This window comes from Delftia sp. S65 (genome assembly GCF_016516495.1).
Lineage (GTDB): Bacteria > Pseudomonadota > Gammaproteobacteria > Burkholderiales > Burkholderiaceae_C > Comamonas > Comamonas acidovorans.
The window spans coordinates 1-55469 of the sequence record NZ_JACVUR010000038.1 but is presented as its reverse complement, the minus strand read 5'-3'; the positions used below and the strand labels follow the sequence as shown (position 1 = coordinate 55469).

The 55469-nt window shown below is 65.7% G+C and carries 47 protein-coding genes and 1 tRNA gene; 31 read left to right on the top strand and 17 right to left on the bottom strand.

Annotation, left to right across the window (positions count from 1 at the left end):
• The 3 genes from IAE24_RS23820 to IAE24_RS23810 form a co-directional block, all read right to left on the bottom strand.
• Positions 1-2239 (bottom strand): TonB-dependent siderophore receptor (locus IAE24_RS23820; protein ID WP_199962003.1); only part of this gene is annotated, 2239 nt, incomplete at its 3' end.
• 95 nt (positions 2240-2334) lie between these two features.
• Entirely contained in the window at positions 2335-3345 is a 1011-nt protein-coding gene (locus IAE24_RS23815; RefSeq protein WP_199962002.1) for a FecR domain-containing protein, read from the bottom strand.
• On the bottom strand, positions 3342-3872 hold the full coding sequence (locus tag IAE24_RS23810) for a sigma-70 family RNA polymerase sigma factor (protein ID WP_199962001.1): 531 nt from the start codon (positions 3870-3872) through the stop codon (positions 3342-3344). The genes IAE24_RS23815 and IAE24_RS23810 overlap by 4 nt, the downstream gene beginning before the upstream one ends.
• 228 nt (positions 3873-4100) lie before the next feature.
• Between IAE24_RS23810 and IAE24_RS23805 the strand changes: the two genes are divergently transcribed.
• The 6 genes from IAE24_RS23805 (at position 4101) to IAE24_RS23780 (ending at position 14183) form a co-directional block, all read left to right on the top strand.
• Positions 4101-6689 carry a sensor domain-containing protein gene (locus IAE24_RS23805; protein WP_013802814.1) on the top strand — a complete coding sequence of 863 codons (2589 nt, stop codon included), beginning with the start codon at positions 4101-4103 and terminating at the stop codon, positions 6687-6689.
• 268 nt (positions 6690-6957) lie between these two features.
• On the top strand, positions 6958-8799 hold the full coding sequence (locus IAE24_RS23800) for a methyl-accepting chemotaxis protein (protein ID WP_199962000.1): 1842 nt from the start codon (positions 6958-6960) through the stop codon (positions 8797-8799).
• A gap of 315 nt (positions 8800-9114) precedes the next feature.
• Positions 9115-10219 (top strand): peptide chain release factor 2 gene (gene prfB / locus IAE24_RS23795; RefSeq protein ID WP_013802816.1). Its coding sequence is split into 2 segments (ribosomal slippage): positions 9115-9195 and positions 9197-10219, totalling 1104 coding nucleotides; the frame shifts between segments, so codons are not numbered across the junction.
• Between the two features lie 77 nt (positions 10220-10296).
• Entirely contained in the window at positions 10297-13023 is a 2727-nt protein-coding gene (gene pepN / locus IAE24_RS23790; protein WP_180317331.1) for an aminopeptidase N, read from the top strand.
• A gap of 50 nt (positions 13024-13073) precedes the next feature.
• Positions 13074-14081, top strand: coding sequence for a class 1 fructose-bisphosphatase (locus IAE24_RS23785; protein WP_013802818.1), 1008 nt, complete (start codon positions 13074-13076; stop codon positions 14079-14081).
• A gap of 26 nt (positions 14082-14107) precedes the next feature.
• Positions 14108-14183: transfer RNA gene (locus IAE24_RS23780), tRNA-Thr, on the top strand.
• 261 nt (positions 14184-14444) lie between these two features.
• Here the strand turns inward: IAE24_RS23780 and IAE24_RS23775 are convergent.
• Together IAE24_RS23775 and IAE24_RS23770 are read right to left on the bottom strand one after the other, a co-directional pair.
• Positions 14445-14717 carry a hypothetical protein gene (locus IAE24_RS23775; protein ID WP_199961999.1) on the bottom strand — a complete coding sequence of 91 codons (273 nt, stop codon included), beginning with the start codon at positions 14715-14717 and terminating at the stop codon, positions 14445-14447.
• Positions 14718-15140: 423 nt separating this feature from the next.
• Entirely contained in the window at positions 15141-15839 is a 699-nt protein-coding gene (locus IAE24_RS23770) for an SOS response-associated peptidase family protein (protein ID WP_099733937.1), read from the bottom strand.
• Positions 15840-16390: 551 nt separating this feature from the next.
• On the opposite strand from IAE24_RS23770, the gene IAE24_RS23765 reads away from it, so the two are divergent.
• Complete coding sequence (locus IAE24_RS23765) at positions 16391-17500, top strand: Ig-like domain-containing protein (protein ID WP_199961998.1); 1110 nt, start codon at positions 16391-16393, stop codon at positions 17498-17500.
• A gap of 490 nt (positions 17501-17990) precedes the next feature.
• Here IAE24_RS23765 and IAE24_RS23760 read toward each other — a convergent pair whose 3' ends face one another.
• Complete coding sequence (locus IAE24_RS23760; protein WP_043823138.1) at positions 17991-18269, bottom strand: hypothetical protein; 279 nt, start codon at positions 18267-18269, stop codon at positions 17991-17993.
• 78 nt (positions 18270-18347) lie between these two features.
• Between IAE24_RS23760 and IAE24_RS23755 the strand changes: the two genes are divergently transcribed.
• Positions 18348-18572, top strand: coding sequence for a hypothetical protein (locus IAE24_RS23755; RefSeq protein WP_013802825.1), 225 nt, complete (start codon positions 18348-18350; stop codon positions 18570-18572).
• 190 nt (positions 18573-18762) lie between these two features.
• Complete coding sequence (locus IAE24_RS23750; RefSeq protein WP_043823136.1) at positions 18763-19131, top strand: hypothetical protein; 369 nt, start codon at positions 18763-18765, stop codon at positions 19129-19131.
• Between the two features lie 131 nt (positions 19132-19262).
• Here IAE24_RS23750 and IAE24_RS23745 read toward each other — a convergent pair whose 3' ends face one another.
• Positions 19263-19586, bottom strand: a complete 324-nt coding sequence (locus IAE24_RS23745) for a bacteriocin (RefSeq protein WP_199961997.1) — start codon at positions 19584-19586, stop codon at positions 19263-19265.
• Between the two features lie 225 nt (positions 19587-19811).
• Positions 19812-20174: a hypothetical protein gene (locus tag IAE24_RS23740; protein ID WP_233626367.1), complete on the bottom strand. Its 363-nt coding sequence runs from the start codon at positions 20172-20174 to the stop codon at positions 19812-19814.
• 917 nt (positions 20175-21091) lie between these two features.
• Between IAE24_RS23740 and cysC the strand changes: the two genes are divergently transcribed.
• Genes cysC through IAE24_RS23695 form a run of 9 tightly spaced genes read left to right on the top strand, consistent with a single transcriptional unit; the run spans position 21092 to position 31269 of the window.
• Positions 21092-21778 (top strand): adenylyl-sulfate kinase, encoded by a 687-nt coding sequence (gene cysC / locus IAE24_RS23735; protein ID WP_043823134.1) that lies wholly within the window; start codon positions 21092-21094, stop codon positions 21776-21778.
• Complete coding sequence (locus IAE24_RS23730) at positions 21775-22410, top strand: aspartyl/asparaginyl beta-hydroxylase domain-containing protein (protein WP_199961996.1); 636 nt, start codon at positions 21775-21777, stop codon at positions 22408-22410. The genes cysC and IAE24_RS23730 overlap by 4 nt, the downstream gene beginning before the upstream one ends.
• Positions 22403-23593 (top strand): sulfotransferase family protein, encoded by a 1191-nt coding sequence (locus tag IAE24_RS23725; RefSeq protein WP_199961994.1) that lies wholly within the window; start codon positions 22403-22405, stop codon positions 23591-23593. Before IAE24_RS23730 ends, IAE24_RS23725 begins: the two co-directional genes overlap by 8 nt.
• Complete coding sequence (locus IAE24_RS23720) at positions 23583-24137, top strand: GNAT family N-acetyltransferase (protein WP_063326398.1); 555 nt, start codon at positions 23583-23585, stop codon at positions 24135-24137. The genes IAE24_RS23725 and IAE24_RS23720 overlap by 11 nt, the downstream gene beginning before the upstream one ends.
• Complete coding sequence (locus IAE24_RS23715; RefSeq protein WP_065347761.1) at positions 24134-24670, top strand: phage tail protein; 537 nt, start codon at positions 24134-24136, stop codon at positions 24668-24670. The genes IAE24_RS23720 and IAE24_RS23715 overlap by 4 nt, the downstream gene beginning before the upstream one ends.
• Before the next feature lie 23 nt (positions 24671-24693).
• Positions 24694-25224, top strand: coding sequence for a phage tail protein (locus tag IAE24_RS23710; protein ID WP_199961993.1), 531 nt, complete (start codon positions 24694-24696; stop codon positions 25222-25224).
• Between the two features lie 11 nt (positions 25225-25235).
• Entirely contained in the window at positions 25236-25769 is a 534-nt protein-coding gene (locus tag IAE24_RS23705; protein ID WP_199961991.1) for a phage tail protein, read from the top strand.
• A gap of 14 nt (positions 25770-25783) precedes the next feature.
• Positions 25784-26641, top strand: a complete 858-nt coding sequence (locus tag IAE24_RS23700) for a sulfotransferase family protein (RefSeq protein WP_043823120.1) — start codon at positions 25784-25786, stop codon at positions 26639-26641.
• Entirely contained in the window at positions 26638-31269 is a 4632-nt protein-coding gene (locus tag IAE24_RS23695) for a DUF4347 domain-containing protein (protein ID WP_199961990.1), read from the top strand. The genes IAE24_RS23700 and IAE24_RS23695 overlap by 4 nt, the downstream gene beginning before the upstream one ends.
• A gap of 187 nt (positions 31270-31456) precedes the next feature.
• Here IAE24_RS23695 and IAE24_RS23690 read toward each other — a convergent pair whose 3' ends face one another.
• Positions 31457-32677: an MFS transporter gene (locus IAE24_RS23690; protein ID WP_199961989.1), complete on the bottom strand. Its 1221-nt coding sequence runs from the start codon at positions 32675-32677 to the stop codon at positions 31457-31459.
• Positions 32678-33190: 513 nt separating this feature from the next.
• On the opposite strand from IAE24_RS23690, the gene IAE24_RS23685 reads away from it, so the two are divergent.
• Complete coding sequence (locus IAE24_RS23685) at positions 33191-33364, top strand: hypothetical protein (RefSeq protein ID WP_199961987.1); 174 nt, start codon at positions 33191-33193, stop codon at positions 33362-33364.
• Between the two features lie 45 nt (positions 33365-33409).
• On the opposite strand, the gene IAE24_RS23680 is transcribed toward IAE24_RS23685, so the two are convergent.
• Positions 33410-33979, bottom strand: coding sequence for a helix-turn-helix domain-containing protein (locus IAE24_RS23680; protein WP_013802832.1), 570 nt, complete (start codon positions 33977-33979; stop codon positions 33410-33412).
• Between the two features lie 14 nt (positions 33980-33993).
• Here IAE24_RS23680 and IAE24_RS23675 point away from each other — a divergent pair, with 14 nt between their 5' ends.
• Positions 33994-34896 (top strand): DMT family transporter, encoded by a 903-nt coding sequence (locus tag IAE24_RS23675; RefSeq protein WP_013802833.1) that lies wholly within the window; start codon positions 33994-33996, stop codon positions 34894-34896.
• A 655-nt stretch (positions 34897-35551) separates the two neighbouring features.
• Here IAE24_RS23675 and IAE24_RS30375 read toward each other — a convergent pair.
• Positions 35552-35944, bottom strand: coding sequence for a hypothetical protein (locus tag IAE24_RS30375; RefSeq protein ID WP_232245146.1), 393 nt, complete (start codon positions 35942-35944; stop codon positions 35552-35554).
• On the opposite strand from IAE24_RS30375, the gene IAE24_RS23670 reads away from it, so the two are divergent.
• The 8 genes from IAE24_RS23670 (at position 35936) to IAE24_RS23635 (ending at position 45157) form a co-directional block, all read left to right on the top strand.
• Positions 35936-37330, top strand: coding sequence for a hypothetical protein (locus tag IAE24_RS23670; RefSeq protein WP_233626366.1), 1395 nt, complete (start codon positions 35936-35938; stop codon positions 37328-37330). The two genes, IAE24_RS30375 and IAE24_RS23670, sit on opposite strands and share 9 nt — an antisense overlap.
• Before the next feature lie 183 nt (positions 37331-37513).
• Positions 37514-38245, top strand: a complete 732-nt coding sequence (locus tag IAE24_RS23665) for a type 1 glutamine amidotransferase (protein WP_199961984.1) — start codon at positions 37514-37516, stop codon at positions 38243-38245.
• 110 nt (positions 38246-38355) lie between these two features.
• Entirely contained in the window at positions 38356-39165 is an 810-nt protein-coding gene (locus IAE24_RS23660) for a DeoR family transcriptional regulator (protein WP_199961983.1), read from the top strand.
• A 35-nt stretch (positions 39166-39200) separates the two neighbouring features.
• Complete coding sequence (locus tag IAE24_RS23655; protein WP_199961981.1) at positions 39201-40121, top strand: substrate-binding domain-containing protein; 921 nt, start codon at positions 39201-39203, stop codon at positions 40119-40121.
• A gap of 59 nt (positions 40122-40180) precedes the next feature.
• Positions 40181-41698 carry a sugar ABC transporter ATP-binding protein gene (locus IAE24_RS23650; RefSeq protein ID WP_233630788.1) on the top strand — a complete coding sequence of 506 codons (1518 nt, stop codon included), beginning with the start codon at positions 40181-40183 and terminating at the stop codon, positions 41696-41698.
• Positions 41695-42750 (top strand): ABC transporter permease, encoded by a 1056-nt coding sequence (locus IAE24_RS23645; RefSeq protein WP_199961978.1) that lies wholly within the window; start codon positions 41695-41697, stop codon positions 42748-42750. Before IAE24_RS23650 ends, IAE24_RS23645 begins: the two co-directional genes overlap by 4 nt.
• Before the next feature lie 60 nt (positions 42751-42810).
• The gene (locus IAE24_RS23640; RefSeq protein ID WP_199961976.1) at positions 42811-43779 is read left to right on the top strand and encodes a tagatose kinase; all 969 of its coding nucleotides are present in this window, start codon (positions 42811-42813) and stop codon (positions 43777-43779) included.
• Positions 43780-43783: 4 nt separating this feature from the next.
• Positions 43784-45157 carry a D-tagatose-bisphosphate aldolase, class II, non-catalytic subunit gene (locus IAE24_RS23635; RefSeq protein ID WP_200016391.1) on the top strand — a complete coding sequence of 458 codons (1374 nt, stop codon included), beginning with the start codon at positions 43784-43786 and terminating at the stop codon, positions 45155-45157.
• On the opposite strand, the gene IAE24_RS23630 is transcribed toward IAE24_RS23635, so the two are convergent.
• Positions 45132-46049, bottom strand: coding sequence for a LysR family transcriptional regulator (locus IAE24_RS23630; RefSeq protein ID WP_199962506.1), 918 nt, complete (start codon positions 46047-46049; stop codon positions 45132-45134). The genes IAE24_RS23635 and IAE24_RS23630 overlap by 26 nt on opposite strands.
• A gap of 118 nt (positions 46050-46167) precedes the next feature.
• On the opposite strand from IAE24_RS23630, the gene IAE24_RS23625 reads away from it, so the two are divergent.
• A complete protein-coding gene (locus IAE24_RS23625; protein WP_012205015.1) occupies positions 46168-47211 on the top strand; it encodes a bile acid:sodium symporter family protein in 1044 nt (347 codons plus the stop codon).
• A 59-nt stretch (positions 47212-47270) separates the two neighbouring features.
• On the opposite strand, the gene IAE24_RS23620 is transcribed toward IAE24_RS23625, so the two are convergent.
• The 5 genes from IAE24_RS23620 to IAE24_RS23600 form a co-directional block, all read right to left on the bottom strand.
• Entirely contained in the window at positions 47271-48371 is a 1101-nt protein-coding gene (locus IAE24_RS23620) for a DUF6817 domain-containing protein (RefSeq protein ID WP_199962505.1), read from the bottom strand.
• Positions 48368-48898 carry a cupin domain-containing protein gene (locus tag IAE24_RS23615; protein ID WP_034392460.1) on the bottom strand — a complete coding sequence of 177 codons (531 nt, stop codon included), beginning with the start codon at positions 48896-48898 and terminating at the stop codon, positions 48368-48370. The genes IAE24_RS23620 and IAE24_RS23615 overlap by 4 nt, the downstream gene beginning before the upstream one ends.
• Positions 48899-48902: 4 nt before the next feature.
• The gene (locus IAE24_RS23610; RefSeq protein ID WP_012205012.1) at positions 48903-49712 is read right to left on the bottom strand and encodes a MetQ/NlpA family ABC transporter substrate-binding protein; all 810 of its coding nucleotides are present in this window, start codon (positions 49710-49712) and stop codon (positions 48903-48905) included.
• A 61-nt stretch (positions 49713-49773) separates the two neighbouring features.
• A complete protein-coding gene (locus IAE24_RS23605) occupies positions 49774-50439 on the bottom strand; it encodes a methionine ABC transporter permease (RefSeq protein WP_012205011.1) in 666 nt (221 codons plus the stop codon).
• 3 nt (positions 50440-50442) lie between these two features.
• Positions 50443-51489, bottom strand: coding sequence for a methionine ABC transporter ATP-binding protein (locus IAE24_RS23600; RefSeq protein WP_012205010.1), 1047 nt, complete (start codon positions 51487-51489; stop codon positions 50443-50445).
• A 433-nt stretch (positions 51490-51922) separates the two neighbouring features.
• Between IAE24_RS23600 and IAE24_RS23595 the strand changes: the two genes are divergently transcribed.
• Both IAE24_RS23595 and IAE24_RS23590 read left to right on the top strand, forming a co-directional pair.
• Positions 51923-54844, top strand: coding sequence for a xanthine dehydrogenase family protein molybdopterin-binding subunit (locus IAE24_RS23595; RefSeq protein WP_199962504.1), 2922 nt, complete (start codon positions 51923-51925; stop codon positions 54842-54844).
• Positions 54841-55428, top strand: coding sequence for a (2Fe-2S)-binding protein (locus IAE24_RS23590; protein WP_199962503.1), 588 nt, complete (start codon positions 54841-54843; stop codon positions 55426-55428). The genes IAE24_RS23595 and IAE24_RS23590 overlap by 4 nt, the downstream gene beginning before the upstream one ends.
• Positions 55429-55469 lie beyond the last annotated feature (41 nt).

The following is a 55469-nucleotide window of genomic DNA, read 5'->3' as shown; positions in this document are numbered from 1 at the left end:
CCCCCAGCCCCAGCAGGTCGCCCCCAAAGGCATAGTCCACCCAGGCCGACGCCATCTTGCGGGGCACTTCGTAAGGCGACTTGCCCTGCACGTTGCCGCCCCACTGGTCTGGCTGGGCCCGGGTCACCTTGACGGGGTTGTAGGTCAGCGCGGCCAGGAGCTTGAGCCCGCGCGTGGGCTGGACTGCCGCCTCGAACTCGATGCCGCGAGAACGCACTTCGCCTTGCTGTATGGAATAGCGGACGTTCTCGGGGTCGGTGGTGAGCACGTTCTGCCGGCGCAGCTCGAAGGCGGCCAGCGTGAAGCTGCTGCGTTCGTCGGGCGAGTACTTGACGCCGACCTCGACCTGTTTGCCGGTTTCCGGATCAAAGGGCCGGTCGTTGCGGTCAGCGCCCATCAAAGGGACAAACGACTCGCTGTAGCTGACGTAGGGCGCCACGCCGTTGTCTGCAAGATAGGTCAGGCCGACACGGCCGGTGAAGGATTTGGGCTTGCGCACGCTGGTGGACACGGGGTCGGCCAGGCGGCTGGTCTGCTCCAGGCGGCTCCAGTCGTGGCGTCCGCCCAGGGCCAGCACCCAGCGGTCCTTGCGGATGCGGTCCTGCACGTAGAGGCCTACCTGCTGGGCGCGCTCATCGCGCAGCGCATCGGGCTGCAGCAGCGAGGTGTCGATGAAGCTGCCATAGACGGGCCGGTAGATGTCCAGCTGCGGACCGTCGGCAATATAGGAGTCGAAACTGGAGCGGCTGCGGTTGTAGTCCAGCCCCACGATGAGTTCATGCTGCAGGCCGGCCGCCGCGAATTGGCCCGACAGGCTGGTGTCCACGGTGTAGACGCCGCCCTTGCCATCGCGCGAATCGATCTCCCGGTTGGTGACGGAGCCGTCGATCAGCGGCCCGTAGCGGAACATGTACTGCTCGTGGTTGCGTGCGTGCAGGTAGCGGAAGTTCTGCCGCAGCGTCCAGCCGCTGTCGAATTCGTGCCGTGCGTCGTAGCCCAGCGATGCGACCTCGGTCTCTTCACGGTCGAAGCCCGGCTCCCCCAGGAAGCGGTTCAGGGGCAGCCGGCCATTGGGGTTGCGCCCGTTGAGCGCATCCCACTGCACGTTGGTGGACATCATGGCGTGGTTCTTCTGGTAGAAGCCGCGCAGCGTGACGCTGGTGCGCGCGTCCGGCGCCCAGGTCAGGCTGGGCGCCAGGTAGACGCGGTCATCACGCATGAAGTCGATCTGCTGGTCGGCCGCCCTGGCCAGCCCCACCAGGCGGTAGCTCACCGTGCCATCGTCACCCACCGGCCCTCCGAGGTCGAAGGCCGCCTGCCGGCGAGCATGGCTGCCCACGGACAACTCCATGCCGCGCACCGCATCGGCCGAAGGCCGCTTGGACACGAAGTTCACGATGCCGCCCGGCGAGTTCTGGCCATACAGCACCGAGGCCGGCCCCTTGAGGACCTCCATGCGCTCGGCCCCGTAAGGCTCCATGCCGAAAAAGCCCAGCGTGCCCAGCGGCATGAGGCGCAGCCCGTCCAGGTAGAAATTGCCCGAGAACTGGCTGAAGCCGCGCACCGACAAACTGTCGTCCGCAGGATTTGCCCCGCCCGTATTGGTGCGCACGCCGGCCGTGTACTGCACGGCGTCGTTGAGCGTGCGCACGCCCTGGTCGTCCATGCGGTCGCGCGTGATGACGGACACCGATTGCGCCACCTCCAGAATCGAGGCATCGGTCTTGGTGGCCGTGCTGGCCCGGCGCGCCACATACCCGCTGGTGCTGCCCCAGGGGCTTTCTGCCTGGGCCGCGGCGGTCACCCTGACCTCACCCAGCACGGTCGATGCCTGGGTGGCCTCGGGCACCGCACGCAGCACAAAACCGCCCTCCCCCGCCGCCTGCGCCTGCAGGTCGGTGCCGGCCAGCAGCCGGTCCAGCGCCTCGCGCACCGTGAGGCGGCCCTGCACGCCCTGGGTGCGCCGGCCCTGCACCAGGGCGGGCGGCGCACTGATGCTCACGCCTGCGTCGGCGGCAAACGCCGTGAGCGCGGCGGCCAGCGGGCCTGCCGGCACCTGGAACGGACGCTGCACCGCGCTGGCCGCCGCCGCACCGGCCTGGGCCAGCGCAGCGCGCGGCAAGGCGGCGCCTGCCGCCAGGCCCGCTGCCATGAGCACGGCGAGACCTGTCTGGGACAGTGGAAAGAGCAAGGGGGAGGGAGTGCGCGCCACGCTGCGCATGCCGGGCCGGAGAGCCATGGTCTGTTTTTCCTTCGGAAGTCGTTCGATGAAATCGGTTGCCATCGAACAGGACACGGCCTGCCGCAGAAAGGGGCCAGATTCCGAAAGAAATTTCAAGCCGGTGGTGTACCGCGCGCCGCCACCGTCACCCAGTAGCGCGTGCGGTAGTGGACCTGCACGGGCAGCAGGTGCACGAGGTTGGCGAGCACGGCGTCCGTGCCGGTATCGGCATCGCCCAGCTGAAAGGCGCCGGTGACGCGCAAATCCGCCACAGACGGATCGCAGTGCAGCCAACCGGAGCGGTAGCGCGACAGCTCGGCCACAAAGTCGGCCAACCGCATGTTGTCTGCAGCCAGCAGGCCGCGCGCCCATTGGGCGGCGCTGGCGTCCGCAGGCTCGGCACGGCCCATGCCCATGGCGTCAAACCACAGTTGCTGGCCTGCCTGCAGCTGCTGCGCGGCGCCGCCACGGGTGGTGATCTGCACGGCGCCCTGCAGCACGGCCACCTCGCTGCGCTCCCGGACACTGCGCACGACAAAGCGCGTGCCTATGGCGCGCACCCTGCCCTGCCCGGTGGTGACCACGAAGGGCCGGGGTGGGGTCTGCGGGTCGGGCGCGGTCTCTATGAAGACGGCGCCCTCATTCAGGTGGACACGGCGCAGCGCCTCGTCAAACAACACATCGACGGCACTGCCCGTATCGAGCACGATGCGGCTGCCATCGTCCAGCGTCCATTCGCGGCGCTCGCCCGTGGCCGTGGCATGGGTGGAGGTCCACTGCATCCAGGGCGTGGCGCGCCAGGCCAGCCAGCCCACGGGGGCGGCCGTGATCAGCAGGGCCAGCGCGCGCACGGTATCGCGGCGGCCCATGGCGCCCAGGCGGCGCTGCTTGCGGCCCAGGGCCGGTGCCCCCAGTGCGGGCGGCAGGCTGCCCGCGCGCTGGCTCACGGCCAGGGCGTGCAGCCAGGCCTGCGCATGGACATCGGCACGGGTGCGCCAGGCCTCGAAGGCGCGGTGGTCGGCCTCGCTGGCCTCGCCCGAGTGCAGCAGCACAAACCATTCGGCGGCCTGCAAGGCGATTTCGCGCGACAGCGGCGCTGCGGCCTGGGAGTCCACGGCGTTCATGCCGACAGCAGGATGCACTCGGCCATGGCCTGGGCCATGTAGCGCTTGACCGAACGCAGGCCCATGCCCAGTTGCTCGGCAATGGCCGCATAGGTCAGCCCCTCGACCTGGGACAGGATGAAGACCGCGCGCACCTTGGGCGGCAGGCCGTCGAGCATGGCATCGACCTCCTGCAGCGCCTGCAGGATGAGCAATTGCTGCTCGGGCGACGGCGCCTGCGGCGCTGGCAGTGCGGCCAGGGCCTGCAGCCAGGCCTGCTCCAGCGACTGGCGGCGCAGGTGGTTGATCAGCAGGCGCCGCGCCACCGTGGCCAGGTAGGCGCGTGGCTCGCGCAGGGCGGGTAAGTCGCCCGCAGGCGCGGTGAGCAGGCGGATGAAGGTGTCCTGCGCCAGGTCGGCCGCGTCGCAGGCATTGCCAAGTCGGCGGCGCAGCCAGCCCTGCAGCCAGCCATGGTGGCCGGCATAGAGGGTGGAGATTTCGCGGTGCAAGGGGCTGGAGGCGGCGCTGGAGGCTGGGGCGGATGGCATGGTAGGACCCGATGGCTTGAAGGCGGGAGGCACCATCAAACAAGAATCATTCTCAAATCATTGTAACCAGCGGCAGCACTTGCCTAAGAGTGCCATCAGGCGGACCATCCAAGGGCGAACAAAGGGAGCAAGTGCGATCAGGTGTGGCTGGACATCCAGCTGCTGCGCCGGATCGGTATCATTTGGAAACAATCATCATCAGCTCAGCATCCATCAGGAGAGCGAACCATGTTCGAAACGCGGGTAGCAGGCACGGCAGGGCAGCAGGCGCTGTGGAGCACGCTGGACAAGGCCATGGCGCTGGCGGAGTTCACGCCCGAAGGCCGGCTGATGCGCGCCAACGCCAATTACGAAGCCATTCTTGGCTACCCGACCTCGGGCGCCGAGGGCCTGCTGCACAGTGACCTGTGCACCCAGGCACATGCCGATCCCGACGCCTACGGCCGGTGGCGCCAGCGCTGGGGCGCGGGCGAGACGATTTCGCGCGTGGGCGAACACCGGCGCCGCGACGGCAGCACCTGCTGGCTGGAGGCCACCTATGCCCCCGTGCTGGATACCCAGGGGGCGCTCAGCCATGTGCTGTGCATTGCCACCGACATCACGGCCCGGGTGCAGGCCGACCGCAGACGGCAGGAGCATTTGCGGCGCCTGTCCCTGGTGGCCGATGCCACCGACGCGGCCGTGGTGATCGCCGATGGCAACTGGACCATCTCCTATGTCAACGCAGGCTTCACCCGCATGTTCGGCTGGAGCAGCGAAGAGGTCGTGGGCCGTGCGCCCATCGCCCTGCTGGTGCCCCATGCCTCGCCCGAATTCACGGCCGCCTACCGCGCCGAACTGGACGCAGGCAAGCCGGTGTACCGCGAGGAAATCCTCGTCGGCAAGGACGGCGAGCGGTATTGGGTCAGCGCCCAGGCCAATCCCGTCATGGGCCCCGACGGCCGCCTCCACACCACGGTGACCGTGATCACCGACATCACCGAGGCCAAGATGCACGAGGTGCTGCAGCGGCGCGCCCTGGAGGCCATGGCGCGCGACCAGCCGCTGACCGAGGTGCTGGACCTGGTGTGCCGCGAGGTCGAGCGCATTGCGCCCGACATTGCGGTCTCGGTGCTGGAAGTCGATGACCAGAACCGCCTGCATCCGCTGGCCGCGCCCAGCCTGCCGGCCTCCTATTCGGCGGCGCTGGACGGCGTGCCCATCGGCCCCAATGTCGGCTCCTGCGGGGCGGCGGCCTTCCACAACCGGCCCGTGCTGGTGGGCGACATCGCCACCGATCCGTTGTGGGCCGACTTCAAGCACCTCATCCTGCCGCTGGGGTATACGGCCTGCTGGTCCACGCCCATCTGCGGGCTGCAGGGCGGCGTGGCCGGCACCTTTGCCTTCTACTACCGCCATTTCGACCGGCCCGGCCCCGATCCCTTCCACCAGCGGCTGGTGGAGGCCTGCACCGACCTGTGCGCGCTGGCGCTGGAGCGCGAGCAGGCACGCCGCCGCATCCGGCAGCTGGCCTTCTACGACGGGCTGACCACCCTGCCCAACCGCAGCCTGCTGCTGGCCCAGGCCGAGCAGGCGCTGTCCGTGGCTTCGCACGAGGGCCACGAGCTGGCCGTGGTCTTCATCGACCTGGACCGTTTCAAGCAGGTCAACGATTCGCTGGGCCACCCGGCTGGCGACCGGCTGCTGTGCAGCGTGGCCCAGCGCATCCAGGCGGAGCTGCGCACGGGCGACATTGCCGGGCGCCTGTCGGGCGATGAATTCGTCATCGTGCTGCCACACTGCGGCGGTGCGCAGGCGGCCGAGGTGATCGAGCGGCTGCAGTCGGCGCTTGGCGAGCCCTGCATGATCGACGACGTGTCCTTGGCCAGCACGGCCAGTTGCGGCATTGCCGTGTTTCCCGCCGACGGGCGCGACATGGAGACGCTGCTGCACCGCGCCGACATGGCCATGTACCAGGCCAAATCGGGCGGGCGCGGGCTCTACAGCTTCTTCAGCCCCGAGATGAACCGCCTGGCGCAGGAGCGGCTGGTGCTGGAGACGGCGCTGCGCGACGCCCTGCGCAGCGGCGGCCTGCGACTGCACTACCAGCCCCAGCTCGACCTGAAGGACGGGCGCCTCTACGGCGTGGAGGCCCTGGCGCGCTGGAGCCATGCGGAATTCGGCGAGATCTCGCCCGCACGCTTCATTCCGCTGGCCGAGGAATGCGGCCTGATCGGCGAACTGGGCACCTGGGCACTGCGCGAGGCCTGCCGCCAGCTGGGGGAGTGGCGCAGCCGGGGCATCGACGTGCCGGCCATGTCGGTCAACCTCTCACCCACGAGCTTTCACAACCTGGACCTGCCGCGCATGATTGCCGACACGCTGGAGCACAACGCGCTCAAGCCGCAGGACCTCACGCTGGAGATCACCGAAAGCCTGCTGCTGGACACCAACCCGGGCACCATGCGCACGCTGCAGGCCGTGCATTCCCAGGGCGTGCGCCTGTCCATGGACGACTTCGGCACGGGCTACTCCAGCCTCAGCTACCTGCGCCGTCTGCCTGTCAGCGAGCTCAAGCTGGACCGCAGCTTCGTGGCCGACCTGGAAAACGACGAAGCCGCCCAGGCCCTGAGCAACGCCATCCTGGGCATAGGCCGCAGCCTGCACCTGACCGTGGTGGCCGAGGGAGTGGAGACGGCTGCGCAGAACACCATCCTGCGCGAACAGGGCTATCCGGTCGCGCAGGGCTATCTGTTCTCGCGCCCGCTGCCGGCAGCGGATCTGGAGCGGTGGCTGCAGGCATCGAGCCTGCAAGCCGGCGTGGCGACGGACGTGTGAGCGGGCGTGTGATCGGACGTCTGAACGGGCATGTGAGCGGACCAGGCCATGCGCGCGGAGACCTTGGCCGGAAAAAGTAACAATCCGCAATAAATATTCGGACTGGACCTATTTTTCCCTAAGCCTCGCCGGCAAGTGACCGATAACTGCGGCATGGCGGGGCCGAGTGTCGGTCCCGCTGATCGCCACCGATCGCCACCGCATCCCCTCGATTCGCAGCCACCGCCGCTCACCCGCTTTCGCTTCTCGCCGTACGGCACTCCCCACCATGATGTTTTTCCGCAATCTGAAGCTGGCCCACAAGCTGCTGGCCTCTTTCATCGCCCTGCTGCTGCTGACCGCCGGCCTGGGCCTGTTCTCCGTGGTCCAGCTGGACCGTGTGAACCGCACGGCCACCGACCTGGCGCACCACTGGATGCCCGCCGAGCGCGTGATCATGGAGATGCGCTACCAGCTGCAGCGCTACCGCTCGCAGACCATGCAGCATGTGCTGGCCACCTCGATGGATGAAATGGCCATCTACGACAAGAGCATGCCGGCGCTGTGGTCCGAACTGCTCAAGAACCAGCAGGCCTTCGAGCGCTATGCCAACACCGCGCGTGAGCGCGAGCTGATGGCCGGCATCAAGGACGACCTGGGCCAGTACGCGCAGCACACGGCAAGGATCGTGGACCTGTCCCACGCCCTGCGCACCGACGAGGCGTCCGAGGTGCTGCGCGGCGATTCGGTCAAGACCAGCCGTGCCATCAACACCAAGCTGGACGAACTGCTCAAGATCAACGCCCAGGGCATCGAGGATGCCAACCAGGCAGGCGACGACATCTTCACCGCCGCGCGCTGGTGGGTGATCGCCCTGCTGGCGGGGGCCGTCCTCTTCGGCCTGGGCATGGCGCTGCTGATCGCCCGCAGCGTGGCACGCCCCCTGCAGCAGGCCGTGAGCCTGGCACAGGCCGTGGCCGCCGGCGACCTGGGCAGCCGCATCGAGGTGCATGGCAAGGACGAGACCGGCCAGCTGCTGCAGGCCCTGCAGCACATGAACGAGAGCCTGCAGCGCATCGTCGGCCAGGTGCGCCAGGGCACGGACTCCATCGCCACGGCCAGCGGCCAGATCGCCTCGGGCAACCAGGACCTGTCGGCCCGCACCGAGGAACAGGCCAGCTCGCTGGAGCAGACTGCCGCCTCCATGGAGGAGCTGACCTCCACCGTCAAGCAAAACGGCGCCAACGCCCAGCAGGCCAACCAGCTGGCCGCCGCCGCCTCCCAGGTCGCCGTGCGCGGCGGCTCGGCCGTGGCCCAGGTGGTGCAGACCATGTCCGCCATCAACGATGCCTCGCGCAAGATCGTGGACATCATCGGCGTCATCGACTCCATCGCCTTCCAGACCAATATCCTGGCGCTGAATGCGGCCGTGGAAGCGGCCCGCGCCGGTGACCAGGGACGCGGCTTTGCCGTCGTCGCCTCGGAAGTGCGCACCCTGGCCCAGCGCTCGGCAGCCGCCGCCAAGGAGATCAAGCAGCTCATCGACGACTCGGTGGGCAAGGTCGAGGAAGGCAGCGCCCAGGTCGACTCGGCCGGCAAGACCATGGAGGAGATCGTGGCCAGCGTGCGCCGCGTGACCGACATCATGGGCGAGATCTCGGCCGCCAGCCATGAGCAGACGGCCGGTATCGAGCAGGTCAACCAGGCCGTCACGCAGATGGACCAGATGACCCAGCAGAACGCCGCACTGGTGGAGGAATCGGCGGCGGCCACCGGCGCCCTGCAGGCCCAGGCCAAGGCGCTGGCCGAGGTGGTCAGCGTGTTCAAGCTCTCGCCGTCCACCGGCATGCTGGGCAACAGCCGTGGCGTCAACCAGGCCGCCGCCGTGGCAGCGCCCCGCCACGCGCCGACGGCGCCCCGCCCGCATCTGGCGCCTTCCGCTCCCAAACGCGCGGTGCCCGCACGTGCTTCGGCCACCCTGCCTTCTGCGACCGGAGCCCCCTCTGCTCCGGCTGGCGCCGCGCGCCCGGCCCAGCCGGCACAGCCGGCCCGGCCCGCCGTGACGGCATCGGCCAAAACCAAGGCCAAGGCGGCCAGCACGGCTTCCGACGACGATTGGGAAACCTTCTGAACCAGGTTTTCGCCCGCCCCGCCGGGGGCGGACATGCATGCCAAGGCCCGACCAGCTCCAGCTGGCCGGGCCTTTTTTCCGGGAGGTCTGCAGCCAGAACACGCCAGAGTCCACGCTGCAACCTGCGCATTGCCACGGCCAAGTCCTTCAAATCTGCCATGATCGGCCGCTGCAAGCCCTTGTTTTGAAAGCCATCGTCACACGGCAGCGCGCCTCCAGACCCGCGCGGCGGGCGCTTGCCCCGGCACGATGCCCCAGCATGAGAAAATCGGCGATTCGGCCAAGAACACATTCATCAGAAGAACGGAACACATCATGGAAGCAGAACGCATCAACCTCATCGGCAACACCCTCGAAGATCTGTCGCAGCGTGCGGCAGATCTACGGAGGTATCTTTGACTACGATGCAAAGTACGAACGACTGCGCACGGTAAACGCCTCGCTGGAAGATCCCAGCGTCTGGAACGACCCCAAGAAGGCCCAGGAGCTGGGCAAGGAAAAGAAGCTGCTCGACGGCGTCGTGCTGACGCTGCAAAAGCTGACCACCGAGCTGGCCGACAACGCCGAGCTGTTCGAGATGAGCAAGGAAGAAGGCGATGAGACCGGCCTGCTCACCATCGAGGGCGAGACCGCCAAGCTGCAGCCGCTGATCGAGGAGCTGGAGTTCCGCCGCATGTTCGGCAAGGAAGCCGATCCGCTGAACTGCTTCGTGGACATCCAGGCCGGCGCCGGCGGCACCGAAGCCTGCGACTGGGCCGGCATGCTGCTGCGCCAGTACCTGAAGTACGCCGAGCGCAAGGGCTTCAAGGCCACGGTCGAGGAAGAGACGCCGGGCGACATCGCCGGCATCAAGAGCGCGACCATCCACATCGAAGGCGAGTACGCCTACGGCCTGCTGCGCACCGAAACCGGCGTGCACCGCCTGGTGCGCAAGTCGCCCTTCGACAGCTCGGGCGGCCGCCACACCAGCTTTGCCTCGCTGTTCGTCTACCCCGAGATCGACGACTCGATCCAGATCGAGATCAACCCCTCGGACGTGCGCACCGACACCTACCGCGCATCGGGCGCGGGCGGCCAGCACATCAACAAGACCGACTCGGCCGTGCGCCTGACGCACATGCCCACCGGCATCGTCGTGCAATGCCAGGACGGCCGCAGCCAGCACAGCAACCGCGACGTGGCATGGCAGCGCCTGCGCTCCAAGCTCTATGAGCACGAGATGCAAAAGCGCATGGTGGAGCAGCAAAAGCTGGAGGACACCAAGACCGATGTGGGCTGGGGCCACCAGATCCGCTCGTACGTGCTGGACAACAGCCGCATCAAGGATTTGCGCACCAACGTCGAAATCTCGGCCACCCAGAAGGTGCTGGACGGCGACCTCGACGCTTTCATCGAAGCCTCGCTCAAGCAAGGCCTCTGATTTCAAGCCCCTGGGCGGCACCGGCCGCACAGGGGCTTGAACTCTGTCCCCTGATATTGGCATAGGAAGGAATCTGTATGCTGCAACTGCGTGACGGGCAGGCCCCTGCCACCGCCATCCACCGCGCCGACTACCAGGCTCCTGCCTGGTGGATCGACACCGTGGACCTGACCTTCGATCTCGATCCGGCCAAGACCCGCGTGCTCAACAAGATGCGCGTGCGCCGCAACACCGAGGTGCCGGCGCAGCCGCTGCGCCTGGACGGCGATGAACTGAACCTTGCGCGCGTGCTGGTCAACGGCGGCGGCACCTCGTTCAAGATGGACGGCGACCAGCTCGTGCTGGAGAACCTGCCCGAGGGCGGCGACCCCGTCGATCTGGAAATTTTCACCACCTGCGCGCCCGCCAAGAACACCAAGCTCATGGGCCTGTATGTGAGCCAGGGCACGTTCTTCACCCAGTGCGAGGCCGAGGGTTTCCGCCGCATCACCTATTTCCTGGACCGTCCCGATGTGATGGCCATGTATACCGTGACGCTGCGCGCCGACAAGACCGCGTACCCGGTGCTGCTGTCCAACGGCAACCTGGTCGAGCAAGGCGCGCTGGAAGACGGCCGCCACTTCGCCAAGTGGGCCGATCCGCACAGAAAGCCCAGCTACCTGTTCGCCCTGGTGGCCGGCAATCTGGTTGCGCGCGAGCAAAAGATCAAGAGCCGCGCAGGCCGCGACCACCTGCTGCAGGTCTTCGTGCGCCCCGGCGATCTGGAGAAGACCGAGCACGCCATGAACTCCCTCATGGCCAGCGTGGCCTGGGACGAGGCCCGCTTCGGCCTGTCCCTGGACCTGGACCGCTTCATGATCGTCGCCACCAGCGACTTCAACATGGGCGCCATGGAGAACAAGGGCCTGAACGTCTTCAATACCAAGTACGTCCTGGCCAGCCAGTCCACGGCTACCGACACCGACTACGCCAACATCGAGTCCGTCGTCGGCCACGAGTACTTCCACAACTGGACCGGCAACCGCGTCACCTGCCGCGACTGGTTCCAGCTGTCGCTCAAGGAAGGCCTGACCGTCTTCCGCGACCAGGAATTCAGCATGGACATGGCGGGCAGCCCCTCGGCGCGCGCCGTCAAGCGCATCGAGGACGTGCGCGTGCTGCGCACCGCCCAGTTCCCCGAAGATGCGGGCCCCATGGCCCACCCGGTGCGGCCCGACAGCTACATCGAGATCAACAACTTCTACACCGTCACCATCTACGAAAAGGGTGCCGAGGTCGTGCGCATGCAGCACAACCTGGTGGGCCGCGAAGGCTTTGCCAAGGGCATGAAGCTGTACTTCGAGCGCCATGACGGCCACGCCGTCACCTGCGACGACTTCGCCCAGGCCATGGCCGACGCCAACCCCGGCAGCGAGCTGGCCCAGCGCCTGGACCAGTTCAAGCGCTGGTACAGCCAGGCCGGCACGCCCCAGCTGCACGCCGAAGGCAGCTACGACGCCGCCGCACGCACCTACACGCTGACCCTGAGCCAAAGCTGCGCGCCCACGCCGGGCCAGGCAGAGAAGCTGCCCTTCGTCATCCCCGTGCAGATGGGCCTGCTGGGCCAGGACGGCCGCGCGCTGACCCTGCGCCTGCAGGGCGAGGACCAGGCGGCAGCGGGCGACAGCCGCCTGCTTGTGCTGTCCGAGCCCAGCCACAGCTTCGTCTTCACCGACGTGGACCAGGAGCCCGTGCCCTCGCTGCTGCGTGGCTTCAGCGCCCCCGTGGTGCTGCAGCACAGCGACAGCGATGCCGCCTTGCTGACCCTGCTGGCCCATGACAGCGACGCCTTCAACCGCTGGGAAGCCGGCCAGCGCCTGGGCCTGCGCATCGCGCTGCAGGCCATTGGCGACACCTCCATCACGGCAGATGCCAGCGGCCAGATCACGGCCGCCCTGCTGCCGGCCTCCTTCATCGAGGCCATGCGCGGCGTGCTGCGCCATCCCCAGCTGGATGCGGCCTTCAAGGAGCTGATGCTGGCCCTGCCCGGCGAAAGCTACATCGCCGAGCAACTGGCCGTGGTCGATCCGCAGCGCGTGCACGCCGTGCGTGAAGCCATGCGCCAGCAACTGGCGACCGAGCTGCAGGCCGACTGGCAGCAGGCATGGCAAGAGCACAGCGACACCGGCGCCTACCGCCCCGACCCCGTCAGCTCCGGCCGCCGTGCGCTGGCAGGCCTGGCCCTGTCCATGCTGTGCCTGGCCGCACGCGCCTCGGGCGACAGCGTCTGGCCCGGCAAGGCGCTGCAGCGCTTCAAGGACGCCGGCAACATGACCGACCGCATGAGCGCCCTGACGGCACTGGTGCAAAGCGGCCACCCGCTGGCCGCCCAGGCCCTGGCGCGCTTTCACAAGCTGTTCCAGCACGATGCGCTGGTCCTGGACAAGTGGTTCGCGCTGCAAGGCGGCGCCTGCGACCGTGGCGGCAACGTGCTGCCGGCCGTCAAGCAGCTGATGAAGCACCCCGACTTCCAGATCAAGAACCCCAACCGCGCGCGCAGCCTGATCTTCAGCTACTGCAGCGCCAACCCCGGCGCCTTCCACCGCGCCGACGCGGCGGGCTATGTGTTCTGGAGCGAGCGCGTCATCGAGCTGGACGCCATCAACCCCCAGGTCGCTGCCCGCCTGGCGCGCGCCCTGGACCGCTGGAGCAAGCTGGCCGAGCCCTACCGCACGGCCGCACGCGAGGCCGTCGCCCGCGTGGCGGCCCGCGCTGAACTCAGCAACGACGTGCGTGAAGTCGTTACCCGCGCCCTCGCGGATTGACCCAAGGCGCGGCCCAGGCCGCGCCTCCCGGATTTTTAGGAGTTGAACCCATGAAGAAAAACGTCAGCCTGACCCGCTACCTGGTCGAGCAGCAACGCGTGGACGGCCTCATCCCCGGCCAGCTGCGCCTGCTGCTGGAAGTCGTGGCCCGCGCCTGCAAGCGCATCAGCCAATCCGTCAACAAGGGCGCCATCGGCGACGTGCTGGGCACGGCCGGCAGCGAGAACGTGCAGGGCGAAGTCCAGAAGAAGCTGGACATCATCGCCAACGAGGTGCTGATCGAGGCCAACGAATGGGGCGGCCACCTGGCAGCCATGGCCTCCGAGGAAATGGAAGGCATCTACCTGGTGCCCAACCGCTACCCGCACGGCGAATACCTGCTGATGTTCGATCCGCTGGACGGCTCGTCCAACATCGACGTCAACGTCTCCATCGGCACCATCTTCAGCGTGCTCAAGAAGCCCGAAGGCCACCCCGGCGTGACCGAGCAGGACTTCATGCAGCCCGGCACCCAGCAGGTCGCGGCCGGCTACTGCATCTACGGCCCGCAGACCACCCTGGTGCTGACCGTGGGCGACGGCGTGTCCATGTTCACGCTGGACCGCGAGCAAGGCTCCTTCGTGCTGGTGCAGGAAAACATCCGCATCCCCGAAGACACCAAGGAATTCGCCATCAACATGTCCAACATGCGCCACTGGGACACCCCCGTCAAGCGCTACGTGGACGAATGCCTGGCCGGCGTGGAAGGCCCGCGCGGCAAGGACTTCAACATGCGCTGGATCGCCTCCATGGTGGCCGACGTGCACCGCATCATGACCCGCGGCGGCATCTTCATGTACCCCTGGGACCGCCGCGAGCCCAACAAGCCCGGCAAGCTGCGCCTGATGTACGAAGCCAACCCCATGTCCTGGCTCATAGAGCAGGCCGGCGGCGCCGCCACCAACGGCAAGCAGCGCATCCTCGACATCCAGCCCACGCAGCTGCACGAACGTGTGAGCGTCATCCTCGGCTCGAAGAACGAAGTCGAAAAAGTGACGCAGTACCATTCCGAGGCATGAATTTGCCGTTATAATTTTTGTCTGTCGCCGGTGTAGCTCAGTTGGTAGAGCAGCTCATTCGTAATGAGAAGGTCGAGGGTTCGATTCCTTTCTCCGGCACCAAAAACATAGCATCCATGCGGGTTCCGCAAGGATTCTGAGGGGAAATTGGGGAAACTCAATTTCCCTTTTTGTTTTGCAGCATGCCAAAGCATGCCTGAGCCTCGGCAGCTCAAGCCCCCTGTTCAGCCGATGGCGCTTGCAGCTGGCTCGCCCGCAGCGGCGCTTCTTCCTCAGGCCTCTCCGTACCCTCACCAGCACACCAAGTGCCTTCAACTTGCTCGGATTTCAGATCCGACCAAGACAGTTCGGGCTGCGCTCCCCCTACCCGCCGAACTGCGAATGCAGGCTCACTAGCCGCTGCGCCAGCGCCTCAGCGTCGTGGCGCATGGCATAGAGCGACGTGGTGCCGATGGAGACATGGCCGTACCAGATGTGGAATCCCTCTAGTCGCAGCAAGTTGCCAACGGAGCAACCATCTCGGATTGCACCGGAGAGAGTTGCCGCCTGGAACTCGAAGAGCTCGACATTTCCATGCAAGATCCGGTCCGTATAGCAACCGGAAACCTGCATATCTATGTGCAGCGTGTAGATCATGGCTTGACGGCCTTGCATAAGCTCCTGATACCGGACGCGGAGTGATCTTTATCTTCCCACTCAGTCTTTTAACAAAAAATATGCGCAGCAAATCTTGACGAGATGCGGTCCGGCAATTTCAATAGAAATCCGCTACGGTGTGATGAGTTTTGCAGCAACGACAGAAATCGCAACTCCAAAGGAAAAAGCTAAGATATTAAAAGATTCTGCTATTTTTTTCTTCATAACAATACAGTATGTCCAGAATACAATCATGAAAAATGAGAAGCAAATTAATTGTATTGCAATGAATAGCAGAATCTCATAAATATTTAATTCCATGCTCTCACCATTTTCAACAAGATTATCAAGCCTAACTTATTGCTGATTTCCACATGAGAAAAACTTGATAAATTACCACACGATTGGATAGCAAACACCAAATTAACCGCCGGCCTTTAATGCGCGCAACTGCTCAAGAGGCAACAGAGCTTCTTCGTCTGGGTTTTCTGCCCCGCTCATCAACGCACCCATCATGGGCAACTTAATCAATGAATCTGCTTGGGACGGAGTGCAATGCAGCCAAGCATCCCAGTCTTGGCGCTCCAGAACTATCACACACCTCTTTTCTCTGCCAGGCCTATGCATGAGAGAAAGAATTGGGTGCGCGCTGGCATCTTGTGTGATCACCGTATAGTTCGGCACCTTTTCTCCGCTCACCGGATCGATCCATTCACTATACAGCCCCGCCAACATTGCAGGCTTTCCATCGGAACGTCGGAACATCCAGTTAATACTGCGACCAGATAACCCAGAGTAATTCTCGATCCAGCTGCTCACTGGGATAAGACACCTTCGACCCGCATGCCAAGACGGGCCAAAGACGTAATCATTGCTCAACGTTTCTCTGAACGCTTTTTCCGTTGACATAGGGGAACCATCCAAATTTAAAGGACGCCTGCTTAGCGACGTCGTTGGAATCAACCCCCATTGCCCAACTTCTAAGCATTCACATGCTTTAATATATGGACCGCATGCCAATGGAACTATATATACACCCCACCCCTTTTTAGGGGCAGGTCCTTGCAGCGGATAGAGTTCGTCAATATCAGAAATATCGGGAGAGCTATATCTATTACCCATGCCGAGAGCCTCTTGAATAGCTATACAGGACTTCACAGAGCGGAATTCGCAAGCTTACGAAACAAGCATCCGCTTGGAAACAAACCCATCCTGTTTTGCTTAAGCAAAATGCTCAGTTTTGCGTTATCGATAGGCAATTCTCATCATGCCCTACAGCTATCGAAAAGTAACATCTCATGCCAAAAATTAACATTTTTTTATAAAGTCATCCTGCGTTGCAAATCCAAACTCGGCACTGCAAGAGCAGTCACCCAAAACTGACCTGCAATTAACACAAAAATCCATGTTGCATCCATTTCTCACAACAACTACAGGGAATTTAGATGTAGGTATTAACCCTTAAAAATCATGTACCGAGACGCTTTTTCGTTAATCGTTGCTGGATTGTTTGAACCTGCTCTCGGCCTCTTACATACCGCTAGCTAGTAGTGGGCAAAGGCTAAGTGCCCCCAAAATCCTCTTGACAAACTTTCACAAAAACCCTTATTGATAATAAGAATGATTTCCATCACGCTCCCCGTCTTTATAAATTCCATCTATGGACGATCAACATGCGTTTTGGAATACCGACACTAAAAGAATTGGCCTTTCTGGTGATTTTTTCTTGGGTCACGAGCAGCCAGGCGGCGACATTTTCAACCTTCATCGACGACCAAGCCGGTTTCCTGTCTGCCATTGGTTCAGGGACATTCTCCACCCACGAAGATTTCAGCACCTCTGTAAACCTGAAGCCCATAGGAAGCGCAGGAAATCCGGATATTTGGAATGGCTTCACTGTAGAAGCCTACGGCCCCAATACAAGCACTGCTTGGTCTCCTTCAAAATATTGTCATGCATTAAATTCCGGATCAGGGACATCAAATTATTCGGAGGAGTGTCTATTTTGGAACCCCCTCGCACCAGCAGTTCCAGGAATATTTGCCGCATTGAACACGGAGAATGGCATCTCCTTTAAACTAGCCAACTCAGCAACTGCTGCTTTCAGCTTCGATTTCGTCGATTGGAACGATTTATTTGAGAGATCTAATCTTCAAATTTTTGCAAGCGATGGAACGAGCGCAATAGTTTCTGATGCCACAAACGCTTTTGATGCCCCACCTCAGAAATTCGGAGTGACTTTGTCTCCTTCTGATATTGCGGCCGGTCTTTTCATAAAAGAGATTCGCTGGGTGGGCCTTGATTCAACGGGTGAAGTTGTCGGCTTCTACAACTTCCAGACTTATACCAATCCAAAAATTCAGAACAATCTGCCGATAGCCAATCCGGACAAATACTCTATACCTAACTCGCCCACCATACTAAATATTTTGGCGAACGATACCGACGCAGATTCGGATACTTTGCAAATCATCAGCATTAATGGAAATCCAATTACTCGTGGTACTCCATCAAACATTTTGATAACAGGCGGAAGCATCGGAGTATCGGCAGTAGGAGAAATCACCTTTTCCCCCTCTGGCAATACTACAGATCCTATCTCATTTCAGTATGAGATTTCTGATGGCCGAGGCGGAACAGCGACTGGCAATGTCACCCTTACAAACATAACTCCTCCTAAACCGACAATCACTGCAGTACCAACCATTGGTGAACTTGGATTAGTCGCTTTATCTTCGATGATCGCCTTTTTGTCGTTGTTACTCCGCAGCAAAGCCAAATAAATCAAGAGAACCGCTGCTAATCAGATTCTTTGAAGTTGTCAGATAATTTACTGCACTTACTTCTGCTTTGAGACTAGACGCGTCATCAGGGGTCGCACGCAGGCTGTAAGCTCGGCCAGCAGCCGCACCTCGTAGCCCTCGCGGCGGTCGATCTCGACCAGGGCGGCTCGACTGTCGCAGGCCGACGCGTTGCTGAAACCAGGTGTTGCGCTACATCGAGTCGGAGGGTTTGCCAAAGGAGTTTGGCGACTGGGGAATTCAGCTGACCGAAAGCGCCGGGGCTTGGCATCTGACAGAGGTTGACATCAGAGGGTCAAGTCCGCCCGTTCCGTTCTTCACAAGGCATGAAGCTGAGCTAGCTATGGTCCTTCTGCGCCGGCAGACGATTGAACCCTTTGTCAGCGGGGCACTCGACGGAGCTGGCTAGACGAGAGACCGCTCCTGGCCATGAGCGGTCCACTACCGCACGTGCAGCAGGAACAAACGCCGGTCAGCGCCAGTTACTGCGCCGCCAGAACAGCGACTGGTCCCCGCGATGCGGGGTGATGTGGTCAACAACCGTGGCCGCCTCGACCCTGCTCTGCACCTGGCACATGAGGCACAGCGGATGCTCGCGCAGGAACTGCTCGCCCGCCTTCTGCCACTTGTAGCCGTAGCCCCGCTGCGCGGCCGTCTGGTCGCTGGTGCGCCAGCTGCCGGCCTGCATCGTCTGCACGCGACGGTTGTCCAGCACGGGCAGCGTACTCTTCAATGTCTGGAGCTTGGACATAAGGATGCCGCCTGCCTATGGCCGCCAGTTAAGATGCATCTTTAAATCTACTGGGATAAATTTTTGAACAATGAACGTATGGATGTGCTCGCCGGTGAACTGAGCGCGCTGGCCACTGTCGTGGTGCGGCTGATTGAGACCATCACACCTGAGCAAGCAGCCCACGCTCATGAGGCGCTTCTGATTGACCGAGACGCCATCCGCATCGGAACTTCTACCGGTGGCCCAGAGTTGGAGCTCGCGACAACCGAACGCGCTCTTGACAACTACCTTTCCCTGCTCATCGACGTAGCAGAGAGCTGAGCGATTCGGCGGCGAGTGCCGTTGCACACTCGCAAGCCTCGCATCCCCCATGCCATCCATGCTTTGCATGGATGCGTCTGATGGCGGCGGAAACAACAAAGCCACCCGAAAGTGGCGCAAACCACTGAGCGAACATGTGTACTCCCCCGGTCTGGGATGAGTCACTTAACGTTCTCTATAGACTGGTCCGATGACCGAGCCATTCGACCACGCCGATACAAACGCCATCCGGCTGCGGCTACGCAGCTACGAGGAGCGTTGCACGCTACTGTTGCACGCAATCGGCGACAACAAAACGGTCACCGCACGGGTCGAGCAGATCAGGGACCAATACATCGCGCTCAAAAGGGATCTCAAGGCCGATGCCGCTGCCACGCGTCGCGCCGGGAAGGACCCAGCTTGCGCAGTTGCTGCATTTTTTTCCCCTGCAGTCAATGAGGCAGCTCTGCACCTGAAGCCAACCTCCGGCTCTCATCCGATAGCGGGAAATTGGTTGTCTGCGGTGTATGACGCGCGGATTGATATCTGCCACTACCTCGCCCAGCTTGACCGCAACTGACCAGGCAACTTCAGCGGGGTCACTGCAAAAAAAGCCTACCAAGGCAAGCCAGGGTAGGTAACTGCTGGACTAAGCCAGCAGGGGAGGGATACGAAGCGTATCAAGAAGAATTTATGGCAGGTAGGACGCCTTCAGGCCTCACGCGCTACTGTCGCCATACCCGCTGCCTCTCCAGCTCCAGCGCCTATCAAGCCTCCAAGGGCGCCGCCAACAAAAATGCCTGCAGGGCCAGCAGCTACGGCACCGACTCCCGCACCCATCACTGCGCCAAGCATCATGAAGCCGGCCACCATGGTTGATTTTGATTCCCGGGATGACTCCTCTTTGGTCATCCGAATCTGTGCGGAGGGATCAGGATCTTGCGAGGGCACACCATGCCCCTGAACGGCCTGCTCAACAAGATCCGGGTCAACGGGCCGTCCCAGCAGGTACTTAAGCGAAATCGATGAAGTCATGGCACTCTCCCCAGAGATGAGGAAGATAGAAGCACCTCGCCTCACCTTCGTTGTACTCCCTGCTGCTCACTCGCACCTGTGGTCCACTCAGCCGGCGCGGCGTAAGGGAAGGCGCTCTCCCGCCTTCGCAACATTCATTCGCTCTGTACCCAGAAAAACAAAGCCCGCAGGCATTGCCAGCGGGCTAGTGATCTTTAGGGACGTGTGATGTTTCCCCCCATCGCTTCAATGTCTTGCCAGACTCACCGCCTGGGCTGCAACCACCTTCAGGCCCTTCATCAGCTTCAGCGCGGCGATGGTGCCGCAGCGGGCGCGGTCCACATGCTCGCCAATGTGCTCGGAGATCAGCATGCCCTCGGCTTCGTGCGGCACTTCACGGGTGCCAAAGTCCTTACAGGTCTCGCAGATCGCCATCTTGCCCAGCTTGACGCCGCCACAGCCTGGGCACTTGCGGTCGCACAACCACAGCAGCACGTCGGTCAGCTTGGCGCGGGCATTCTTCATGCCCTGCGCCAGCACCCAGGGCATGAAGCCGGCGTGCGTGTCCACCAGGCGGCTGTACTGCGGCAGGCTGCACAGGATCTGCATGCGGCGCTTCATCTGTCACCGGCACTCGGCAACGCGGGCGCCAACCATGTCGAGTCGGCCGCGGCTCTTGCGAGGCAGCTGCTCGGCCACGTGCTGCAACTGCTCCTCGGTCAGGCGAGTGGCCTGACGACTGAAGCGACAACTACCTTGACAAACGCCGGGCACCAAACAAGAAGCCCCTGGTTCGCAAGAGCCAGGGGCTTTTTTCATGCTGCCGCGGGCACCCCCCCTGCCTCCTGCCGGTAGGAGCGCTGCCAGCCCTCTATCGCGCAACGGCTCGCAGGCATGGCCGGCCCCTGCCAGGGCCTCGGATCGCAGCCGGGACCCGCCATTCGCTGCCCGCGCCGCCTGCAGCCCGTTCGGGCGACATACACGCAGCGGTCCTGCTTCCAACCTCCATCACACGTGACCTGCCGGCGCCGGACGGAAAAAGGGCTGCGGGCCCATGCACGCGCAGGAACGCTCGGCAGCCGATATGGACTTGATGCCGGCGACGGAGCGTCCCATACAAATACCTATTTCCAGTGATATACCACTTTCCGTGCGTCTCCTATGATCGCGGCTTCCTCTCATTTCAGCGATATTCATTGGAGCAATTGGTATTAATGAAAATGAAAAACCATTTCAACCAGAATCTCACTTGCGAGAATAGTCGATAAACGTTTTCAGGAAAAGCTATTGAAAACACCTTCTTGAGACAAATAAATAGCCAACAACCGTCGCCAATGGCTATTGACACTCCCCACTCCCCTGACAGGACGCTACGACACGTATTTCCCAGGGGAGACGGATGCGTTCGCATTGCGAAGTAGCGAATGGCGCCGTCAGTAATTTTTCTTGAAATTTCTTAACAATTCGTAGATATTCGCCCTGTCCGATTGACCCGTCTTTCGTTTTCCCGCTTTCCCACCCAAGCCATGCCATTTTCCGGCCATACCCCACCGCCCGACGTACATGCACAACCGTTCTGCATTACAAGGCAAGACAGGGAAAATCTGCACGGACACAGGGCATGCGCCATATGGCTCACCGGTCTTTCCGGATCTGGCAAATCGACAATCGCGAATGCGCTGCAGGCCCGGCTGCATGCCGCCGGCAGACGCACCTATGTGCTTGATGGCGACAACATCCGCCAGGGCCTGAACCGCGATCTGGGCTTCTCCAACGAAGACCGTGCAGAGAACATCCGCAGGGTTTCAGAGGTCGCACGGCTGTTCGTGGATGCGGGAACCATCGTGATCGCCGCCTTCATCTCCCCTTTCCGGGCCGAGCGCGATGCTGCACGGGCCTTGTTCGACAAGGGCGACTTCTTCGAGATCTTCGTGGATGTTCCCCTGTCCGTCGCCGAGCAGCGCGACCCCAAGGGCCTGTACATGAAAGCGCGCCGCGGCGAGCTGCGCCAGTTCACCGGCATCGACTCTCCTTACGAGGCGCCCCCTGCTCCGGACCTGGCCTTGGCCACGCACCAGCTCAGCATCGCTGCCTGCGTCTCGCGCATACAGGCGCTGCTGCAGATGGAGCAGGCGGCCGAGCCAGGCCCGGCAGCATGTGGCGTGGTGCCGCTGGTGGACTCACCCCTGCCGCTGGCCAAGGCACTGCAATGAATGCCAGGGCCATCCCGTCTTGCACACCTGCCGACGCATGCGCCGGCGCACCCCTGTTTGCCCGGCTGGAGGCCGAGGTACGGCTGCAGGGGCTGCGGGACGAGGTCGATGCGCTGTTGTCCTCACACTGGTGTGACCATGTGAACCACCGCGGCTACGAAGGGGCATGGCGCGTGGTGCCGCTGCGCTGCCAGCGCCAGCATGTGACGGCCCACCCTCTTCTTCAGAGTTTCTCCATCGAGGCGCCTGACGAAGAATGGGACGATCTGCCCTCGCTGCAGCACAGCCCGGCGATGCGCGAGGTGCTGGACCAGTTGCAATGCCCGCTGCGCTCCGTGCGCCTGATGCAACTGAAGGCCGGCTCATCCATCAAGCCGCATCGCGACCATGGCTTGAGCCTGGAGCACGGCCAGGCGCGACTGCACGTGCCCGTCTACACACACCCCGATGTGCGGTTCATCGTGGAAGGCCTGGAGATCCCCATGGCCCCAGGAGAGCTCTGGTACTTCAACGCCGACGCCACGCATGAAGTGCTGAACCAGAGCACGCAGGACCGCACCCATCTGGTCATCGACTGCATTGCCAACGCCTGGCTGGCCGACCGCATCGGCAAGGGGCAGGCCCATGCATGAGCTGCAGGCAGCCTTTGCAGAACTGATTGCAAGCCCCCAGCAACAGGCCTTGCTCCAGCAGGCCAGGAGCGTGGAGTCGCTGCTCACCCAGTTGCGCCGGCTGTGGTGTCTTCCCGCCTGGAACGATGCCCAGCTCATGCAGGCGCTGGAGCAGGTGAACCAGGCGGCCGCCGTGCCGGCCGCCGCATTGGTGGCCGGCGGCTGGCTGCCCCACAGGTACGAGGCACGCACGCGCAGCATCCAGTGGTGCCTGCCGGACGGGCCCGCCACCGAACCCTTCCATGACGAATACATCGGCCGCTGCCTCCAGCGCCAGCCGCTGAACCAGTTTCTGCGACCGCGCACGCCGCTGGCCACCCTGGCACGGTTGGGCACAGACCTGGGACCGAAAGGCCCGGTGCGCCGGCCCGCTGGTTTCATCTTCCATCTCTCGCGCTGTGGCTCTACCCTGGTCTCGGGCTGCCTGTCGGAACTGGACAGCACGATGGTGCTGTCGGAGCCGCCGGTGCTCACCGAGCTTCTGCTGGACCCCACGCTCCGCGCCGAGGAAAAGCGCCAGGCCATCAGCGGCCTGCTGGCCGTGATCGGCACCGCCGTACCCGGTCGCCAGGACCTGGTCATCAAGTGGAATGCCTGGGACCTCCTGCAATGGGAGCTGCTGCGCGACCTGTACCCGCAGGTCCCCTGCCTGCTGCTGGTGCGCGATCCCGTCGAGATCCTGGCCTCCCACCACCGGCAATGCGGCCGGCACATGTCGGGCGATCCGTCGCTGGCGCGGCTGGCCCCGGTCTTTGATCTCCAGTCGGACCGGCAGCCGTTCGTCTCCGTGCTGGACCACCGCATCCGGGTGCTGCAGGCATTGATGCAGCGCATGCGCGAGCTGCACGACGGGCATGGCCTGCCCGTGCTGGACTACGGCCGTCTCGGACCCGAGACCCTGGAACGGATCGCCCACGGCTTCGGGCTCGCCAGCAGCAACGCCGCCCTTGCCCGCATGGCGGCGCGCCTGCGCCAGCATGCGAAGGCGCTGGACCAGCGGTTCGTACCCGACGGCTGTAGCAAGGCGGCCGTGTTCGACGCCCGTGACCGTCATCTCATCGAAAGCCGGCTGGCCGAGCCCTATGCGCACCTGCTGCGACGGGCCGGCTCCTTCGATAGCCTGGAGGTCCTGCATGCTACTTGAAGCATTGCGCCCGCGGGGCCTGAGCGCACGGCCCGCGCAACCCGAGGACCAGGGCCTGCTGCGGGATCTGTTCCTTTGCGCACGCCCGCATCTCCAATCGCTGCCGCTGCCGCAGGCCGCGCTGGCGGCACTGATAGACCAGCAATACGGCTTCCAGCAGGCAGGCCACCAGCGCCGTTTTCCCCACGCCAGCCACCTCGTCGTCCAGGCCGGCGACACACCCATTGGCGCCTTGACACTGCATGACAGCGCGGCAGACCTGCACATCGTGGACATCGTGCTGGCACTGGCCGCGCGCGGCCAGGGACATGGCACGGCGCTGCTGCGCTGGGTACAAGGCAGTGCCGCCGTGCTGGGCCGCCGGGTGACGCTCAGTGTCGATGCCACCAACCTGGCTGCGCAGCGGCTCTACCTGCGCCTGGGCTTCTCCACCTTGAGTGCGGATGCCATCCAGTTCGACATGCAATGGCAGGCACCGCAGCAGGCCGGCCATGCGCGCACCCCACCCTCCATGACCTCCCCAGAAAGGCAACACACCCCATGACGACACCGTATCTCGGAGAAATCCGCCTGTTCGCCTGGAACAGGATTCCCAAGGGCTGGATGGCTTGCTCAGGGCAGACCCTGGGCATCACCCAGAACCAGGCCCTCTTCAGCCTGCTGGGCGTCACGTACGGTGGCGATGGCGTCACCACCTTCAAGTTGCCAGACCTGCGTGGCCGGGTCTCCATGCACTGGTCCAGCACCGACAGTCCCGCCGTTGCGCTGGGCACAAGCGCAGGCAGCGAACACGTCACCCTGACGGTCTCCAACCTGCCCGGGCACACCCACATGCTGGCAGCCAGCACGGGCGGCGGCGACTCGGCCACCTTCACAGACAACTACATGGCCACGGCCATGGTCACTTCAACGCCACCGGCGGCCACGAATTTCTACGCACCGCCCGGCAATCTGGTGGCCCTGGATCCGGGCTCGGTCTCGCCCACCGGCGGCAACCTGCCCCACGAGAACTGCCAACCCTCCCTGGTGCTTAACCCCTGCATCGCGGTACAGGGCGTCTACCCCTCGCGCAACTGAAGGCCATACAAGAGAGCAAGACCATGGACAACTTTGTCGGTGAAATACGTCTTTTCGGGGGCAATTTCGCACCCGCAGGCTGGGCGCTGTGCAATGGCGCCATCCTGAGCATCAGTCAATACGACACCTTGTTCGCGCTGATTGGCACCACCTACGGGGGCGACGGCCAGAACACCTTCGCCCTGCCCGACCTGCGTGCCCGCATACCCGTGGGCCAGGGACAGGGCCCGGGCCTGACCAACCGGGTGATGGGCGAGCAATTCGGCGTCGCGGAGGTGACGCTGCTCCAGAACAATATGCCCGCCCATACCCACGACCTGCGTGCCAGCACCTCGGCCGCCACGGCCTCGCAGCCGGCGCCGGACCTGGTTCCTGCGCAAAACGGCACCGACAATTTCTATCTGCCCAAGCCCGGCAGCGGCGCCCTCCCCCAGAGCATGAAGCCGAACAGCGTGACCCTGTCCGGCTCCTCCCTGCCGCACAGCAACATCATGCGCAGCACGGCAGTCAACTACATCATCGCGCTCTACGGCGTTTTCCCAAGCAGCAACTGAAGGCCAGGCACATGGACTACTACCTCGGAGAAATCCGCCAATTCGCCTTTTACTTTGCCCCGCGTGGCTGGGCACTGTGCAACGGCCAACTGATGCCCATCCAGCGGTATTCGGCGCTGTTCGCCCTGCTGGGCACCTACTATGGCGGCGATGGCAAGACTACCTTTGGCCTGCCCAACCTGCAGGGCGGCGTGCCCTTGGGGATGGATCCCAACGCCAACTGGCCCATAGGTACCCAAGCGGGATCGGACTCCGTGACGCTGATACAGGGCGAAATGCCCACGCACAACCATGCGGTGATCGGCCTGAACAATGCGGGAACCAAGGCATCCCCGGAAACCGGCTGCTATCTGGGCTTCGACGCGCGCGGCGGCTCCGGCGTGGTCCGCTACATGCAGGCCAATGTGGCGGCCCCTTCAACCACCCTGGCGCCCACCGCACTGGGTCCCAGCGGCGGCTCCACGGCCCACGAAAACCGGCAACCGTTTCTCGCGCTGAGCTACTGCATCGCGATCTCGGACGGGATTTTCCCGCCACGCAATTGAGTACGGCCGGCGCCATGCCCCGCACACTGCACTTCATCTCCGGCCTGCCGCGCTCGGGCTCCACTCTGCTCGCGGGCATCCTGCGTCAGAACCCCCGCATGCATGCCGCGATGAGCAGTCCCGTGGCGGGGCTGCTCAACAGTGTCCTGGAGCAGATGGGCGCCGGCAGCGAGTCCTACCCCTTCTTCAACGAGGCCCGGCGCAAGACCATGTGCCGGGCCTTGATCGACGCCTACTACGCCGACATCCCGCAGCCGGTGATCTTCGACACCAACCGCCAGTGGACGGCACGCCTGCACCAGCTGGCCGAACTGGTGGAGGGTTTCAAGGTGGTCTGCTGCGTGCGCAATCCCGCCTGGGTCATGGACAGCTTCGAGCTCATACATCGCAAGAACCCCTTCGACTACAGCCGCATGTTCAACGCCGCCAGCCGGCAGACGGTGTATTCGCGCTGCGAGACCATGATGTCCGCGGCCGGCGCGGTGGGTGGCGCCTGGACGGCGCTCAAGGAAGCCTACTACGGCCCCTTGTCCGAGCGCCTGCTGCTGGTGGACTATGACCTGCTCACGCAGCATCCCGGGCGCACGCTGGAACTCATTTACCGCTTCCTCGGCGAACCCGCCTTCGCACACGATTTCGACAATGTCGAGTACTCCGAGAACGAGTTCGACCTGAACCTTGGCGTCAAGGGCCTGCACGACGTCCAAAGGAAAGTGGCTTTCAAGGCACGCCGCAGCATTCTTCCTCCCGACCTGTTCGCCAAGTACCAGGACATGGATTTCTGGCAGGACCAGGCGGGAACCGAGGCAGGCATCATCGCCCCGCGCAGGGCAGACACCCAGAAACGACCCATACCGGAGGAGACCCCATGAACCGTGCCCTGCTCAGCGGCCTTTCCTCGCTGCTGTTTCCCTTTGCCGCCCATGCGGCGGCCACACCGGCCGGCGGATACCTGATGCGTGGCGGCTACCAGCCGGGGCGCCATGCGCGCCTGCAGCTCGATGCCTCCAGCCGCGCCTTCGACAGGCCCCACCATGCAAAGCCCCATCGCCCCCCGGCGGCCACGGATGCGGCAGGCCTGGACATCGTTCATCCTGCGGCCATCTCCGAACTGGTGGTGATCGACGGGGCGGTGGCCGACAAGGCCACCCTGTACCGTGGGCTCAGGCCCGGCGTGGCGGCCGTGGAGATCGATCCATCGCGGCCCGGCCTCCCTCAGCTGGCCGCCGCCCTGAGCAACTACCGCGACCTGGCCGCGGTCCATGTGGTCTCGCACGCCTGGGATGGCGAACTGCAGCTGGGCAGCAGCCGTGTCACCTCCGACAGCGTCCTGCAGCAGCCGTCGGCGCTGGCCGCGTTGCGCCAGGCAGTGCGCGCAGGCGGCGACCTGCTGTTCTACGGCTGCGATCTGGCGGCCGGCGACAAGGGGGCTGCCCTGCTGGACATCGTCCATCGGCAGACGGGGCTCGATGTCGCTGCCTCCAGCAATCCGACCGGCAGCCCGGCCCTGGGAGCGGACTGGACCCTGGAGATCCAGCGCGGCCACATCGACACCCCGGTGGCTTTCTCGGACAAGGCCAGGGCGGACTTCTCCGAGGTGCTGGTCGCAGCCGATGGAACCCGGAATTTCGCAGGATGGTCGGGAGCACTGTCGCCACAACTGAGTACCACCGACTTCCGCCTGACCGCCAGGAACGGCAACGGATCCACTCCCAACGTCGGAATCTATGCAGGAGGGATCTCCTACATGCTGACCAATGCGGCAAACGACAACAGCGGCCACTACCTGTATGTCAAAGCCGATGGAACCAATACCACCGGGTTTGAGTTGACGGGACTGAACGCCGGTGAGTACACCCTGGGCGAGTTCACCAATCTGCGCGTCGTCGGCATGGTCCGCGGCGGAGGAACGATCCAGTCGGGCACCGTCAACTCGGTCGGCGGCAGCGGGGAGGCGTTCGCGTTCGGCCCTGCGCAACTGGCGGCCTTCGCCGGGGTGAAGCTGCAGGGCTTCAAGCTGTACTTTGACTGCGAAGGTTCCTGCGCTGCCAATGAGACGGCCTATCTGGAGTTCAGAAACTTCACCATCGCCAACGCCATCGACACCCCCCTGGCGCCCACGGTGACCGATGCACGCATCTCGATCTCGGGCGCATCCGGCACCGGTGGTGCCTACAAGATCAATGACACCGTCACCGCCAGCTGGAACAACAGCGCCGGCGGCGACAACAACAGCGGCATCACCGGCGTCACGGTGGACTTCAGCCAGTTCGGCGGGCCTTCGGCGGTCACGGCCACCAATTCCGGCGGCGTCTGGACAGCTGCCTATACCATCGTCGCCGGCTCAATCGACGCCACCAACCGCAACGTCAGCGTCACGGCCACCAATGCCGGCGGCAGCACGACCACGTCCGATACCACCAATGCCACGGTAGACACCATTGCCCCTGTCGTCACCCCTGGCAACATCGCCCTGTCGGGAGCGTCCGGCGTGGGCGGCGCCTTCAAGGCCGGTGACACCGTGATCGCCCAGTGGAACAACACTGCTGCGGGCGACAACAACACTGACACCATCAGTGCGGTGTCCATCAACCTGTCCGCCTTCAACGGCCCGGTGGCCATACCGGCCATCAACGCCGCCGGAATCTGGACAGCCACCCACCCGCTGCCGGCTGGGGTTGCAGGAAACAACCTCAATGCGAGCATCAGCGCCGTGGACAACGCCGGCAACATCACCACCACGGCAAGCACCGCCAACGCCACCGTGGACACCCTGATCCCCACCGTCAGCAGCATCGCCGTCAGCGGCTCGCCAGCCCCGGGGGACGCCAGCGTGGCGTTCACGGTGACATTCAACAAACCCGTCACCAACATCTCCACCGACGACTTCACCCTGGTCGGCACGGGCACGGCCTTCGGCGCCATATCCGGTGTCTCGGCCAGCACAGGCAACTCCGTCAACGTCAACGTTTCGGGCATCACGGGCACCGGCACCATCAAGATCAACCTGAACGGCAGCACCAACATCGCCGACAGCGTGGGCAACGGGCCGCCTGCGTCCTTCAACAGCGGCGGGACTCACACGGTCGCCGTTCCGGTGGCCCCTGGTGCTCCCACGGGTGCCACGGCCACGGCCGGCAATGCCCAGGCCTCCATCACATTCGCTGCCCCGGCAAGCAACGGCGGCTCGGCCATCTCCACCTATACCGCCGTGGCCAGCGGGGGCGGAGGCCAGACCGGATCCTGCCCAGGGCCGGCGGCCTGCACCATCACCGTGCCCGGCCTGACCAATGGCATCAGCTACAGCTTCAACGTCTCGGCCACCAACTCGGCAGGACTGACCGGCCCTGCGGCCACGTCCAACAACGTTACTCCCCAGGGCACGCAGACCATCAGCTTTGCCCCTGCGGCCAGCTACAACTTCGGCACCACACCCACGCTGACAGCCACCTCCAGCGCAGGCGCCAGCTATCCGGTGAGCTTCACATCGTCCACCACGGGCGTGTGCACCATCACGCCAACGGGCTCGCTGACCTTCGTGACGGCTGGCAGCTGCTCCATCAACGCGGACCAGGCCGGCGACGCGGCCACCAGCGCCGCACCCCAGGTCTCGCAGAGTTTCACCGTCAACGCCGTCGCACCGGGAGCGCCCACCATCGGCACGGCAACAGCCGGCAATGCCCAGGCCACCGTGAGCTTCACCGCACCCGCCTCCACCGGGGGAGCCGCCGTCACCTACACCGCCACATCCAGCCCGGGCAGCTTCACGGCGACGGGCAGCAGCCCGATCACCGTGCCCGGCCTGATCAATGGCACGGCCTACACCTTCTCGGTGACGGCCGCCAACTCTGCCGGGCCAGGCGCTCCCTCGGCTGCATCCAACGCCGTGACGCCCAGGGCCTCGCAGACCATCAGCTTCACGCCCGCTGCCAGCTACAACTTCGGCACCACACCCACGCTGACAGCCACCTCCAGCGCAGGCGCCAGCTATCCGGTGAGCTTCACATCGTCCACCACGGGCGTGTGCACCATCACGTCAACAGGTACGCTGACCTTCGTGACCGCCGGCAGCTGCACCATCAACGCCAACCAGGCCGGCGATGCGGCCACCAGCGCCGCACCCCAGGTCTCGCAGACCTTCAACGTCAACGCCGTCGCACCGGGAGCGCCCACCATCGGCACGGCAACAGCCGGCAATGCCCAGGCCACCGTGAGCTTCACCGCACCCGCCTCCACCGGGGGAGCCGCCGTCACCTACACCGCCACATCCAGCCCGGGCAGCTTCACGGCGACAGGCAGCAGCCCGATCACCGTGCCCGGCCTGATCAATGGCACGGCCTACACCTTCTCGGTGACGGCCGCCAACTCTGCCGGGCCAGGCTCTCCCTCGGCTGCATCCAACGCCGTGACGCCCAGGGCCTCGCAGACCATCAGCTTCACGCCCGCTGCCAGCTACAACTTCGGCACCACACCCACGCTGACGGCCACCTCCAGCGCAGGCGCCAGCTATCCGGTGAGCTTCACATCGTCCACCACGGGCGTGTGCACCATCACGCCAACGGGCTCGCTGACCTTCGTGACCGCAGGCACCTGCACCATTGCAGCCGACCAGGCCGGCGATGCCGCCACCAGCGCCGCACCCCAGGTCACGCAGAGCTTTGCCGTGAACGCCATCGCGCCTGATATCCCCGTCATCGGCACCGTCACTGCCGCAGACGCCCAGGCCACGGTGAACTTCACGGCCTCCGTGGGCAGCGGCGGTGCGCCCATTTCCGGCTACACCGTGACCGCCACACCAGTGGCGGTACCCGGTGCCCCCTCCGTGACAACGCAGACGGGCACCACATCGCCCATCGTCGTGACGGGTCTGACAAATGGATTTGTCTACAACTTCACCGTCAAGGCCACCAATGGCGCACAGACCAGCGCGGACTCCGCAGCGGTACAAGCCACGCCGCGCAAGCTGGAGCTGGTGGGCGCGCCAGGCAGCGTGCCCGGCATGGCCGGCACGCCGACAGCGACGCTGTCCGGCGGCGGTGCCACCTGCACGCTGCAGGCCACCGGCGGCTTCGGCCCTGCAGCGTCCACACCGCCAGGCCTGCAGGCGCCCAACGGCCAATTCGCCTTCACGGCCGAGCAGTGCACGGGCGCCGTGACGATGACCCTGGTCTACCCCAGCCCGCTGCCCGTGGGCGTGCAGTTCCGCAAGCCCGACGGAGCAGGAGGCTGGTTCGACCCCACAAATGCAGCCACCTCGCTGAACGTGGTCCTGAACGCTGCCCGCACCACGGTCAGCTACACCATCACCGACAACGGTCTGGGCGATACCAACCCGGCCACGGGCACCGTCAGCGATCCGTTCGTTCCCGTGGTGGCTGCTGTGGCACCCGGCGGCGCGCAGGCCATTCCCTCGCTGGGTGGATGGGCGCTCGCAATGCTGTCCGGGCTGCTGGGAGGCCTGGCCCTGCGCAGCAGGAAGGTGTTCACGGCACGGCGCTGACGCGCAAGCTGCCCTGGCTGTTTGGCAGCTTGGCAGGCCCTGGTTCGCAAGAGCCAGGGCCTTTTGCATGAAGGGCCCAGGCCGCCTTCGGTGCAGGTGCGGCGACGGCCGTTCGCAGAGCCCGTATCGCCTGGGACTGCGGCAAGCCGCCAACCCTGTGAGCCACGCCTGCTGCACAAGGCTTTTCTTAACCGCGCCCAGCGCATTCGGCCCGCCACACCGCCAGGGCCGACAGCGCAGCGCTGGCTCCCGCCAGCAGGATGGACGGCGTGTAGCCGCCCCAGATATCGAACAGCCAGCCCCCCAGGCTGCCCCCGGCCATGGCCGAGATACCGACCGCCACATACAGCGCACCCAAAATGGCGCCCAGGTTCCGCGTGCCGAACCAGGTGGCGGCCACGGCGGGATACAGCGCGATGCACCCGCCGTTGGCTGCGCCGAACACCAGCGCGAAACCGGCCAGGGCCATGAAGCCCCGCGCCATGGACCACAGCCCGCACAGCACAGCCAGGGACACGGTGAGCAGCAGCAGAAAGCGCAGCGCCCCCATCCTGTCGCCCAGCCGGCCCAGCGCGAGGCGCCCCAGCACATTGCCCACGCCGATCAGCCCGATCAGCCCATTGGCCTGCGCGGCAGACAACCCCTGCTGGCGTGCCAGCGGGTTGATGTGGATCAGCGCCAGGAACAGGCCGATGGAGCCCAGAAAGATGGCCGCGAAATACCACCAGAAACGGGCCTGCCGCGCCGCCTGGGCCAGGTCCATGCCGGGAGCGGACTGCCCGGCGGCAGGGACAGCCGAAGGCGGCACGCCATCGGGATGCAGCCCCAGCTCCTCAGGCCTGCCGCGCAGGACGGCCGCCGCAGCCAGGCCGGCCAGTGCGATGGCTGCGGCATAGACCTGCATGGTCAGCTGCCAGGACAGATGCTCCATGAGTGCACCCGCCACCACGGGGCCGAGCAGCGTGCCCAGCCCGGTGCCCGCCAGCGCGATGCCGGAGGCTGAACTGCGCCGCAGCACGAACCAGCGCGCAATGGTGGAGACGGCGGGTACATACACCAGGCCCACGCCCAGGCCGACCAGAATGCAGAAGGCGCCCAGGAACAGCACCAGCGATGAGGACAGCAGGCTGCTGGCCACAAAGCCCAGCGCCAGCAGCACGATGCCGGCCGAGGTGACGGTGCGTACCGAGGTCCTGTCGCTCCAGGCCCCCGAGAACACGCCCACGCCGTAGTAGATCAGGGCCGTCAGGGAAAAGATGGAGGCCGTGGAAAAGCTGCTGGCACCGAACTGGGCCTGGATGCTGGCGAAAAACGCCCCGAACGAATAGGCCGCGCCAAAGATCAGCGCCAGCAGCACATGCACGGCGCCCACGATGTACCAGCCCCGGAAAAGCCTGCCTCGCCTCATTTGCATCTCCTTGGTATGGGATGACTCTAGTTGTCTATACATGTTTAGACATTAGGTATCAACCCCATGAATACAGAGCAAAGAACGGAATTGCAATGACGGCGCACCTGCAAGGCCGGCAGCATTCCATCGCCGGTGTATGGGAGACAAGGCGCAGTTGTTCAGAGGGACGGCCGCAAGGGTGCATGGGTTGGGGCGAGGCGGGTCACCAAACCGTCGCCTGTGGCAATCCATGCCTCGTTGCGCCCAGCCGCTGCGCATCTATGATCGCCACGAAGAATCGTTTTCTTCCTGCATCCGTTCACGGGCTGCACTCTCTCCATTCGCAGATCCTCTCGCCGACAGCTTCCCTCGCCCGCCCGCACGGTACCGGGCACCGTGCCCGGCGTTTTGCAGCGCTTGGCTTTCTGGAGCCTCATTGCAGTCTTGGCGTGCGCCACAGGCACCATTTCCGTGGCACATCCGGCTGCCACGGCACTCACCGTCACTGCCTTGGTCAGTTGCGGAGCATGGTTGAACAACCGCGAGAAAACCAGACTGCAGGCGCTTGCCTCTGCCCGCAACGGCGAGTCGATCTGCGGCTTTGCCCGTTCCTTTGATTTGCGCAGCACAGATCCTTTGGTGGTCCGCGCTGTGTATGCACGGCTTCAGTCTGAAGCGGCACCGCAGCCCACCGCATTTCACTGACGACAGTGCCTTGCTCAAAGCACGGCACAGACCGCTGCAACGCCCTCAGGAAATCACATTGCGAATGAACCGCGTCACGCCTTCGTGCAGGTTCACGTAGGCGTAGTCCTGGGCGCTGCCGTAGATGGCATAGTCGCCGGCCTCGATGGTCATGGGGCCTTCGCTCAGGTCCACCAGCAGGCGGCCTTCGACCACGACGATCATTTCATGCCAGCCTTCCGGGTCGGGTTGGGCCTGGTAGCGTTCGCCGGGGCCCAGGGACCAGGACCACAGCTGGGCCTCGCGCGTGGCAGGCACGCTGCCCAGCAGCATGGCCTGGCTTTCGGGCCGGGTGCCGCGCCAGGCCATGGCGTCCATGCGCAGGCGCTGCGCGGCCGGGTCGCTGACGATTTCTATGAAGCTGGCGCCCAGCGCGTCGGCCAGCCGGTCCAGGCTGGACAGGCTGATGTTGGTGTCGCCGCCTTCCAGCTGCACGACCATGCGCCGGCTCAGGCCTGCGGCCTCGGCCAGGGCCGCCTGGCTCAGTCCTGCACGCTGGCGCAGGCGGCGCAGGTTTTCGCTGACGAAAGCCAGGACATCGGAGCGCTCGCCAGCGCTGTGCAATATATTTCTCATATGATCTGCGCAATATGTTGCACACGTCATCTTCTCACAGTTCGCGCACGCCACTGCTCAGCCGGCAGGAGCTGGCCCTCATCGCCGTCACCATGGTCTGGGGCGGCACCTTTCTCGTGGTCCACCTGGCCATGCAGCACAGCGGGCCGCTGTTCTTTGTGGGCCTGCGCTTTGTCACGGCGGGTTTGATCGGGCTGCTGGTGTTTCGCAAGGCCATGGCCGGGCTCACGCGCACCGAGCTGGTGGCAGGCATCGCCATCGGCGCCAGCATCTTCCTGGGCTATGGCCTGCAGACCTTCGGGCTGCAGACCATCAGCAGCAGCAAGTCGGCGTTTCTGACGGCGCTGTATGTGCCGCTGGTGCCTCTTGTGCAATGGCTGGTGATGGGCAAGCCGCCGCGCCTGATGAGCTGGATAGGCATCGGCCTGGCCTTCACGGGACTCATGCTGGTGGCGGGACCGGAGTCCGGCGGCATGGAGTTGAACGTGGGCGAGATGGCAACCATGCTGAGCACGCTGGCCATTGCGGCCGAGGTGCTGCTGATCGGGCATTTCGCGGGCAAGGTCGATGCGCGGCGCGTGACCACGGTGCAGTTGCTGGCGGCCGGCGTCATGGCGCTGCTGGCCATGCCGGTGGCGGGCGAATCCGTGCCCGATTTCTCCTGGGTCTGGCTGTCCGCCGCGGTGGCCATGGCCTGCGCCAGCATCCTGATCCAGCTGACCATGAACTGGGCCCAGAAGTCCCTGTCGCCCACGCGTGCGACCGTGATCTATGCCAGCGAGCCGGTCTGGGCCGGCATTGTGGGACGCATGGCCGGCGACCGGCTGCCGGGGCTGGCCATTCTGGGGGCCGCGCTGATCGTGGGCGGGGTGCTGGTCAGCGAGCTGCGCCTGGGCAGGCAAACACCCAAGCCGTAACGCACCCCGGCTGCGGCCCCCTGCGTGCTGGGCCGCACCTGTCCAACCCTGCGGCAAGGCCACAGGCGAATTGCTGCGCAGGACAAATCGCGGGGGCATGCCAGGCGCCTCGAAAACCCGGCCAGGACACTTCTCAGAAGCTCTTGAAAAACGGTATTTTCATAATCAATCAGAAACATCCGAGATCAAATAAGCTATTCCTAGGATAAATCCCATTTCCTTAATAATCCTAGGACGACTCTGAAAATCCGATTTTCATCAAAAAGATCATTACAAAACGCAATCAACCCTTTAGATTCCGCTTTTGAAAACAGGCAAGCCATTCATCGGCTTGATGGTCATTCAATTCAGGAACTCATGAAAGGGCGATGGCATGCAAAAGCGTGGCAAGGGGAATTGGCGGAAGTTGACCGGCTTTACGGCGGCAATGGCAGTCAGCTGCACAATCGTTTTGGGGACGGGTGGCACCGCATGGGCCGCCTCGGCAGGGCAAGGTCGCGGCTATGCGCTGGAAGTGAAGGCCGGCGTTTCATTGGTAGGCCTCGGGCTGGATATCCCGCTGGTAGATACCGGACTGCAAAGTGCGCCGCCGGCGTTCAATGTCTCCGGGAAAATGCTTGCTGCAGACATCGGGGGCGCCACCAACAGCTTGATTTCATTGAAGGCGGGTGTGCTCTCGGCAAGCACCGGGAGCTCGCTGGCGCAAAACCGCGTCGAAACAACCGCAGGCATCAGTGACATCAACCTGTCCATCGCTGGCGTCGTGGCCATCAAGGCTGATGTGCTGCAGTCCCAAGTGCATGCAACCTGCGTCAATGGCGCCGTCCAGCCTACCGGGGCCGCGACCATCGAGAACCTGAGCATCTCCGTGCTCGGTATCCCTGTCCCAATTCCACTGAATCCATCCCCCAATACCGGACTGAATACCGGAATCCTGGAAATCGTTTTCAATGAGCAAACTCCCGTGGATGGGGGAATGGAAGTCAATGCCCTGCGCATTGGCGCGAAAATACCCACCCTCGCCGACGTCAACCTCGTCTTGGGCCATTCGCAAGCCTCGCTTGCCGACTGCACGGCAGCGCAAGGAGATACCACGCCACCTGCGGTAGACATCACCACGTCCCCGGTGATCAATGCAGGCAACCAGGAGGCCTACATCGTCGCAGGCAGTTGCACCGCGGGCGATGGCAATGTGAAGGTGACCATCGGCACGGCCCCGAAGTTCGTGACCATGACGACGGCCTGCAATGCAGCCGGAGCCTGGACGGCACCGGCTGCCAATGTGGCCAGCCTGCCCCTGGGTCCGGTGGACATCACGGCCACCCAGACCGATGCGGCCGGCAACACCGGCACGCGAAGTGTCATCACCACCAAGACCACGGCCGCAGCCACGGACACGACGGCACCCGTGGTCGCGGTGGACAACGCAGCCGCGATCAATGCCGGCAATGAGCACGGCTACACCGTCTCTGGCACCTGCACGGCCGGCGATGGCGATGTCAGGGTGCGCATCGGCACGGCGCCCAACTCCGTGGAAGCCATCGCAGCATGCGACAGCAACGGCCAATGGACCACTGCCGCCACCGACCTGGGCGGGCTGCCTGCGGGCACGGTGCCCATCCAGGCCAGCCAGACCGATGCGGCTGGCAATACAGGGACCGCCAATGTCTCCGTCACCAAGGCAGACACCACGCTGCCTGTGGTCACAGTGGGCACCCCGCCCCAGATCAATGCCGGCAACCAGGGCGCCTACATCCTCTCTGGCACCTGCACAGTCGGCGCAGGCAGCGTCACGGTGACCATAGGCACGGCGCCCAACGCGGTGGTGGCCACTGCGCCCTGCGACAGCAATGGCGATTGGACCATCCCCGCCACCGACGTGAGCGCACTGCCTGCGGGCACGGTGGGCATCCATGTGGCTCAGACCAATGCCGCCGGCAATTCGGGCACGGCCGATGCCACGGTCACCAAGGTCGATACCACGCCGCCCACCACGCCCTCGGTCACGGTGGTGAATCCTCCCCCGATAGACGCGGGCAACCAGGGCAGCTACATCCTCTCTGGCACCTGCACGGCCGGCGGCGGCAGCGTGACGGTGACCATCGGCACGGCACCCAAGGCCGTGGTGGTGACCGTGCCCTGCGATGGCAATGGCCACTGGACCACTCCTGCCACAGACGTGAGCGGCCTGCCCAAGGGATCGGTGACCATCACGGTCACCCAGACCCAGGCGACGGGCGATGTCGACTCAAGCACTGCGACCACCACCAAGACCACGCCTGGCGCGGACGATGTCCCAGGCAGCGACTCCGTCGCAGCCATCCCCGTGGGAGGGGCCTGGGCCTCCCTGCTCCTGCTGGGCGCGGCGGCGCTGGGACTGCGCCGCCGTGGCAGGCAGCCGGGTCCGCAGCGCTCCGGGCGGCACCACGATTGACGGAGTTGCCACCATCAAAGGCGCCACGGCCGTGGCGCCTTTTTTCGTTGGGCCTGCGCAAGGCATGGGGCGGCCTTGATGCGGCCTTGATGGCGTTGTGCGCAAACACAATCCGCCCTTGAGGCAGCCGTCCCTAGAGTCAAGGCCTCACAACAAATGGCTTCCCGATGAAGCCGCGCCGCCATGAGACCTGTCGCCATCCTCCAGCACGAATCCGCCCAGGGCCCCGGCGTTCTGCGTGAACACCTGGAGCAGCAGTGCATTCCCTACCGACTGTTGCAGCCCGCCCTCGATGGCACAGCCCCTGTGAACGCCGCCGACTACAGCGGCATCGTGGTGCTGGGCAGCAACCACAGCGTGAACGAGGGCCTGCCGTGGATGGAGGATGAGCAGGCCCTGCTGGCCGATGCGCTGCGCAGCGACATCCCCGTGCTCGGCCACTGCTTTGGCGCACAGATGCTGGCGCGCGCCATGGGCGCCAGGGTCTGGCGCAACCCCTGCCCCAACATTGGCTGGAGCCGCATCTGGGTGACGGCCGCCGCCCAGCAGGTCATGGACCTGCCGCGCGAGGCGACGATCTTCCATTGGCACTACGACACCTTCGAGATCCCGCGCGGGGCCGTGCGCACCATGTACGGCAGCCACTGCCTGAACAAGGGCTTTCGCCACGGCCGGCACTGGGCCTTCCAGGGCCACATGGAAGTGACCGCCGCCAGCGTGGCTGCCTGGTGCACCGAAGGCCATGACGAGCTGCTGCGCGCACGCGGCCCTGCGGCGCAGACCGAGAGCGAGATCCTGCGCCACCTGGACCTGCGCATTCCCGTGCTGAACGCCCTGGCTCACCGGACCTACCGGGCCTGGACGGCACAGTTGCAGCGGCCGGTGGTCGTGAATCTGGGCGTGGCCAGCCGATAGCCCTCCCCGGAGCGGACGCCCCGGTGAATACCCGGGGAGCGCTTGACGTGGCGTTTGCACGCAGGGAAACTTTCGATACGAAATAAAAAACTTTCAAATCGAAAGAACACATGCAGGACCAGGGCAACAGTTCACTCAAGCGCAGGCTGCAGATCGTGGAGCTGGCGCGCAAGACCGACGAGGTGCGGGTGGAGGCGCTGAGCGTGCTCTTCGGCGTCTCCACCGTCACCATCCGCAACGACCTGCACTACCTGGAGCAGCAGGGCTATGTGGTGCGCGCCTTCGGCAAGGCGCGCTACAACCCGGCCCTGCTCAAGACGGCCGCCGAGATACCCGGCGCCCCTGCCGCCGCGCAAGGCCCGGCGCAGGCCCAGGTGGCCCAGGGCTCGCTGGGCTGGATCGAGGACGACGCCTCGGTCTTCCTGGGCAGCGGCCGCATCACCCACCGCGTGCTGCCGCTGCTGGCCAGCCGCCAGGGCATTGCGCTGACGCTGCACGACCTGGCCATGGTGGCGACGGCGCGGCAGTTTCTCGATTGCGCCATCCACGTCACGGGCGGCACGCTGGCCGGCGACGAGCCCGGCCTCATCGGCCCCGGGGCGGAAGCGGGTCTGCGGGCCCGGCCGCTGGACATCTGCCTGTTCGAGATCTGCGGCATCGACGACCGCAACCGCCTGCTGTGCCGCGACCCAGGCGCGGCTCGCCTGTATTCGGCGGCCGTGGAGCACAGCGCCAAGGCCGTGGCGCTGGCCCTGGATCTGGACAGCACCACGGGCGGGCACCCGGTCTGCGACATCTCCCAGATCGACGGCCTGTGCGCCCACCAGGACATGGAGCCGGGCGCCTTCGATCTGCTGGCGCACCACCGGCTGCAGGCCACCCGCAAAGCCGAGGGCCGCATCGAATTCGCCAGAACCTGAGTTTTTTCCACAACGACAGAGGGAGGGAGACAGCCATGGACCGCAACACGTTTCTCCGGCGCATGCTGGCCGGCGCATTCACATTCGGCCTGCCGGCCAGCCCGGCGCTTGCACAGCCGGGCCCCGGCCCCGCCCGCACCCTCGGCGTGTCCCTGCTCACGCAGCAGCACCCGTTCTACCTGGAGCTGGCCCAGGCCATGCAGCAGGAAGCCGCGCGACAGGGGCTGAAGCTGGACCTGAGCATTGCCAACCAGGACCTGGGCAAGCAGATCTCCGATGTGGAGGACTTCGTCAGCAAGAAGGTGGATGCCATCATCCTGTCGCCCGTCGATTCCCGGGGCGTGAAGGCCGCCGTGCTCAAGGCTGCCGCCGCCCGCATTCCCGTGATCACCGTGGACATTGCCGCCAGCGGGGTCGAGGTCGCATCGCACGTGGCCACCGACAACCGCGCCGGCGGCGTGCTGGCCGGCCAGCTCATGGGTCGGGCCACGGGCGGCAAGGGCCAGATCGGCGTGCTGCACTACCCGTCCATACAGTCCGTGGTCGATCGCGTGGAGGGTTTCAAGGCCGCCATCGCCACCTTTCCCGGCATGAAGATCGTCTCCGTGCAGCCGGGCATCACGCGTGCCGAGGCCCTGGCCGCTTCGCAGAACATGCTGCAGGCCCACCCCGATCTCGCTGGCATCTTCGGGTTTGGCGACGATGCGGCCCTGGCTGCACTGGCCAGCGTCAAGGGCGCAAGAAAGCTGGAGCAGGTCAAGATCGTCGGCTTTGACGGCATGGCCGAGGCGCGCGCGGCCGTAGACCGCGAACCGGCCTTTGTGGGCGTGATCCGCCAGTACCCCGACCAGCTGGGACTGCAAGCCGTGGCCATTGCCGCGCAGCTGCTGCAGGGCAAGCCGGTGGAAAAATTCCACCCCGTGCTGCCCGGCGTGTACACGGCAGCCGCCAGGTAAATGGACCTGCGGAGCCCGCCATGCCAGGCCCCACTGCACACAGCCACCCAGGCCGTGCCATGCTCGACGCCGTTGCGCCGCCCCCCATGCTCGAGGCCCGGGCGCTGGCCAAATCCTTCGGCGCCGTGCAGGCGCTCAAAGGCGTTTCCTTCCGCCTGCGCGCAGGCACGGTGCACACGCTGCTGGGCGAGAACGGGGCCGGCAAATCCACCCTGCTCAAAATCCTGGCCGGCGTGCACCGGACGGATGGCGGCCAGCTGCTGATCGAGGGCACCGGCACCGAGCTGGCCAGCCCCGCCGATGCGCAGCGCCACGGTATCGCCATCGTTCATCAGGAGCTGAGCCTGGCGCCCAACCTCAGCGTGGCAGACAACCTCTTCGCCGCGCGGCTCCCGCAGCGGGCCGGCTGCGTGGACCGCCGCGCACTGCGCCGCGACGCCGCCGCGCTGCTGGCCCGCCTGGGCATGGACCTGGACCCCAACGCGCAGGTGGCCGAACTGTCGCTGGCCCAGCGCCAGCTGGTGGAGATCGCCAAGGCGCTGGCCCAGCCCGCGCGCATCGTCATCATGGACGAGCCCACCTCCTCCCTCAGCGACAGCGAGGCGCACATTCTCTTCACCCTCATCGCCCGCCTCAAGGCCGAAGGGCGCGCCATCATCTACGTCTCGCACCGCATGGACGAGATCATGCGCATCTCCGACGAGATCACCGTCATGCGTGATGGCAGCTCCATCTGCACCCTGGCGCGGGACGAAACCGACATCGGGGCGCTGATCGCGCTCATGGTGGGGCGCCAGATGCAGGACATCTATCCGCCGCGCGGCCCCGCCCCTGACCGCAGCACGCGCGCCCTGCTCCAGGTGCGCGGCCTGGGCCTGGCCGGGCGCTTCGAAGACATTGACTTCGAGGTCCATGCGGGCGAGATCGTGGGCTTCTTCGGGCTGGTGGGCTCGGGCCGGTCCGATGTCATGGATGCGCTGTTCGGCATGCACCGCTGCACGGGCAGCATCCTCATGCACGGCCGGCCGCTGCGCCTGCGCTCGCCGGCCGACGCCATTGGCCAGGGCATGGCCTTCGTGACCGAGAACCGCAAGGAGCAAGGCCTGGTGCTGGACCAGTCCGTGCAGCACAACATCTGCATGGTGCAGGTGCACAGCGGGCGCGGCGGCGCACTGCTCACCGACGAGGCGGCCGAGCAATCGCTGGCCCGCGCCTGCGTGCAGCGGCTGAAGATACGCGTTGCCGGCCTGCACCAGCCCGTGCGCCAGCTGTCGGGCGGCAACCAGCAAAAGATCGTGTTCGCCAAATGGCTGGCCATGCGCCCCCGGCTGCTGGTGCTGGACGAGCCCACGCGCGGCATCGACGTGGGCGCGAAGTTCGAGATCTATGCCCTGATCCGCGAGCTGGCAGCGGCCGGCACGGCCGTCATCCTGGTGTCGTCGGAACTGCCCGAGGCACTGGCCATGAGCGACCGCCTGCTGGTCATGCGCAACAAGCGCCTCGTCCAGAGCCTGGACACCCTCCATCTGCGCCAGGAGACCGTGATGGCGCACGCCACCGGAGCAGGACTGCCATGACCCCTTCCGAACTGAGCATCACCGCGTCTGGCTACTCCAAGGCCTCCAACGCCTCCGACGCCTCCGACGCCGCCGAAAGCATCCCGGACAGCCAGGAAACATGGCGCGACGGCTTGCGAGGTGGCTGGCGATCGCTGCGGCGCCACGCCGGCACCCTCATGGGCCTTACCGCCCTGGTGCTGCTGTTCTCCCTGCTGTCGCCGGCCTTTCTGACGGGCGGCAACCTGCGCAACGTGCTGCTGCAGGTGTCCATCATCGCCATCGTGGCCTTCGGCATGACCTATGTGCTGCTGCTGGGCGAGATCGACCTCTCGGTGGGATCGGTGGTCGCCCTGGCAGGCAGCGTGGCCGGCCTGATGCTGGGCCAGGGCCTGGCGCCCGCCCTGGTGCTGCCCGCCGTGCTGCTGTGCGGCCTGCTGCTGGGGGCACTCAACGGCTCATTGTCGGCGCTGCTGCATCTGCCGTCCTTCATCGTGACGGTGGCGACCATGGGCATCTTCCGGGGTCTGGCCTATATCGTCTCGGGCGGCATGCCGGCGCCGGTGGACAACGAGGCCTTTCTGTGGATCGGCAACGGCGAATGGCTGGGCATGCCCGTGCCCATCTGGATCCTGGCCGCACTGCTGGCCGCCAACCACTTCGTGCTGGCCCGTACCGTCTTTGGCCGCAAGACCTATCTGGCAGGCGGCAATGCCGAGGCGGCCACCTATGCGGGCATACGGGTGGGGCGGCTCAAGATCGCCATCTTCATGCTGTCGGGGCTGATGGCGGCCGTGGGCGGCCTGGTGCTCACCTCGCGCCTGTACTCGGCCCAGCCCAACGCGGCCATGGGCTGGGAGCTGGACGCCATTGCCGCCGCCGTGCTGGGCGGCACGCGCCTGGCCGGAGGCCACGGCAGCGTTGCGGGCACCTTGATAGGGGCGCTGATGATCGGCGTCATCAACAACGGCATGAACCTGATGAGCGTGCCCTACTTCTATCAGCTCATCGTCAAGGGCAGCGTGATTCTGGTGGCCGTGTGCATCGATGTGCACAGCAGGCGCAGGCGCTGACGCATGGGCCGGCGGTGCAGCGAACGGCGCACGGGGTTTGATTCCAAAGGGAGGGAGAGCATGCAATCCATCATGACCATGGGCGAGATTCTCGTCGAAATCATGGCCGAGCGAAAAGGCCAGAGCTTTCGCGCGCCGGGGCCGCTGGCCGGGCCCTATGCCAGCGGGGCGCCCGCCATCTTCATCGACCAGGTGGCCCGGCTGGGGCATCCGGCCGCCATCATCGGCTGCGTGGGCGATGATGACTTCGGCTGGCTCAACATCGACCGCCTGCGCCGCGACGGAGTGGACACCAGCGCCATCGCCGTGTGCAAGGGCACCGTCACGGGCAGCGCCTTCGTCACCTACCGCGACAGCGGCGAGCGCGACTTCATCTTCAACATCACCAACAGCGCCTCGGCACAGCTGCAGCCCGAGCAGGTCAACCAGGCCGTGCTCAAGGACTGCGCGCACTTCCATGTCATGGGCTCGTCGCTGTTCTCGTTTCGCATCATCGATGCCATGAAGAAGGCCATCGAGATCGTCAAGGCCCAGGGCGGCACCGTGTCCTTCGATCCGAATGTGCGCAAGGAGATGCTGCGCATCCCCGAAATGCGCGAAGCCCTGGCCTACATCCTGGAATTCACCGACATCTTCCTACCCAGCGGCCACGAGGTCACCCAGCTGGCCCGCTCGGCCGACGAGGCCGGCGCCATCGCCGAGATCTTTGCGCGCGGCGTGCGCGAAATCGTGGTCAAGCGCGGCGCCGACGGCTGCAGCTACTTCAGTGCCGACGAGCGCATCGACCTCGACGCCCTCACCGTGGACGTGGTCGATCCCACGGGCGCGGGCGACTGCTTTGGCGCCACCTTCATCGCCTGCCGGCGCCTGGGCAAGACCGCGCTGCAATCGCTGCGCTACGCCAATGCGGCCGGCGCGCTGGCCGTCTCCAGCAAGGGGCCGATGGAGGGGGCATCCGGCTTTGCCGGGCTCGACGCACTGCTGGCACAACAGCCGCAGCACCTGCGGCATGCGGTGATGGAGGGCTGAAACCATGCCCGCCCACCTCACCCACCCCACCCATCTCACCCACTTCACCCGCCTGGCGCAGTCACGCTCCAGGCAAACGCCAGCAGCCGCAGGCGATGCGCGCGCAACAGGCAGCGCAATCGGCATCTACTCCATCTGCTCGGCCCATCCCCTGGTCATCGAGGCTGCCATGCACCAAGCGCTGGACGATGGCACGCCCCTGCTGGTGGAAGCCACCGCCAACCAGGTCAACCAGTTCGGCGGCTACACCGGCATGCAGCCCGCCGACTTCCGCCGCTTCGTGCTGGCCATCGCCCACCGCGTCGGCCTGCCGCCCGACCGCGTGCTGCTGGGCGGCGACCACCTGGGCCCCACGGCGTGGACGCATCTGCCTGCCGCCGAGGCCATGGAACTGGCGCAGGATCTGGTACACGCCTATGCGGCGGCCGGCTTCGTGAAGCTGCACCTGGACGCCAGCATGGCCTGCGCAGACGACCCCCAGGCGCTGGACGACGAAACCGTGGCCCGCCGCGCTGCCCTGCTCTGCCAGGCGGCCGAGCGCGGCAGCACCTGCCCGGCGCCCGGCCCCGTCTACGTGATCGGCACCGAAGTGCCCGTGCCCGGCGGCGCCGCGCATGCGCTGGAGCATGTGCAAGTCACTGCCCGCGCCGACGCCCAGCGCACGCTGCAGGTGCACCGCGACGTCTTCGCGCAACAGGGGCTGGACCCTGTCTGGCCGCGCATCATTGCCATGGTGGTCCAGCCCGGGGTGGAGTTCGATCACACGCGCGTGGTGGACTACGCGCCCGGCGAAGCGGCCGACCTCAAGCAGTTGCTGCGCCAGCACCCGCAACTGGTCTTCGAGGCCCACTCCACCGACTACCAGCGGCCCGAGGCCCTGCGCCAGCTGGTGCAGGACGGCTTTGCCATCCTCAAGGTCGGCCCCGGCGCCACCTTTGCGCTGCGCGAGGTGCTGTTCGCGCTGGCCTCCATCGAAGAGCAGCTCATCGACGCGCACCAGCGCTCCCACTTGCCCGCCGTGCTGGAGTCCGCCATGCTGGGCCGCCCCGCCAGCTGGGAGCGCTACTACCGCGGCGAGCAGCCCGATCCCGGCGCCCAAAGGCTGCTGCGCATCTACAGCTACAGCGACCGCATCCGCTACTACTGGGCCGACCCCACGGTGAACGCCGCCGTGGCGCGGCTGCTGGACAACCTGTCCGCCTGCACCCTGCCCGAGAACATGCTCAGCCAGTTCCTCCCCGCCCAATACCAGGCCGTGCGCGCCGGGCGGCTGGCCCCCTCGCCCCACGCGCTGGTGCTGGACCGCGTGCGCGAGGCGATCAGGCCGTATGCGGCGGCTTGTGGCCACAGCCTCACAGCTGCCCCGCCTCCCCCCTGATCAAATCCCACACGCTTTGCGCCACCGGCGACAGTTCACGCTGGCGGCGGCGCACCAGCATGATGTCGCGCTGCACGCGCGGCAGCAGGGGGCGGCTGGCGAGGGCGTCGGGGGTGGCGGCTCCACTCGCGGGAGTTCGCCATTCCTGCGGCACGGCCAGTTCCGGCACCACGCTCAGGCCCAGGCCCGCCTGGAGCATGCAGAAGATGGTGGTGGTGTGGCCGACTTCCTGCACGACGGCGGCCTCGGCATCGTGGGCCTGCAGCGCGGCGTCGATCAGGCGGCGGCTGCCCGAGGCGTGGTCCAGCAGTACCAGCGGCTGGCCGGCCAGGTCGCTCCAGGCCACCTGGCGCTTGCGAGCCAGTCGGTGCGTGGCCGGGCAGACCAGGCAAAAGGGCTCGCTGAGTATGGTTTCGCAGTGCAGGTCGTCGCGGCCTTGCGGGTCGATGACCACGCCGAAGTCCACCTCGCCGCTGCGCACGCTTTGCAGCACATCACTCTGGATGCGGTCCAGCAGCAGCAGCTCGATGCCCGGCGCCTGCTCGCGGCAGCGCGCAATGCAGCGCGGCATCAGGTGGGCAGACAGCGTGGGGCTGCTGGCCACGCGCACCTTGCCCAGGCGCTGGGTGGCCAGGCCGCTGACTTCGAGCAGGCATTCATCCAGCGCGTCCAGCACGCGCGTGGCATGGCCCTGCAGCAGGCGGCCGGCGTCGGTCAGCTCCACCTCGCGCGTGGTGCGGTGCAAAAGCTGCACGCCCAGGGCCTGCTCCAGCTCGGTGACATTGCGGCTGACGGCAGGCTGGGTCAGCGCCATCAGCTCGCCCGCGCGGCTGAAGTTGCGGCTTTCCGCCACGGCCAGGAAGGCGCGCAGCTGGCGCAGGCTGATATTCATACGGAAAAATTATAAAACCATCAGATAAATCCATTTCTCTTTTCAATGGCCGTGGCGTCCAATCGGGGCCTTGCAGCCTGGCTGCACGAACCGATAGTTAGTTGGAGAGAGTTTTCCCATGGCACGCCCCCGCTTCGCCCCTGACAATTTCACGCTGATGCTGCTGTCCACCGTGGCACTGGCCAGCTTCCTGCCCGCCTCGGGCGCCGTCTCGCAATGGCTGGAGGTGGCGACCACGCTCATGGTCAGCCTGCTGTTCTTCCTGCACGGCGCCAAGCTCTCGCGCGAGGCCATCTTTGCCGGCATAGGCCACTGGCGCCTGCACCTGACCATCTTCGCGGCCACCTTCGTGCTCTTTCCCCTGCTGGGCTGGGCGCTGCGCCCCGTGCTCGAGCCGCTGGTCACGCCCGAGATGTACATGGGCGTGCTCTTCCTGTGCACGCTGCCGGCCACGGTGCAGTCGGCCATCGCCTTCACGGCCATGGCGCGCGGCAACATGCCCGCCGCCGTGTGCAGCGCCTCGGCCTCCACGCTGATGGGCATCGTGATCACGCCCATCCTGGTCAGCATGCTGCTGCACAAGAGCGCCGAAGGGGGCGATGCGCTGCAGGCCATCGGCAAGATCGCGCTGCAGCTGCTGCTGCCCTTTGTGCTGGGCCATCTGCTGCGGCCCGTGATCGGCGGCTTCATCTCGCGCCATGCCAAGCGCGTGAAGTTCGTGGACCAGGGCTCCATCCTGCTGGTGGTGTACACGGCCTTCAGCGCCGCCGTCATCAGCGGCCTGTGGCAGCAGACGCCCCTGCCTGCGCTGCTGGGCCTGCTGCTGCTGTCGTCCATCCTGCTGGCCCTGGTGCTGGTCATCACGTCATGGACGGCGCGCCGCCTGGGCTTTTCCAAGGAAGACGAGATCACACTGGTGTTCTGCGGCTCCAAGAAGAGCCTGGTCAGCGGCGTGCCCATGGCCAAGGTGCTGTTCGAGTCCAGCGCCGTGGGCGCCATCGTGCTGCCGCTGATGGTCTTCCACCAGCTGCAGCTCATGGTCTGCGCCGTGCTGGCCCAGCGCTATGCACGCCGGCCCATGCACCCCGAGGCGATCGAGGATGGCGCCGTGCCCGCCAGCGCTGCGCCGGCCGCCAAGGCCGAAACGGCGCCAGCCAAATAAGGCGCGGGCGCGTTCCCATCACAAAAAAGCCTGGCTCTCGCGCCAGGCTTTTTTGCATCTCAGCCCTTCAGGGCCAGGTTGTTGAGCTTGTCCAGGCGCTCGGGCCAGCTTCCCTGCTGCGCCGACTGCAGCAGGATGCGCGTCCAGGCGATCCAGGCGTCCCACTGCACGCGCTTGTCCCAGGCATTGCCCCAGCCGCTGAAGCACTGCAGCGCGCTGGCGGCTGCGCGCGCGGCGTCGTCGGCACGGCCGGCAGACAGGTAGAGCTGGGCCAGCACCATCTGCGGCTCGCCCACCCAGGGGTTCAGGCGCACGGCGCTTTCCAGCACGGCCGTGGCGGCGTCCAGGTCCACCAGCGGCTGGTCCAGCTGGATCACCGACCAGTACAGCGACACGGCAGCGGCCTCGTCGCCGGGCGACAGCTGCCGGCTGCAATGGTCGAACACCGGCGGCAGCGGCAGCTGGGCGCGCAGCGCCGGGTGCTGCAGCGCACGGCCCAGGTCGCTGATCTGGCTGAGCATGCGGCTGGCAGGCCGCATGGGACCGGGCCACAGCGAGGCCGCCCAGTGCACGCCCTGCTGCCGCTGGTTCTGCACCTGCGGAAACTGCGAATAGATGTCTTCCTGCCAGCTGAACCACTGCTCCATGGCATCGGCCATGCTCACGATGGTGAAGGCCGCCACCTCATAGGCGCTCAGGCGCTGGCTGCGGCCGGCGGATTCCAGCGACATGGAGCCGTCTTCGGCCAGGTCGCCGGCCAGTATCTTCTGCATGAACTGCGTGCGGCTCATGGTGCAGAACAGGTAGACCAGGTGCTCGGCGCCCTCGCCCACCAGCTCGCGCAGGCGGCCGCGCTCGCTGCCCGCATCGAACTTGACCAGGTCCACGAAGGCGTTGCCGTAGACGCTGTGCAGCAGGCCCAGCAGGCGCACGTCGCGCGGCTGGCGCCACAGCGCCAGCGAACGGGCCACGCCCGCCAGGTGGTGGCGGAAGGTGCCGGCCTTGTGCCAGTCCTGGCCCACGCCGCGCGCCAGCACCACGGGCAGCACGGGGGCGAGGTCGGCATCCTTGGCCAGCCATTCCTCGTCCAGCAGGTCCTGGGCGCGCGTGAACAGCGCCTCGTCAAGTGTCTGGAACAGTGTCGGGACAGGCAGGCTCATGCAGGCACCTCCATGGCAGCGGCGGGCCGCTGGGTATATTGCGCCACCCAGCCCGCCGTATCGGCGAACAGGCGCAGCGCCTTGATGCGCCGCGTGGCGGTCAGCGTGAAGCGGTGCTCCACGCCGGCCGGTATGCGCAGGTAGTCGCCGGGCTGCACGCGCAGCACGCGCTCTTGGCCGTGGGCATCAAAAAAGCCGAACAGGCCTTCGCCTTCGAGGATGTAGCGCACCTCGTCATCGGCATGGGTGTGGGGCTTGTCGAAGCGCTCCAGCGCCTCGTCCAGGCCCGGGGTGCCCGGGTGCAGCACGACCAGGTCCATGCTGTGGTAGCCATGGGCCACGCATTCGTCGACCACCAGCATGCCCACGGCCTGGACCACGGTGGCCTTGCCGCCGTCGTCCAGCTGGGCCTGCGCCAGCAGCGCGGCCAGGCCGGGCTCGGGCGCCAGCGGGCGGCGCTGCCATTGCACGCCGATGGCGGCCACGAAGTCCGCGTCGGAAACCCGGTGGGATGCGAGGGCGCCCATGGTCTTACCAGGCCGCCGTGTAGGCGCCCTTGAACTGCGTGTCGATGAACTGGCGCACCTCGGGCGACTGGTAGGCCTTGACGAAGGCCTGCAGGCCCGCGTCCTTCTCATGGCCGGCGCGCGTGGCGATCAGCACGGTCACGTACGGCGTGTCCGTGGCTTCCAGCGCCAGCGAATCCTTTTGCGGCGACAGGCCTGCGGCCACGGCGTAGCTGCTGTTGACGGCGGCAGCGTCCAGGTCGTCCAGCGAGCGCGCCAGCTGGGCGGCCTCCAGCTCCACGAAGCGCAGCTTCTTCGGATTGGCGGTGATGTCCAGCACCGAGGCACGGGCGCCCGCGCCGGTCTTCAGTTCGATCAGCTTTTGCGCGGCCAGCACCATCAGTGCGCGCGAGCCGTTGGTGGGGTCGTTGGGGATGCCCACGCGCGCACCGCTCTTGAGGTCGGCCAGGCTTTTGATCTTCTTGGAGTACACGCCCATCTGCTGGTTGACCGCACGGGCCACGGGCACGAGCTTGTAGCCCCGATCCTTGTTCTGGGCGTCCATGAAGGGCTGGTGCTGGTAGATGTTGGCATCCAGCTCACCCTGCGACAGGGCCGCATTGGGCTGGATGAAGTCGCCGAACTCGACCAGCTTCACCTTCAGGCCGTTCTTCTCGGCCACCTTCCTCGCCACCTCGGCGATCTGGGCATGCGGGCCCGAGGTCACGCCGATGGTGACCGAGCCGTCGGCCGCATGGGCCGGCAGCGCGGCCATTCCCGCCAGGGGCAGGACGGCAGCCAGGGCCAGTGACTGGAGCAAGGCGCGTTTTTTCATGGAATCCCTCTTTTGGAAAATCTCGCGGCTCCTTGCCGCTGCTGCCACTGCGGCCGTTGGATCAGCGGTGGCTCAACCTGCGCACCGCCCAGTCGCCCAGGCTCTGGATGGCCTGCACGAAGAAGATCAGGATGATGACCACGGCCAGCATCACATCGGGCAAAAAGCGCTGGTAGCCGTAGCGGATGCCCAGGTCGCCCAGGCCGCCGCCGCCAATGGCGCCGGCCATGGCCGAGTAGCCGGTCAGGCTCACGAAGCTGATGGTCAGGCCTGCCACGATGCCGGGCAGCGCCTCGGGCAGCAGGATCTTCCAGACGATCTGGCCCGTGGTGGCGCCCATGGACTGGGCCGCTTCCACCAGGCCGTTGTCCACCTCGCGCAGCGCGGTCTCCACCAGGCGCGCCACGAAAGGCGCTGCCGCAATGGTCAGCGGCACCACGGCCGCCCAGGTGCCGATGGACGAGCCCGTGATCAGCCGCGTCAGCGGGATGATGGCCACCAGCAGGATGATGAAGGGGGTGGAGCGCAGGGCATTGACGATCCAGCCCACGATCTTGTTGGCCGGGCCGTTTTGCAGCACGCCGCCGTGGTCGGTCAGGCGCAGGAACACGCCCAGGGGAATGCCGATCAGGCCGCCCACCAGGCCCGAGACGCCGACCATGATGATGGTCTCCCACAGCGAGCTGACGAACAGCTCCAGCATCATTTCCGAAAAATTCTCAAACATCGCTCAATCCCTGGTGGAAACGATCTGCACCTGCACGCCGGTGGCGCGCAGATGGTCCACGGCGGCATCGATCTTTGCCGCGTCGCCGCTGGCGAAGACGGCCAGCGAGCCGAAGGTCTGCTCCTGGATCTCGTCGATCTGGCCATGCAGGATGGACAGGTCCAGCCCCAGCTCGCGGATCAGGTGCGACAGGATGGGCTGGTAGGCGCTCTCGCCCGCATACGACAGGCGCAGCAGCCGGCCTTGCTGGCCGGGCGCCAGCTGGGCGGCCAGCGCATTCACGCGCACGGCCACCGACTCGGGCAGTTGCTGGGGAACGATCTCGTCGATGAGGCTGCGCGTGATGGCCTGCTGCGGGCGCGTGAACACGTCGATCACGGGGCCCAGCTCGGCGATCTCGCCGCCGTCGATCACGGCCACGCGGTCGGCGATCTGCTTGATCACCTGCATCTGGTGCGTGATCAGCACCACGGTCAGGCCCAGCTCGCGGTTGACCTTGCGCAGCAGGTCCAGGATGGAGCGCGTGGTCTCGGGGTCCAGGGCCGAGGTGGCCTCGTCCGACAGCAGCACCTTGGGGTGGCTGGCCAGCGCGCGCGCAATGCCCACGCGCTGCTTTTGCCCGCCCGAGATCTGTGCCGGATAGCGGTCGCGCAGCGCGCTCAGGCCCACCAGGTCCAGCAGCGGGTCCACGCGCTTCTTGATGTCGTCGGCCGACATGCCCGCCATCTCCAGCGGCAGCGCGGCGTTGTCGAACACCGTGCGCGAGGACAGCAGGTTGAAATGCTGGAACACCATGCCGATGTCGCGGCGCGCCGTGCGCAGCTCGGCATCGCTGAGCTGCATCAGGTCACGGCCGCCCACCAGCACCTGGCCCGAGGTCGGGCGGTTGAGCAGGTTCAGGCAGCGCACCAGCGAGCTTTTGCCCGCGCCGCTGCGGCCGATGATGCCGAACACCTCGCCCGACTCGATCTGCAGGTTGATGCCCCGCAAGGCATGGACGGGCCCGGTGGGGCCCTTGTAGGTCAGGGAAAGATCCCGAATCTCGATCATGAAAAAACGCCGCGGCGCAGGACGGCCTGGGGACGCCGCTGCGCATTGTTGGGAAGTGGGAGCAAATATAGTTTGCGCGTATAAAAACGCAAACTATAAAAAAATTAAGTAATAAGAAGCTCCGGTTATGCCCAGGACTTCACTACTTTCTGCACAACCCTCAACTATGCCTGAATGTGGACACTCCCTGGCCCTGCCGGGCTATGCGTGGCGCCACGGAGCACTGCGGCAAGGCCCTTCTTGCGCCGGCGTCTGATTGACAGTGCGGCCGGCACGCTGCCGTCGCGGCCTGGCGGCCCTGGCCCGCTCCTGCTTTTGACGATGGCAGGCACCTGCCGCTGCCGCCGCGCTGACGCCAGAAGCAGCCTTTGCTGACAGGCCGCGCGGCATGCGCCCTCCTACAGTGGGCTCAACCCCACAGGAGAAGAGCGCCATGCGCCCAGAACAACACTCCGGCGCCGGCAGCCAGGCCGGCACGGCTCCCTTGTCGCGGCGCGGCTTTCTGCAGGCCGCCAGCATCGCAGGCGTCAGCGTCTGGGTGGCGCCGCTGGCCAGCCAGGCCTATGCAGCCCTCTTTGAAGACCGCGTCCTGGGCAGCGTGGCCCGCGAGCCGGCCACCCAGCTGCCGCGCATGCGGCTCGATGGCCGCTCCAAGGTCATGGGCGCCAAGGTCTTCGCCCGCGACATCCGCGCACGCGACATGCCGCACTGGCCCCAGCAGCAGTCCCATGCCTTCATCGTGCGCACCACGCTGGCCGACCGGCTGTTCGACGGCATGGACCTGTCTTCCCTGGACGGCGAGCTGGCGCCCGACCGCGTGGTCACCGCCGAAGACCTGGCGAGCGACGGCCTGGCATTTCCCGAGTTCTATGGCGAAGACATGCTGCTGCCCGCAGGCAAGACCCCCGCCTACCTGGGCCAGGCCGTGGCCATCCTCATCTACCACGACTTCGCGCGCTTTCGCTTTGCCAAGGAAAGGCTGCAGGCCACGGCCGGCGTCATCCGCTACGGCCGCATCACGGGCGCGCTGGACCGTCCGCCCTGGGGCGTGTTCCGCTATGTGCGCCAGGGCGGCGCCACGGCCTTTGACGACGACGTGTTCTCCAGCCTGCGCGATGCCCCGCTGTTCCCCGCCGAACGCAAGCCGCTGGTCTGGCCGCAGATCTCCAAGGCCGATGCGGTCACGGCACGCGGCCTGCGCGCGGCCGAGCAGATCGCCCAGGAGCTGGCCACCCCGCCCGCCGACTGGCTGGTGCTGCAGCGCCACTACGCCACGCAATCGGTGGACACGGCCGCGCTGGAGCCCGACAACGCCAACTGCTGGTATGACGCGGCCACGCAAAGCCTGCACATGGTGCTGGCCACGCAGTCGCCGCACGAGGTGGCCGAATGGGCAGCGCAGATGGTGCAGGCCAGCAGGTTCCCGCTCAAGAACCTTTTCGTGCACCCGTGCTACACGGTGGGCTACGGCTCCAAGGACCACGCGCCCATGCCCTACTACGGCCTGGTCTGCGCGCTGTATGCGGACGGCAAGCCCGTGCGCCTGGCCAATGACCGGTTCGAGCAGTTCCAGTCCTCGCTCAAGCGCCATGCCTTCGAGATCGACTACACCATGGCCATCGACAGGAAGACCGGCCTCTTCCAGAGCCTGGTGGCCAGCATGACGGCCAATGGCGGCGGGCGCGCCAACTTCTCGCCCTCGGTGGCCATGGTGGGCGGCACGGCGGCGCAGTCCATCTACTACTTTCCCAAGAACGACATCACCGCCGTGGCACTGGCCAGCCGCGCGTTGGATGCGGGCTCGGCACGCGGCTACGGCACGCTGCAGAGCATGGCGGCCACCGAGATGATGGTGGACGAAATCGCCGAACTGCTGCAGATCGACCCCATCGAGCTGCGCCTGCGCAACGTGCTGACCTCGGGCGCCAAGAACACCCAGGGCGCCATTGCCGCAGGCGCCCTGCGCGCCGACGAGGTGCTGGAGCGCGCCCGCCGCCACCCGCTGTGGACCGAGCGCGCCAAGCGCAAGACCGCCTACGAGGCCAGCCACCCGGGCCAGCGCTACGGCGTGGGCTTTGCCTGCGTGCAAAAGGACTTCGGCACGGGCGGCGAGGCGGCCTTCGCCCGCATCGAGATATCGCCCCAGGGCCGCGTGCTGCTGCACCACTCTGGCACCGAGATCGGCACGGGCATGGGCACCTCGCAGGCCCAGCTGTGCGTGCAATGGTTCGGCAAGCCCGCCGACGAGCTGCAGACCGCCTGCCTGGACTGGCCGGAGCTGCCGCTCAAGGCCGAGGGCGACAACTACACCATGCCCCAGGCCGACCAGGACCGCTTCGCCACCCGGCCGCTGTGGACGCCGGTCTACGCCTCGCCGGCCAGCGCCAGCAACTCGGCCTACTACTACAGCCACGCCACCAGCGAGACGGCGCGCGTGGTCTTCGAGCACGGCCTGTGGCCGGCCGCCGTCGCCATCTGGAGCCAGGGCACGGGCGGCGGCCAGAAGGCGCCCTACGTGGTGCGCCGCGAGGACGCGCGCTGGGTCAACGGCATGCTCACGGCCAACGGCATGCAGCCGCTGTCCCTGCAGGCCCTGGCCCAGAAGGCCCATGCCATGCAGCTGGTCACGGGCGCCGTGGGCCATACCTTCAACCGCTGGCAATGGGCCGAGGCGGACTTCGACATCCTGGGCACCAGCGCGCGCCGGCCGCTGGACGCGCTGGCCGTGCGCCTGGGCAGCGCGCCCGATGCCGGCGCCGTCACGCCTGTCCCTGAAACCACCGACACGCCGCAGGCGGCCACGCCCGTCGAGGCCTCTGTCACCGCGCGGCGCAGCGCCGCCGGCTACCGCATGATTGCGCGGCGCAACCTGTTCTATCCGCCCATGCAGCGCAACAACGCGGGCGTCACCTACTACAGCGCCAATGCGGCCCTGGTCGAGCTGGCGGTGGACACGGGCACGGGCGCGGTCGAGCTGCTGGCCCACCACTCCATCATGGAGTGCGGGCGGCCCATCGTGCCCGAGCTGGTGCACGGCCAGCTCGAAGGCGGCATTGCCATGGGCATAGGCCATGCGCTGTACGAAACCATGCCGCTGTACGAGGGCGGCCCCGGCGACGGCAACTGGAACTTCCACCGCTACCACCTGCCGCGCGGCAGCGAGGTGGCGGTCTGGAAGCAGACGGCCGAGCTGCTGGCACCTCTGTCGGACACCGATCCGCCCAAGGGCATTGCCGAGGTGGTGATGATTCCCATCGTCGCCGCCATCGTCAACGGACTGCACCACGCCATTGGCAAGCGCTTCCACAACCTGCCCGTGACCCCGCAAAAGATCAGGGAGGCACTCGCACCATGAGCCTTGTCCCGCGCCCCTTGTCGCTGACCGTCAACGGCCAGACCGTCGGCCCCATGGACGTGCCCGAAGGCATGCCCATGATCGACTTCCTGCACGAATACCTGAACCTCACCGGCTCGCGCCTGGGTTGCGGCATCGGCGAATGCCGGGCCTGCACCGTCATCGTGGACGGGCCCGAGGGCAGCCGCGAGATGCGCACCTGCATCACCGGCGCCCACTACTTCCAGGGCCGCAAGGTCCGCACCATCGAAGGCATTGCCGACCCGGCCGGCGCGGACACCGCGCCCCCGCCCTCGCCCGGCGCCTCGGGCCAGCCGCGCAAGGTCATAGCCATCAGCCCCGTGCAGCAGAAGTACCTGGAGCATTTCAGCTTCCAGTGCGGCTACTGCACGCCGGGCTTCGTCATCGCGGCCACGGTGCTGGTCGAGCGCCTGGCCAAGGCGCCCATCCGCGCGGCCGATGTGGAACAGGTCGTGGGCGAGGCGCTGCAGCCCCACCTGTGCCGCTGCACCGGCTATGTGCGCTACTACGCGGCCGTGAAGGACCTGGTCCTGAACACGCCCGGGCTGACCTTGAAAGGATGAGCGCCATGTCCGCCGCCGACCCCAGCGCAGCCACCCCCACC

Coding starts and splice junctions, on each gene's coding strand:
- IAE24_RS23815 (WP_199962002.1), bottom strand. CDS start 3,345: ATGAACGCCGTGGACTCCCAGGCCGCAGCGCCGCTGTCGCGCGAAATC.
- IAE24_RS23810 (WP_199962001.1), bottom strand. CDS start 3,872: ATGCCATCCGCCCCAGCCTCCAGCGCCGCCTCCAGCCCCTTGCACCGC.
- IAE24_RS23805 (WP_013802814.1), top strand. CDS start 4,101: ATGTTCGAAACGCGGGTAGCAGGCACGGCAGGGCAGCAGGCGCTGTGG.
- IAE24_RS23800 (WP_199962000.1), top strand. CDS start 6,958: ATGATGTTTTTCCGCAATCTGAAGCTGGCCCACAAGCTGCTGGCCTCT.
- pepN (WP_180317331.1), top strand. CDS start 10,297: ATGCTGCAACTGCGTGACGGGCAGGCCCCTGCCACCGCCATCCACCGC.
- IAE24_RS23785 (WP_013802818.1), top strand. CDS start 13,074: ATGAAGAAAAACGTCAGCCTGACCCGCTACCTGGTCGAGCAGCAACGC.
- IAE24_RS23775 (WP_199961999.1), bottom strand. CDS start 14,717: ATGATCTACACGCTGCACATAGATATGCAGGTTTCCGGTTGCTATACG.
- IAE24_RS23770 (WP_099733937.1), bottom strand. CDS start 15,839: ATGGGTAATAGATATAGCTCTCCCGATATTTCTGATATTGACGAACTC.
- IAE24_RS23765 (WP_199961998.1), top strand. CDS start 16,391: ATGCGTTTTGGAATACCGACACTAAAAGAATTGGCCTTTCTGGTGATT.
- IAE24_RS23760 (WP_043823138.1), bottom strand. CDS start 18,269: ATGTCCAAGCTCCAGACATTGAAGAGTACGCTGCCCGTGCTGGACAAC.
- IAE24_RS23755 (WP_013802825.1), top strand. CDS start 18,348: ATGGATGTGCTCGCCGGTGAACTGAGCGCGCTGGCCACTGTCGTGGTG.
- IAE24_RS23750 (WP_043823136.1), top strand. CDS start 18,763: ATGACCGAGCCATTCGACCACGCCGATACAAACGCCATCCGGCTGCGG.
- IAE24_RS23745 (WP_199961997.1), bottom strand. CDS start 19,586: ATGACTTCATCGATTTCGCTTAAGTACCTGCTGGGACGGCCCGTTGAC.
- IAE24_RS23740 (WP_233626367.1), bottom strand. CDS start 20,174: ATGCAGATCCTGTGCAGCCTGCCGCAGTACAGCCGCCTGGTGGACACG.
- cysC (WP_043823134.1), top strand. CDS start 21,092: ATGCCATTTTCCGGCCATACCCCACCGCCCGACGTACATGCACAACCG.
- IAE24_RS23730 (WP_199961996.1), top strand. CDS start 21,775: ATGAATGCCAGGGCCATCCCGTCTTGCACACCTGCCGACGCATGCGCC.
- IAE24_RS23725 (WP_199961994.1), top strand. CDS start 22,403: ATGCATGAGCTGCAGGCAGCCTTTGCAGAACTGATTGCAAGCCCCCAG.
- IAE24_RS23720 (WP_063326398.1), top strand. CDS start 23,583: ATGCTACTTGAAGCATTGCGCCCGCGGGGCCTGAGCGCACGGCCCGCG.
- IAE24_RS23715 (WP_065347761.1), top strand. CDS start 24,134: ATGACGACACCGTATCTCGGAGAAATCCGCCTGTTCGCCTGGAACAGG.
- IAE24_RS23710 (WP_199961993.1), top strand. CDS start 24,694: ATGGACAACTTTGTCGGTGAAATACGTCTTTTCGGGGGCAATTTCGCA.
- IAE24_RS23705 (WP_199961991.1), top strand. CDS start 25,236: ATGGACTACTACCTCGGAGAAATCCGCCAATTCGCCTTTTACTTTGCC.
- IAE24_RS23700 (WP_043823120.1), top strand. CDS start 25,784: ATGCCCCGCACACTGCACTTCATCTCCGGCCTGCCGCGCTCGGGCTCC.
- IAE24_RS23695 (WP_199961990.1), top strand. CDS start 26,638: ATGAACCGTGCCCTGCTCAGCGGCCTTTCCTCGCTGCTGTTTCCCTTT.
- IAE24_RS23690 (WP_199961989.1), bottom strand. CDS start 32,677: ATGAGGCGAGGCAGGCTTTTCCGGGGCTGGTACATCGTGGGCGCCGTG.
- IAE24_RS23680 (WP_013802832.1), bottom strand. CDS start 33,979: ATGAGAAATATATTGCACAGCGCTGGCGAGCGCTCCGATGTCCTGGCT.
- IAE24_RS23675 (WP_013802833.1), top strand. CDS start 33,994: ATGTTGCACACGTCATCTTCTCACAGTTCGCGCACGCCACTGCTCAGC.
- IAE24_RS30375 (WP_232245146.1), bottom strand. CDS start 35,944: ATGGCCCAAGACGAGGTTGACGTCGGCGAGGGTGGGTATTTTCGCGCC.
- IAE24_RS23665 (WP_199961984.1), top strand. CDS start 37,514: ATGAGACCTGTCGCCATCCTCCAGCACGAATCCGCCCAGGGCCCCGGC.
- IAE24_RS23660 (WP_199961983.1), top strand. CDS start 38,356: ATGCAGGACCAGGGCAACAGTTCACTCAAGCGCAGGCTGCAGATCGTG.
- IAE24_RS23655 (WP_199961981.1), top strand. CDS start 39,201: ATGGACCGCAACACGTTTCTCCGGCGCATGCTGGCCGGCGCATTCACA.
- IAE24_RS23650 (WP_233630788.1), top strand. CDS start 40,181: ATGCTCGACGCCGTTGCGCCGCCCCCCATGCTCGAGGCCCGGGCGCTG.
- IAE24_RS23645 (WP_199961978.1), top strand. CDS start 41,695: ATGACCCCTTCCGAACTGAGCATCACCGCGTCTGGCTACTCCAAGGCC.
- IAE24_RS23640 (WP_199961976.1), top strand. CDS start 42,811: ATGCAATCCATCATGACCATGGGCGAGATTCTCGTCGAAATCATGGCC.
- IAE24_RS23635 (WP_200016391.1), top strand. CDS start 43,784: ATGCCCGCCCACCTCACCCACCCCACCCATCTCACCCACTTCACCCGC.
- IAE24_RS23630 (WP_199962506.1), bottom strand. CDS start 46,049: ATGAATATCAGCCTGCGCCAGCTGCGCGCCTTCCTGGCCGTGGCGGAA.
- IAE24_RS23625 (WP_012205015.1), top strand. CDS start 46,168: ATGGCACGCCCCCGCTTCGCCCCTGACAATTTCACGCTGATGCTGCTG.
- IAE24_RS23620 (WP_199962505.1), bottom strand. CDS start 48,371: ATGAGCCTGCCTGTCCCGACACTGTTCCAGACACTTGACGAGGCGCTG.
- IAE24_RS23615 (WP_034392460.1), bottom strand. CDS start 48,898: ATGGGCGCCCTCGCATCCCACCGGGTTTCCGACGCGGACTTCGTGGCC.
- IAE24_RS23610 (WP_012205012.1), bottom strand. CDS start 49,712: ATGAAAAAACGCGCCTTGCTCCAGTCACTGGCCCTGGCTGCCGTCCTG.
- IAE24_RS23605 (WP_012205011.1), bottom strand. CDS start 50,439: ATGTTTGAGAATTTTTCGGAAATGATGCTGGAGCTGTTCGTCAGCTCG.
- IAE24_RS23600 (WP_012205010.1), bottom strand. CDS start 51,489: ATGATCGAGATTCGGGATCTTTCCCTGACCTACAAGGGCCCCACCGGG.
- IAE24_RS23595 (WP_199962504.1), top strand. CDS start 51,923: ATGCGCCCAGAACAACACTCCGGCGCCGGCAGCCAGGCCGGCACGGCT.
- IAE24_RS23590 (WP_199962503.1), top strand. CDS start 54,841: ATGAGCCTTGTCCCGCGCCCCTTGTCGCTGACCGTCAACGGCCAGACC.